49 protein-coding genes, 1 other RNA gene and 1 pseudogene (2 of these 51 cut by a window edge) are annotated in these 57,671 nt (G+C 39.6%); 38 read left to right on the top strand and 13 right to left on the bottom strand.

Annotated elements, in window-relative coordinates:
* The 7 genes from infB to ABD009_RS09010 all read left to right on the top strand — a co-directional run.
* Positions 1-1,990, top strand: partial view of a translation initiation factor IF-2 gene (gene infB, locus ABD009_RS09040; RefSeq protein WP_343824657.1) — the 3' portion only. 653 nt of this gene lie to the left of the window's left edge; 1,990 of the gene's 2,643 nt are visible here — the last part of the coding sequence; its start codon lies off the left edge, out of view; it ends in the stop codon at positions 1,988-1,990.
* Positions 1,991-2,125: 135 nt separating this feature from the next.
* Positions 2,126-2,533 carry a 30S ribosome-binding factor RbfA gene (gene rbfA / locus ABD009_RS09035; RefSeq protein ID WP_330997680.1) on the top strand — a complete coding sequence of 136 codons (408 nt, stop codon included), beginning with the start codon at positions 2,126-2,128 and terminating at the stop codon, positions 2,531-2,533.
* 5 nt (positions 2,534-2,538) lie between these two features.
* Positions 2,539-3,531 carry a tRNA pseudouridine(55) synthase TruB gene (gene truB / locus ABD009_RS09030; protein WP_343824654.1) on the top strand — a complete coding sequence of 331 codons (993 nt, stop codon included), beginning with the start codon at positions 2,539-2,541 and terminating at the stop codon, positions 3,529-3,531.
* A gap of 113 nt (positions 3,532-3,644) precedes the next feature.
* Entirely contained in the window at positions 3,645-3,914 is a 270-nt protein-coding gene (rpsO, locus tag ABD009_RS09025; protein WP_155694406.1) for a 30S ribosomal protein S15, read from the top strand.
* 218 nt (positions 3,915-4,132) lie between these two features.
* Positions 4,133-6,241, top strand: a complete 2,109-nt coding sequence (gene pnp, locus ABD009_RS09020) for a polyribonucleotide nucleotidyltransferase (RefSeq protein ID WP_330997679.1) — start codon at positions 4,133-4,135, stop codon at positions 6,239-6,241.
* A 141-nt stretch (positions 6,242-6,382) separates the two neighbouring features.
* Positions 6,383-7,306 carry a lipoprotein NlpI gene (gene nlpI, locus ABD009_RS09015; protein ID WP_343824648.1) on the top strand — a complete coding sequence of 308 codons (924 nt, stop codon included), beginning with the start codon at positions 6,383-6,385 and terminating at the stop codon, positions 7,304-7,306.
* 11 nt (positions 7,307-7,317) lie between these two features.
* Positions 7,318-8,673, top strand: a complete 1,356-nt coding sequence (locus tag ABD009_RS09010; RefSeq protein WP_343824646.1) for a hypothetical protein — start codon at positions 7,318-7,320, stop codon at positions 8,671-8,673.
* Between the two features lie 55 nt (positions 8,674-8,728).
* On the opposite strand, the gene ABD009_RS09005 is transcribed toward ABD009_RS09010, so the two are convergent.
* The 5 genes from ABD009_RS09005 to map all read right to left on the bottom strand — a co-directional run bounded on the left by ABD009_RS09005 (position 8,729) and on the right by map (position 16,097).
* Positions 8,729-11,119, bottom strand: coding sequence for a S8 family serine peptidase (locus tag ABD009_RS09005; protein WP_343824644.1), 2,391 nt, complete (start codon positions 11,117-11,119; stop codon positions 8,729-8,731).
* Between the two features lie 320 nt (positions 11,120-11,439).
* Positions 11,440-11,661 (bottom strand): DUF3820 family protein, encoded by a 222-nt coding sequence (locus ABD009_RS09000; protein WP_155694398.1) that lies wholly within the window; start codon positions 11,659-11,661, stop codon positions 11,440-11,442.
* A 106-nt stretch (positions 11,662-11,767) separates the two neighbouring features.
* Entirely contained in the window at positions 11,768-12,595 is an 828-nt protein-coding gene (gene dapD / locus ABD009_RS08995) for a 2,3,4,5-tetrahydropyridine-2,6-dicarboxylate N-succinyltransferase (RefSeq protein ID WP_343824641.1), read from the bottom strand.
* A gap of 13 nt (positions 12,596-12,608) precedes the next feature.
* Entirely contained in the window at positions 12,609-15,224 is a 2,616-nt protein-coding gene (gene glnD, locus ABD009_RS08990) for a [protein-PII] uridylyltransferase (RefSeq protein WP_343824639.1), read from the bottom strand.
* 81 nt (positions 15,225-15,305) lie between these two features.
* Positions 15,306-16,097 carry a type I methionyl aminopeptidase gene (gene map / locus ABD009_RS08985; protein ID WP_155694394.1) on the bottom strand — a complete coding sequence of 264 codons (792 nt, stop codon included), beginning with the start codon at positions 16,095-16,097 and terminating at the stop codon, positions 15,306-15,308.
* 331 nt (positions 16,098-16,428) lie between these two features.
* Between map and rpsB the strand changes: the two genes are divergently transcribed.
* The 18 genes and pseudogenes from rpsB to tilS all read left to right on the top strand — a co-directional run bounded on the left by rpsB (position 16,429) and on the right by tilS (position 37,458).
* Positions 16,429-17,151, top strand: a complete 723-nt coding sequence (rpsB, locus tag ABD009_RS08980; protein ID WP_155694392.1) for a 30S ribosomal protein S2 — start codon at positions 16,429-16,431, stop codon at positions 17,149-17,151.
* Positions 17,152-17,300: 149 nt separating this feature from the next.
* Positions 17,301-18,152, top strand: a complete 852-nt coding sequence (gene tsf / locus ABD009_RS08975) for a translation elongation factor Ts (protein WP_155694390.1) — start codon at positions 17,301-17,303, stop codon at positions 18,150-18,152.
* Positions 18,153-18,289: 137 nt separating this feature from the next.
* Positions 18,290-19,018 (top strand): UMP kinase, encoded by a 729-nt coding sequence (gene pyrH, locus ABD009_RS08970; protein ID WP_155694388.1) that lies wholly within the window; start codon positions 18,290-18,292, stop codon positions 19,016-19,018.
* A gap of 25 nt (positions 19,019-19,043) precedes the next feature.
* A complete protein-coding gene (gene frr / locus ABD009_RS08965; RefSeq protein ID WP_343824633.1) occupies positions 19,044-19,601 on the top strand; it encodes a ribosome recycling factor in 558 nt (185 codons plus the stop codon).
* A 78-nt stretch (positions 19,602-19,679) separates the two neighbouring features.
* Positions 19,680-20,450, top strand: coding sequence for a polyprenyl diphosphate synthase (uppS, locus tag ABD009_RS08960; RefSeq protein WP_343824631.1), 771 nt, complete (start codon positions 19,680-19,682; stop codon positions 20,448-20,450).
* 15 nt (positions 20,451-20,465) lie between these two features.
* Positions 20,466-21,332, top strand: coding sequence for a phosphatidate cytidylyltransferase (locus tag ABD009_RS08955; RefSeq protein ID WP_343824629.1), 867 nt, complete (start codon positions 20,466-20,468; stop codon positions 21,330-21,332).
* A gap of 9 nt (positions 21,333-21,341) precedes the next feature.
* Positions 21,342-22,532, top strand: a complete 1,191-nt coding sequence (gene ispC, locus ABD009_RS08950) for a 1-deoxy-D-xylulose-5-phosphate reductoisomerase (protein WP_343824627.1) — start codon at positions 21,342-21,344, stop codon at positions 22,530-22,532.
* A complete protein-coding gene (gene rseP / locus ABD009_RS08945) occupies positions 22,532-23,872 on the top strand; it encodes a sigma E protease regulator RseP (protein WP_343824625.1) in 1,341 nt (446 codons plus the stop codon). The genes ispC and rseP overlap by 1 nt, the downstream gene beginning before the upstream one ends.
* Positions 23,873-23,912: 40 nt before the next feature.
* A complete protein-coding gene (gene bamA / locus ABD009_RS08940; RefSeq protein WP_343824847.1) occupies positions 23,913-26,387 on the top strand; it encodes an outer membrane protein assembly factor BamA in 2,475 nt (824 codons plus the stop codon).
* Positions 26,388-26,417: 30 nt separating this feature from the next.
* Positions 26,418-26,921 carry an OmpH/Skp family outer membrane protein gene (locus tag ABD009_RS08935; protein WP_343824623.1) on the top strand — a complete coding sequence of 168 codons (504 nt, stop codon included), beginning with the start codon at positions 26,418-26,420 and terminating at the stop codon, positions 26,919-26,921.
* Positions 26,922-26,989: 68 nt separating this feature from the next.
* The gene (gene lpxD, locus ABD009_RS08930) at positions 26,990-28,033 is read left to right on the top strand and encodes a UDP-3-O-(3-hydroxymyristoyl)glucosamine N-acyltransferase (RefSeq protein ID WP_343824621.1); all 1,044 of its coding nucleotides are present in this window, start codon (positions 26,990-26,992) and stop codon (positions 28,031-28,033) included.
* A gap of 33 nt (positions 28,034-28,066) precedes the next feature.
* Complete coding sequence (fabZ, locus tag ABD009_RS08925) at positions 28,067-28,531, top strand: 3-hydroxyacyl-ACP dehydratase FabZ (protein WP_155694374.1); 465 nt, start codon at positions 28,067-28,069, stop codon at positions 28,529-28,531.
* Positions 28,532-28,560: 29 nt separating this feature from the next.
* Positions 28,561-29,322, top strand: a complete 762-nt coding sequence (lpxA, locus tag ABD009_RS08920; RefSeq protein ID WP_343824618.1) for an acyl-ACP--UDP-N-acetylglucosamine O-acyltransferase — start codon at positions 28,561-28,563, stop codon at positions 29,320-29,322.
* A 47-nt stretch (positions 29,323-29,369) separates the two neighbouring features.
* Positions 29,370-30,527 (top strand): lipid-A-disaccharide synthase, encoded by a 1,158-nt coding sequence (gene lpxB / locus ABD009_RS08915; protein WP_343824616.1) that lies wholly within the window; start codon positions 29,370-29,372, stop codon positions 30,525-30,527.
* Positions 30,528-30,571: 44 nt separating this feature from the next.
* Positions 30,572-31,189, top strand: a pseudogene (rnhB, locus tag ABD009_RS08910) (ribonuclease HII); the annotation flags it as partial.
* Between the two features lie 89 nt (positions 31,190-31,278).
* Entirely contained in the window at positions 31,279-34,797 is a 3,519-nt protein-coding gene (dnaE, locus tag ABD009_RS08905; RefSeq protein ID WP_425543070.1) for a DNA polymerase III subunit alpha, read from the top strand.
* A gap of 52 nt (positions 34,798-34,849) precedes the next feature.
* Positions 34,850-35,806: an acetyl-CoA carboxylase carboxyl transferase subunit alpha gene (gene accA / locus ABD009_RS08900; protein WP_155694369.1), complete on the top strand. Its 957-nt coding sequence runs from the start codon at positions 34,850-34,852 to the stop codon at positions 35,804-35,806.
* An 89-nt stretch (positions 35,807-35,895) separates the two neighbouring features.
* A complete protein-coding gene (gene tilS / locus ABD009_RS08895; RefSeq protein ID WP_343824613.1) occupies positions 35,896-37,458 on the top strand; it encodes a tRNA lysidine(34) synthetase TilS in 1,563 nt (520 codons plus the stop codon).
* Positions 37,459-37,488: 30 nt separating this feature from the next.
* Here the strand turns inward: tilS and ABD009_RS08890 are convergent, their stop codons facing one another.
* Entirely contained in the window at positions 37,489-38,382 is an 894-nt protein-coding gene (locus ABD009_RS08890; RefSeq protein ID WP_155694365.1) for a GGDEF domain-containing protein, read from the bottom strand.
* Positions 38,383-38,559: 177 nt separating this feature from the next.
* On the opposite strand from ABD009_RS08890, the gene ABD009_RS08885 reads away from it, so the two are divergent.
* Positions 38,560-40,539: a monovalent cation:proton antiporter family protein gene (locus tag ABD009_RS08885; RefSeq protein ID WP_343824610.1), complete on the top strand. Its 1,980-nt coding sequence runs from the start codon at positions 38,560-38,562 to the stop codon at positions 40,537-40,539.
* A gap of 9 nt (positions 40,540-40,548) precedes the next feature.
* Here ABD009_RS08885 and ABD009_RS08880 read toward each other — a convergent pair whose 3' ends face one another.
* Positions 40,549-41,727 carry a patatin-like phospholipase family protein gene (locus ABD009_RS08880; protein ID WP_343824608.1) on the bottom strand — a complete coding sequence of 393 codons (1,179 nt, stop codon included), beginning with the start codon at positions 41,725-41,727 and terminating at the stop codon, positions 40,549-40,551.
* Positions 41,728-41,941: 214 nt separating this feature from the next.
* Here ABD009_RS08880 and ffs point away from each other — a divergent pair.
* From ffs to ABD009_RS08860, 4 genes are all read left to right on the top strand, one after another.
* Positions 41,942-42,038, top strand: an RNA gene (gene ffs, locus ABD009_RS08875) — signal recognition particle sRNA small type.
* Positions 42,039-42,284: 246 nt separating this feature from the next.
* Complete coding sequence (locus ABD009_RS08870; RefSeq protein WP_343824606.1) at positions 42,285-43,748, top strand: alpha/beta hydrolase; 1,464 nt, start codon at positions 42,285-42,287, stop codon at positions 43,746-43,748.
* Positions 43,749-43,757: 9 nt separating this feature from the next.
* Complete coding sequence (locus ABD009_RS08865; protein WP_155694357.1) at positions 43,758-44,492, top strand: ABC transporter ATP-binding protein; 735 nt, start codon at positions 43,758-43,760, stop codon at positions 44,490-44,492.
* Positions 44,489-45,658: an ABC transporter permease gene (locus tag ABD009_RS08860; RefSeq protein WP_343824603.1), complete on the top strand. Its 1,170-nt coding sequence runs from the start codon at positions 44,489-44,491 to the stop codon at positions 45,656-45,658. Before ABD009_RS08865 ends, ABD009_RS08860 begins: the two co-directional genes overlap by 4 nt.
* 90 nt (positions 45,659-45,748) lie before the next feature.
* Here ABD009_RS08860 and ABD009_RS08855 read toward each other — a convergent pair whose 3' ends face one another.
* From ABD009_RS08855 to ABD009_RS08835, 5 genes are all read right to left on the bottom strand, one after another.
* A complete protein-coding gene (locus ABD009_RS08855; RefSeq protein WP_343824601.1) occupies positions 45,749-45,946 on the bottom strand; it encodes a YbaM family protein in 198 nt (65 codons plus the stop codon).
* A gap of 4 nt (positions 45,947-45,950) precedes the next feature.
* Positions 45,951-46,220: a late competence development ComFB family protein gene (locus ABD009_RS08850; RefSeq protein ID WP_155694352.1), complete on the bottom strand. Its 270-nt coding sequence runs from the start codon at positions 46,218-46,220 to the stop codon at positions 45,951-45,953.
* A gap of 62 nt (positions 46,221-46,282) precedes the next feature.
* Positions 46,283-47,194, bottom strand: a complete 912-nt coding sequence (locus ABD009_RS08845) for a histone deacetylase family protein (protein ID WP_343824599.1) — start codon at positions 47,192-47,194, stop codon at positions 46,283-46,285.
* 1 nt (position 47,195) lies between these two features.
* The gene (gene priC, locus ABD009_RS08840; protein ID WP_343824597.1) at positions 47,196-47,786 is read right to left on the bottom strand and encodes a primosomal replication protein PriC; all 591 of its coding nucleotides are present in this window, start codon (positions 47,784-47,786) and stop codon (positions 47,196-47,198) included.
* Positions 47,787-47,836: 50 nt separating this feature from the next.
* Positions 47,837-48,634, bottom strand: coding sequence for a TSUP family transporter (locus ABD009_RS08835; protein WP_425543069.1), 798 nt, complete (start codon positions 48,632-48,634; stop codon positions 47,837-47,839).
* 93 nt (positions 48,635-48,727) lie between these two features.
* On the opposite strand from ABD009_RS08835, the gene ABD009_RS08830 reads away from it, so the two are divergent.
* From ABD009_RS08830 to ABD009_RS08800, 7 genes are all read left to right on the top strand, one after another.
* A complete protein-coding gene (locus ABD009_RS08830) occupies positions 48,728-51,265 on the top strand; it encodes a DNA polymerase II (protein WP_343824595.1) in 2,538 nt (845 codons plus the stop codon).
* Between the two features lie 335 nt (positions 51,266-51,600).
* Positions 51,601-52,368, top strand: coding sequence for a DUF3450 domain-containing protein (locus ABD009_RS08825; protein ID WP_343824593.1), 768 nt, complete (start codon positions 51,601-51,603; stop codon positions 52,366-52,368).
* Positions 52,369-52,374: 6 nt separating this feature from the next.
* Positions 52,375-53,736 (top strand): MotA/TolQ/ExbB proton channel family protein, encoded by a 1,362-nt coding sequence (locus ABD009_RS08820; protein ID WP_343824591.1) that lies wholly within the window; start codon positions 52,375-52,377, stop codon positions 53,734-53,736.
* A 2-nt stretch (positions 53,737-53,738) separates the two neighbouring features.
* Entirely contained in the window at positions 53,739-54,263 is a 525-nt protein-coding gene (locus ABD009_RS08815) for a MotA/TolQ/ExbB proton channel family protein (RefSeq protein WP_343824841.1), read from the top strand.
* Positions 54,264-54,274: 11 nt separating this feature from the next.
* Entirely contained in the window at positions 54,275-54,679 is a 405-nt protein-coding gene (locus ABD009_RS08810; RefSeq protein ID WP_343824589.1) for an ExbD/TolR family protein, read from the top strand.
* A gap of 1 nt (position 54,680) precedes the next feature.
* Entirely contained in the window at positions 54,681-55,295 is a 615-nt protein-coding gene (locus ABD009_RS08805; RefSeq protein WP_343824586.1) for a TonB family protein, read from the top strand.
* Between the two features lies 1 nt (position 55,296).
* Complete coding sequence (locus tag ABD009_RS08800) at positions 55,297-56,565, top strand: hypothetical protein (RefSeq protein WP_343824584.1); 1,269 nt, start codon at positions 55,297-55,299, stop codon at positions 56,563-56,565.
* A gap of 68 nt (positions 56,566-56,633) precedes the next feature.
* On the opposite strand, the gene ABD009_RS08795 is transcribed toward ABD009_RS08800, so the two are convergent.
* A complete protein-coding gene (locus ABD009_RS08795; RefSeq protein WP_343824582.1) occupies positions 56,634-57,140 on the bottom strand; it encodes a GGDEF domain-containing protein in 507 nt (168 codons plus the stop codon).
* A gap of 151 nt (positions 57,141-57,291) precedes the next feature.
* Here ABD009_RS08795 and ABD009_RS08790 point away from each other — a divergent pair, with 151 nt between their 5' ends.
* Positions 57,292-57,671 carry the 5' portion of an HvfA family oxazolone/thioamide-modified RiPP metallophore gene (locus ABD009_RS08790; protein WP_343824580.1) on the top strand. The gene runs 106 nt beyond the window's last position, so the window shows 380 of its 486 coding nt (coding positions 1-380); its start codon is at positions 57,292-57,294; its stop codon lies off the right edge, out of view.

The raw sequence follows: 57,671 nt of genomic DNA, 5'->3' as shown, positions 1-57,671 counted from the left end.
AGAAGCTCAACGTAAATATAAGTTAGAGCATGAGAAAGAAGAAGATCTTCATGTTCATAGCTCTGTTTATGCTCAGTTAGCTGAAGATGATCAAGATAAACAAGAAGAGAAAAAGTCTCGTCGTAAAGCCAAGAAAAAAGGCGATAAAGATGAAGCGAGTACTCTTACTGGTCGTCGTAGAAAAGGTAAGCAAGCTAAAAACCAACACGGTTTCCAAAAGCCTGCATCACCTGTTGAGCAAGTTGTTAAGATTAGTGAAACAATTACCGTTGCAGAATTAGCGAACAAGATGGCCGTTAAAGGCGCATCAGTTGTAAAAGCTATGATGAAAATGGGCGAAATGGTTACTATTAACCAAGTTTTAGATCAAGAAACAGCAAGTCTTGTTGTTGAAGAAATGGGTCATAAATTTGTATTAACTAAGTCAAATGAACTAGAAGAGTCTGTATTAGCGGATCGTGCTTCTGGTGAAGGTGACGCGGTTTCTAGAGCGCCAGTTGTTACTGTAATGGGTCACGTTGACCATGGTAAAACATCGTTACTAGATTATATCCGTAAAGCAAATATTGCTGACGGAGAAGCCGGTGGTATTACTCAGCACATTGGTGCTTACCACGTTGATACGTCAAATGGCATGATTACATTCCTAGATACTCCTGGACACGCGGCCTTTACGTCAATGCGTGCTCGTGGTGCTAAAGCAACGGATATTGTAGTTATTGCGGTTGCCGCTGATGATGGTGTTATGCCACAGACTAAAGAAGCGGTTCAGCATGCTAAAGCAGCTGGCGTTCCTTTAATCATCGCAGTTAACAAAATTGATAAAGAGTCAGCAGATCCAGATCGTGTTAAAAACGAATTATCTGCGCTTGACGTAATCCCTGAAGATTGGGGTGGCGATACTCAGTTTATGCACGTATCTGCAAAAACGGGTGATGGTATTGAAGCGTTACTTGAAGCAATCAGCTTACAAGCTGAGCTACTTGAACTTACTGCGGTTGATCACGGTGCAGCACATGGTGTTGTAATTGAGTCACGCTTAGATAAAGGACGTGGCCCAGTAGCAACGGTTCTTGTTCAAGAAGGTGAACTTAAGCGCGGCGATATCGTTCTATGTGGTTTTGAGTATGGTCGTGTTAAAGCGATGAAAGACGAAAACGGCAAAGAGATTGATAGAGCGGGTCCATCTATTCCAGTAGAAATACTTGGTTTATCTGGTGTACCACAAGCTGGTGACGAAGCAACTGTTGTTCGTGATGAGCGTAAAGCTCGTGAAGTAGCTAATAAGCGTCAGGGTAAATACCGTGAAGTTAAACTAGCAAGACAACAAAAAGCGAAACTTGAAAACATGTTTGCAAACATGGAAGAAGGTGACGTTTCAGAACTTAACATCGTTCTTAAGACTGATGTACAAGGTTCACTAGAAGCAATTACTGACTCACTAACTCGTCTATCTACAGATGAAGTTAAAGTGAACATCGTTGGTAGTGGCGTTGGTGGTCTTACTGAAACTGATGCATCTTTGGCGCAAGCTTCAAATGCAATCGTTGTTGGCTTTAACGTTCGTGCAGATGCAACGGCTCGTCGTTTAATGGAACAAGAAGATATTGATTTACGTTACTACAGCGTAATCTATGACCTGATTGATGAAGTTAAACAAGCAATGTCAGGCATGTTAGCGCCAGAATTCAGACAAGAAATTATTGGTCTTGCTGAAGTTCGTGATGTGTTTAAGTCTCCTAAGATTGGCGCAATCGCTGGTTGTATGGTTACTGAAGGTAACATCAAGCGTAACAATCCAATCCGTGTACTTCGTGATAACGTGGTTATCTATGAAGGTGAACTTGAATCTCTACGTCGCTTTAAAGATGACGTTCAAGAAGTTCGTAACGGAATGGAATGTGGTATCGGTGTTAAGAACTATAATGACGTTAAAGTTGGCGACATGATCGAAGTATTCGAGATTGTTGAAATACAACGTACTTTATAATTGCCTTTTAACGGCTGACGTATAAAAGGGGCTAACGTGCCCCTTTTTTGTTGGCTAGTTACAAAATTAACGTCACATTTATGGCTTGAAACTATTTTTATATAATTAAGTCATTAACTTAAAGAGGAGAGAAAAGTGGATAAGAACTTTTCTAGAACAGATCGTGTAGCACAACAGGTGCAACAAGAAATTGCGATGATATTACAACGTGATTTTAAAGACCCACGTATTGGCTGGGTTACGGTATCAGAAGTAGAAGTCACCAAAGACCTTGCTTACGTTTCAGTATTTGTCACGTTTTTTGGTAAAGAAGAAGAAGAAATTGCAGAAGCGTTGGAAATATTAAACAAAGCCAATGGTTTTTTCCGTATGGAAATTGGTAAACGCATGCGTTTACGTATCGTACCTGAAATCAAATTTATCTACGACAATAGCTTAGTAACTGGTATTAAGATGTCGAATAAAGTTGATGAGGCTATTCAGAAAGATAAAGTTCGCAGAGCTGAGTCTGGCAAAAACCCAGCGGAAGATTTGGACGACTAAGATTTATGGCACGTAGGAAAAAAGGCCGTGCGATTAACGGCATTGTATTGGTTGATAAGCCTGAAGGTGGCTCTTCAAACAATATACTACAAAAAGTGAGAGCAATTTTTAACGCTCAAAAAGCTGGGCATACTGGTGCGCTTGATCCTCTAGCAACCGGCATGTTGCCTATTTGTTTAGGTGAAGCAACAAAATATAGCCAGTACCTACTAGACTCAGATAAGAGTTACTTTGTGACTGCAAAGTTTGGTGAACGTACGGATACCAGTGATGCAGAAGGTGAAATTGTTGAAGTTCGAGAGGTAGATATTACCCTTGATCAAATTAATGAGTTTAAAGAAACGTTAACAGGACCAATAAAGCAGGTCCCAACTATGTTTTCAGCTTTAAAGCATAATGGTCAGCCTCTTTACAAATTGGCGCGTCAAGGCATAACCGTTGAACGAGCAGCTAGACCTATCACCATCTATGAGTTTGAGTTATTAGATTTCCGTGGTGATGAAGCCGATTTTCAGGTTCGTTGTTCAAAGGGGACTTACATCCGTACATTGGTTGATGATCTTGGCCAGTTATTAGGTTGTGGTGCTCACGTTAAAGTACTGCGACGTACTCAAGTAGCTAACTATCCTGTAGATAAAATGCTAACACTTGATCAAATTCAAAAGCTAAAAGATGACAACTTTATTGACGGAAACCCGGAAAATGAAGTGGATTATACTGAACTTGATAGTCACTTATTACCAATGCAAACCGCGTTAATTGGGCTGCCTGAAATTAAGTTATCAACCAGAGCCTTTGAAATATTAAGGTTTGGTCAGACAGTACCTATTGATGCTGCAATGGTGGACTTAAATGCCGACTTGTTTCAACAGTACTCGATGAAAGATGAGGAAACAGAGTTTACCGCTTATGACTCAGAGACCGGTGAGTTTGAGGGTGTTGTTTGTTTTTCTCAAGGACATGTAAAGGTTAAGCGGTTGGCAGTAAAAACACCTTGAGTTTTTCATAGAGTTGCGTAGAATGCGCGTCTCTCGTTAATTCGAGTTTATCCTGTAGCGGCTGAGTTAGTGATTGGCTGCTACCACATCATATTTTATTTTTGGAGAGACTTATGTCACTAAGCGTTGAAGATAAAGCTAAAATCCTAGCGGATTTCGGTGCAAACGAAAAAGATTCTGGTTCTGTTGAAGTTCAAGTTGCATTATTAACTGCAGACATCAACAAGCTACAAGGCCACTTTGCAGCACACAAAAAAGACAACCACTCACGTCGTGGTCTTTTACGTAAAGTTAGCCAACGTCGTAAGCTTTTAGACTATCTTAAAAGCCGTAGCCTTGAGCGTTACAACGACCTAATCAAACGTTTAGGCCTACGTCGTTAATTAAATCTGAATTCAGATTTTAAAAAGGAGCATTTATTGCTCCTTTTTTTGTGCCTGTCACTTAATTTTAATGGTATTAGAAATAGTCGTGCGTATAATATGGCGCGAACTTATATGAAAATAATAGATTTGGTCGGCGTGGGTGTATGTGAAGTTAAATGCATCCGAAATAAAAGCGCTCTGAAAAAATAGCCAAATCGCAATGAAAGGAAATAAATGTGACTCCAATTATTAAAAAATTCCAATATGGTCAGCATGAGGTCACTCTTGAAACTGGCGTGATTGCACGTCAAGCTACTGCTGCAGTAATGGCTAGCATCGGCGATACATCAGTATTCGTAAGTGTTGTTGGTAAAAAAGAAGCGGCTCCAGGCCAAGACTTCTTCCCATTAACTATCAACTACCAAGAAAAAGCCTATGCAGGCGGTAAAATCCCAGGCGGTTTCTTCAAACGTGAAGGTCGTCCAGCTGAAGAAGAGACATTAATTGCGCGTCTAATTGACCGTCCTTTACGTCCACTTTTCCCTGAAGGATTCAAAAACGAAGTACAAGTTGTTTGTACAGTTATGTCGGTAAACCCTGAAATTCAACCAGACCTAGTAGCAATGATCGGTGCATCAGCTGCGTTATCTATCTCTGGCATTCCATTTAATGGTCCTATCGGTGTTGCTCGTGTTGGTGTTGTAAATGACCAATACGTACTTAACCCATCTCAAACAGAACTTGCAACTAGTGACTTAGACTTAGTTGTTGCTGGTACTGATAATGCTGTACTTATGGTTGAATCAGAAGCAGCTGTGCTTTCTGAAGAGACTATGCTTGGTGCTGTTGTATACGGTCATGAGCAGTTACAAGCTATTGTTACTGCAATAAAAGAATTTTCTGCTGAAGTAGCGACTCCAGCTTGGGAATGGACTGCTCCTGCTGAGAACACAGAATTGAAAACGAAAGTTGCTGCGTTAGCAAAAGACGGTATCGATGCTGCATACTCAATCGCTGACAAAATGGCGCGTTATGACGCCGTTGGTGAAGTTAAAAAATCAACTGTTGCTGCACTTGCTGAAGAGTTAAGCGAAGAAGATTTTAACGAAAAAGAAATCTCTGAATTAGTACATGATCTTGAAAAAGACGTTGTTCGTTCACGTATCCTAGCTGGCGAAAAACGTATTGATGGTCGTGAACCAGACATGATTCGTGCTCTTGACGTGAAAACAGGTATTTTACCTCGTACACACGGTTCTTCACTATTCACACGTGGTGAGACTCAAGCAATTGTTACTGCAACATTAGGTACAGAGCGTGATTCTCAAATCATCGATTCGCTACTTGGCGAACGTCGTGACCCGTTCATGCTTCATTATAACTTCCCTCCGTACTGTGTTGGTGAAACTGGTTTCATGGGCTCACCTAAGCGTCGTGAAATTGGTCACGGTCGCCTTGCGAAACGCGGTGTTGCTGCAGTTATGCCTTCACAAGCTGAATTCCCGTACACAGTACGTCTAGTTTCTGAAATTACAGAATCTAACGGTTCATCTTCAATGGCTTCTGTTTGTGGTTCATCTCTAGCGCTTATGGATGCTGGTGTTCCAATTAAAGCATCAGTTGCTGGTATTGCGATGGGTCTAGTTAAAGATGATACAAACTTTGTTGTACTTTCAGACATCCTTGGTGATGAAGATCACTTAGGTGACATGGACTTTAAAGTTGCAGGTACTGCTGAAGGTATCACTGCACTTCAAATGGACATCAAAATTGAAGGTATCACTAAAGAGATCATGGACAAGGCGTTAGTTCAAGCTAAAGCTGCTCGTTTACATATCCTTACAGTAATGGACGCTGCTATCGGCGGTCACCGTGAAGAAATGTCTGAATTTGCTCCACGTATCTACACAGTTAAAATTCCTCAGAAGAAAATTGCTGACGTTATCGGTAAAGGTGGCGCAACTATTCGTGCTCTTACTGAAGAAACGGGTACAACAATTGAAATTGAAGATGACGGTACTGTAAAAATTGCTGCAACTGACGGCGCAAGTGCACAAGCTTGTATCGAACGCGTTAAGCAATTAACAACTGACTTAGAAGTTGGCAGAACGTACAACGGTAAAGTTGCTCGTATTGTAGACTTCGGTGCGTTTGTAAACGTACTACCTGGTAAAGACGGTTTAGTTCACATTTCTCAAATCTCACAAGAGCGTGTTGAGAATGTTTCTGACGTTTTATCTGAAGGCCAAGAAGTTGTTGTTAAAGTTCTTGAGATTGATCGCCAAGGTCGTGTTCGTTTGAGCATGAAAGAAGCGGTAGCTGAAGAAGCACCAGCAGCTGAGTAATAACTCACCTAAACATAAATGAAGTTTTAGCTTCATAAAATGTTGAAATAAAAAGAGAGCTTCGGCTCTCTTTTTTGCATCTAGGCTTATGCTAAGCAGGCTTTTATGTTATTAATAATGGCGAATTTTGAAGGAGTTGATATGAAACGAGTAAGTCTATCATTAGTACTGCTATCTACGATTGTTACTGGCTGTGCAAGTAAACAATCAGTGGTTGATAATAGTGAGCCACACGTTGTTAATAATGTTGTTATTTCTGAGCCGTTAAACGTTGATTATAAAAGTGAATTGGCGATCGCTAAGCTTACTCAAATTATAAGTCATGCAAAACTAGAGAAAGAAAAATTAGCAGAGTTACTGTACGATCGTGGCGTTATGTATGACAGTTTAGGACTGCGTTCATTGGCACAACTCGACTTTAGACGAGCTTTAGAGCATAAACCTGATTTTGCTGATGCATATAATTTTATTGGCATTCACCTTACGTTGATGGGTCAATACGCTCAGGCTTTTGAAGCTTTTGATTCAGCATTAGAAATTGATCCAGAACATCAGTATGTTCACTTAAACCGTGGTATTGCGCTTCATTATTACGGCCGCAATGCTCTGGCAATGGAAGATTTAGAAACTTTTTACGTCAAGAAGCCAGATGATCCATATCGAGTTATATGGTTATATTTCTCTGAAGTTGAAAACGATGCAGAAGGTGCAAAGTTGCGCTTGATTTACAATGCAAGCCAGCTTAACCCTAACAGTTGGTCGTATCAGATTGTTGAATTACTACTTGGCAACCTAACAGAGCAAACCTTTATTAATAACATGGGTAAAAACTTAAAGAGTTCTCGAGAGCTAGTTGAGCGTTTATGTGAAGGTTATTTTTATTTAGCTAAATTCAAACTAGCAATGGGTGATGAAGAAGCCGCTAAAAATTATTTCCGCTTAGCGCTAGGGACCTCAGTGCATGAATTTGTTGAGCATAAGTATTCAAGATTAGAACTAAATAAACTGTATGAAATAGCTAGGCAACGTTATGCAAACGTAGAAGCTAGCCAAGAGACAAATTAGTAAACATCTCTGTGAAAGTTAAGTCTGCAATACAACTGGCGCTAATTGCGCCTTTTTCTCTTTTATTAGCTGATAGTCTAGTGCTTTCGGCGTCTCAAGTTAGTTACCACTATAATAAATCATCGAGTTATCTTAATAGTGCAGCATCGTTAGGAGAAACTTCAGCGATTTATGAGCTTTATCAGGCTACGGGCGATAAAAGTTGGCTTGCAAAAGCGGCTAAGTTAGGTCACGCAGAAGCTGCATGGCAAATGTACTTGTTAAGCGACCGAACTATTAAAAGCGACCCCTCTATTAAAAGCGATCCCGCTATTCAAAGTAACCCAAGTGTTACTTATCAAAAACGAACTGATTGGTTTGAGTTAGCGTTAAAAACTAATCACCCAGGTGCTTTAATTCAACAATTAGAGATGTTGGTCATAACTCAAAATTGGCAACTAGCAAGTGGTCAAATATTTAAAATTGAGCAAAGGCTTAATGACTTCCCAAATTACAACATAGACGAAAATCTGCTAGACGCGTTAACACAGACAACTGAATTAGGAGCTCTCAATACCCAAATAGTGCTACCGGAATCATATAAAAAGAGAATTCAAAAGCTTAAGGGGCGGCTAAAACAGTTGGAAAAAAACAATAATAATAGGTTTAATAAAACTGACTATTCAGCGGCTTTTAATGCGTCATGTGAAGTTAAAGTGTTGGTGATGGTGAACAGTACTCACGCAAGAATAAAGACAGAGCAACTTATAGCTGAGTTTCACAACATGCTACCAAACTCCAAAGCAAAACTCTGTTTTTCAAAGGTGAGCACTAATTATCAATTGAACGCGCTATGTGAGAAGTCAAAAATCGGTTTGTTAAGTTGCAAATCAAAGGGTATTAAAGCGTTGGTAAATAAAAGTAAGGTGGGTCCAAGCATCAACTTGGCAGACGATAAATTAAGGCTTTTAGTTGTAGCAAACGAAGGCAAAGCGAACAGCAGAGGTCCTGTAATATTTATGGATAAAAATGACAATGCTCAAGTGTTATTGCATGAAGTAGGGCATTGGTTAAACCTTTATGACGAATATCAATTAAGGCCTACACAACAGGCTATTTACTGCGATGAAAATCAACCTACCAAGTTAGGTGAGAATTTAATTGTTGCGCCTCTTAAATACAGTATTGAGACTTTACAAACTCAGTTTAATCAATCTCTTTGGCCAGTCGATACTTGTAAAGGGACAAAAAACCAAGCATACAAATGGATACCAGAGTTAACGCCGATGGAATATTTAGATGTGCAATTGACACCGACAATGCAGCAGTTTTTTAATGAACCAAAGCTAAACCCGTTTCATACAGATTTACAAACATTCTTTGAATAAAAAAAAGCCCGCAAGCGGGCTTCAAAAAGTTACGATTGGGAACATCGTGTTTAAACTAAGGTTGGTATGAAACGTCCATACTAACACCTGAGAATGTGCTGTAAGCGCGAACACCAATATGCCAAGTACCAGCAGTTGGACTATTCACTGAGCAGCTTTCGTTATTACCGCCTTTATAAGGGCGACATTCGTAAGCCGAAGTAGTTGGTTGCGCACCAAATCTGATATATAGATCCGCATCACCTGAACCACCATATGTGCTTACATCGAAACTAGACATTCCTGCAGGTACATCAACAGTGTAGTATTTCCAGTTGTTGCGAGTTGCTGAAATGTCATTAATAGTTGTGTCATAACCTTGACCACCACCCGTTGAACCAGCAGTGAAGCTACCAGTCAGACTTACACCACTAAACGCTGAGTAACCAATTACTTTTACGTAATAAGTACCAGCTTGTGCTGTCGTAATAGGACAACTTTCAACATTGCCACCTTTATACGGACGACAATCATAGCTAGAAGTTGTTGGTGCCGATCCAAACTTAACGTATAAGTCTGCATCACCAGAGCCACCAGTCATGTCAAAGCTTAAACCTGTTGCACCGGCTGGTACTTCAAGTGTGAACTCAAGTTGCTGATTTGCAGAGCCAGATAAGCCGGTTTTTGCTTGGCCATTAGTTAATGCGTTGCCAGTTGGAGGAGGAGGCGGTGTTGTGCCACCACAGTTCGCTGCTAGATAATCAGAAGCGGCTTTAGTTTGCACTAAACCATATCCCGTTTTATCGTCGCGACCAGCCGTTTCCAAATCAATTGCTGTTGCTTTAAGAGCATTACGAACTTCAGAAGCTGTACAAGAAATATTATTGGACCAAGCTAAAGCAGCTGCTGCAGCTACATGTGGTGTCGCCATAGACGTACCATTGTAGTATGCGTAATCTTGATTGGCAGATACAGATAATGAAGCCGATTGACCAAGACGTGACGCTAGCTCTAAACCTAGTGCTCTGTTAACAGAAACAGTAGGTACATCAACCGCATTTGTAGCATCAACTAAAAATGGATTTTGAAGACCCGGTCGACTGCTATCGCTATATACAACTACGCCAGAAGCACCGGCATCTGCACAAGCTTTAGCTGGGTTGATTTCAGGATAGTTACTGCCTTTTTGATTATCGTTTCGAGGTGCAATACAAATATTGCCCGCTACGTTAGAACAATTATACGAAGAGCCAGACCAAGTACATTGAGATAACACACCAGAAGCAGAGCCATTTATGTCTTGTACTACATAACTACCACCACTTTGTACAAAGTGTGTTTGTGGTGCTACGCGGTCGTTTGCCCATGTAGTTCCACCAACTGTTAATGAACCAAGACGGCCATCACCAGCTACGGTAGATAAAATAGCTTCACCAGGGCCAGCAATTTCTACTTGCGGAGTAAATTGAGAAAACTCAGCATGACGACCAGATTCATCTACGGCACCAACAGCCATTACGGTATCGTAAGAGGCAGGGTACGAAAGGCTAGAGTCACCGTCATTACCTGATGCGGCAATCAGTAATACGCCTTGAGCAGTGGCAGCTTCTAATCCGTTACGTTCAGACGTACTTTGTGACGGACCACCAAGACTCATATTAACGACTTTTGCACCGTTGTTCACACAAGTGTTAACGGCTGTTACCAAATCAGAGCTATAACCCCAACCCGCTTCATTAAATACTTTAACAATATGAAGGTTTACATTGGTATTTGGCATCACACCAACAACACCTTCGTTGTTGTTCACGGCAGCAATGGTACCTGCTACGTGAGTTCCGTGTGAACCACCGGCTTGATACCAGTTTCCTGTGCCTGGATCATTTGTTCCAGTCGCGTTATTTGCCGCTAAATCTGGATTGTTTGACTGATAACCTGAGTCGATAATACATACAGTCATGTTGCCTGCATTTGAGTCAGAAACTTGATCAGCCTGAATGTTTGGTACGCCCCAAGGAACGTTTTCGGCCATTAAGAAACGAATTGGATCCATTTCAGCCATTTTAATATTTTTATCTTTGCGAATTAAATTAAGAAAGGCTTTACGCTCTTTACTGCCAATTTTTTGAGCTAGTTTAAAGATATGCTTTTTGTTTTTAAGTTTACCTTTGTGCTTTACGCCAGACTTTTTAAGCATTTTTCGTAATCGCTTAGCGAGCTTTTTTGCTTCTTTTTTGGTATCAACATTTTCCAAATATTCAATAATAAATTGGTCAGTTTGATCTTCCAAAATCAATTGGCGTTGTTTAGCTTTCCATTCTGCAAAGTCGGCATGTGTGCCGGTATATTGTTTTTCTTCAACTTCTTGAAGATTAGCAGCAGTTGCTGCACCCATGGTTAACGATGCCGCTGTTGCTAAAGCAAGTACTGACATAGTTGGTACTAGTTTTTTGTTATTATTTGTCATCTATCTTCTCTTTTCATGTTCTGTGTCGCGTTGCGCTTCACAAGATTGTTAGATGCATTCCTTTGTCCTGAGACCACACTTTACACTCTCTTCAATGGAGCGCTTGTTTAAAATGTAGACATAGACCCTAGCTTGTTTTTTTTAGAAAATGTAGAAAAATTTTTCTCAAAACTAAGTTGGGTGCACTGAATAGTGGGTTGAATTGCGTTTTTGGGGAATTATTTTCTGTTCTAAAAGGTAGGCCTGTTGGGCTTTAGCATGGAGTTGTGAACAGAATATGAAGGTGAAATAAAAAGTTTAAAAAAAAGTATTACAAAATGTTAATAGGGAGTTTTTAACGGTTTTAGTACCGATTCTAATCCATTTAATTTAACTTCGTACATTAAAGCTAATTGTTGACCAAGCTTGTTTTCTGGAAACCCTTGTTGGTAAAACCAAACTAGATAGGGCTCTGGCAAGTCAATTAACTTTCTACCCGCGTGCTTGCCAAACGGCATAATAGTATTTACGGCTTGTTTTAGTACTTCTGGGTTATCGAGCATAAGAATACCGCTTATGAATGGTTTTTATTTAGAAAGCTAGTAATTATCGTGTTTATTGACGACTAACTCAGGGAGCTAAAGAATAGCTCCCTGAGTTGCCAGAACGCTACTCGTCGATGCCTCTAAGAAGGGCATTAACGCCAACTTTAGCACGAGTTTGAGCATCTACTTTTTTCACAATAATAGCGGCATACAAAGTGTGAGAACCATCTTTAGAAGGTAATGACCCTGGCACAACTACCGCGCCAGCAGGTACTCGACCATAAGTGATCTCACCAGTTTCTCGGTCATAAATACGAGTAGACTGACTAATATAAACACCCATTGAAAGCACTGCACCTTCTTCAACGATAACGCCTTCAACTACTTCAGAGCGAGCGCCAATAAAACAGTTGTCTTCAATAATAGTAGGGTTAGCTTGAAGCGGTTCTAGTACTCCACCAATACCAACACCACCAGAAAGGTGTACGTTTTTACCAATTTGTGCACATGAGCCTACAGTAGCCCAAGTATCAACCATTGTTCCTTCATCAACAAAAGCGCCAATGTTTGTATACGAAGGCATCAGAACTACATTTTTACCAATAAAAGCGCCTTTACGAACTGCTGCAGGAGGAACAACTCGCATACCTTGTTCTCTGAAGTCTTGCTCTGTGTAGCTAGCAAATTTACTGTCTACTTTGTCCCAGTACTTAGTTTCGCCGCCATCATGAATTTCGTTATCTTTTATTCTGAATGATAATAAAACCGCTTTTTTTAGCCATTGGTGAACAACCCATTCGCCAGCAACTTTCTCGGCAACACGTGCCTTGCCTTGATCTAACATTTGTAATGCTTCTTCAACGGCCGATTTAATCTCTGCACTCACAGTACTTGGTGTAATACTGTCTCTTTGCTCAAATGCATTTTCAATAACTTGTTGTAACGTGCTCATAATTTTCCTTTATTCAGTCATTAATCTCAGCTTGCAACGCCTCGACTAAAGCTTTCTTTTGTTGTTCGTCTAATCTTTCTCTGTCAGAGGTTGATATCTTAAATATATCTTCTGCTTTTTCACCGTTTGTAGAAATTTTTGCTGAGTACAGCAATATGTTCATTTCGCTAAATACTGTGGCTATTTTAGCGAGCAATCCTGGTGTGTCTAGGGCTGTAAACTCCATCATGTCACGTTTGTTGCTTTTTGCGTCCATAAATTTAACGCGTAGCGGCATCGAGAATTGCTTGATTTGTCTTGGTACTCGTTTCTGAGCTCGCTTAATCGTGACTTCACCGGTGAGGACTTGCTCAATAGTTTGTTTAATGTCATCTCGACGACTTTGAGAGTCTATAACCGTATTGTCATGATCCAACACGATGAATGTATCGATTAAATACCCATCTTTGGTATTCATTATATGTGCGTCCACAACGTTAACGTTTTTATTGTGGAAAACCGAAACAATATTAGCGAACAGGCCAGCCTGATCTTTTGCATAAACAAATACTTGTGTCCCGCCTCTAACCGACTGATTACTTAGCCATACCAAAGGCTTTTTAGTTCGATTTTTGTGCGATAACAAATGTTCAGTATGCCATGCCAATTGTTGTGGGCTGTGCCTTGTAAAATACACAGTACGGAATTGCTTCCATATTTGTGCAGCTCTTTCTAAGTCTAGATTTAATGCGTCTAGCAATGAAAGCGCTTGTTCTTTGTTCGAGGCTGCTGTCTCTCTCATGTCTTTAGCGTTTTCTAAGCCTTGTCTTAATGCTCGTCTGGTTGCCAAATATAAGTCTGATAAAAGTGTATTCTTCCATTCATTCCATAAGTTTGAGTTTGTTGCTCTAACATCTGCCACGGTTAAACAATAAAGGTTGTCTAATCGAGTTTCGTCTTTAATTTTTTTTGCGAAGTCAGCAATAACACCTGGGTCATATATGTCGTTCTTTTGTGCGGTGATAGACATAAGTAAGTGATTGTCCACTAACCAGCTGACAAGCTTTTTGTCTGATGTTGGTAAACCATGAAGAGTACCAAAGTTGGTCGCATCTATTGCGCCTAGCTTAGAATGATCACCACCTCGACCTTTCCCGATATCGTGGAATATGCCCGCGAGTGTCAACAGCTCCGGCTTATCTAATCGCTTGTAAATTTCGCTGCATAAAGGAAACTCATCTTTATATTTTGCCAAAGAATAGCGATGAATGTTCTTTATGAGCCTATGTGTATGTTCGTCTACTGTGTAAGCATGGAATAGGTCAAACTGCATTTGGCCGACAATGTGTCGCCAGTTTGGCATGTAGTAAGCCAAAACACTGTGCTTAACCATTATTGTAAATGCATGACCTAAGGCGTTAGGGTGACGTAGAAACGTCATAAACATAGAACGACATTTTTCTAAGTCATGTAGATCGCCCATGAGCCTTCTGCGAACTCTACGTAGTAATCGGATTGTATCTGAATGTAGTGTTTTAATGTGCGGATTGTCGGCTATGTGAATGAACATTTTAATGATATTAGCGCGATAGAAAAATGCATCATTGTGGCGTATAAGTAACGAACTACCGTGCATAGCAAAGTCATCATCAATAATAATGGTTTGTTCTTTCGTACCTAGAATCGCGGAGTTGAATCGCTGCAATAACATGGTGTTTAGTTCGGTAACACGCCTGGCAACACGAAAGAACCGCTTCATCATTCGTTCAACAGCGGCTTTGCCATCTTTACCAAAGCCCATGGTTTCGGCAACCAGAGGTTGATAATCAAATAACAGTCTATTTTCATTTCGATTAGCTACTAGGTGCAAAGCAAAACGCATTTGCCATAAAAAATCTTGGCACTCTAACATCTCTTGATATTCGTCTTGCAGTAAATATTGTTCTTTTACTAAGTCGGTAATGTGTTGAGTATTAAAGTGCTTTTTCGCAACCCATGAAATGGTTTGTAAATCACGTAAACAACCTGGGTTAGCTTTAAGGTTTGGCTCTAGATTATAAGAGGTTGAAAAGTAACGTTTGTGTCTACGTTCTTGTTCGTCTCTCTTTGCTAAATAAAACTCTTTACTCGTCATGAAATTTGATTCAGCTAAACTTGTTTCTAACGTATCAAAGTTCAGTTTGTTGCCGCATAACAGCCGTCTTTCCATTAAATTTGTGGCAATCGTAATGTCTTCACTAGCACAAGAAATTGACTCTGCAATGGTTCGTACTGAGTGGCCTACGTCAAATTTAAAATCCCACAGCAAGGTTAAAAATTGGGATATTTTTTCACTGGCGCTATTTGTTAACTTTGAGTTTGTAAGCACTAATAAATCAATGTCGGACTCTGGGTGTAACTCGCCTCTACCATAACCACCAACAGCAAGAAGAGTGACATCAGCTTCATCATTTAACCCACAGTGTTGCCAAATATTTAACAACATAAAATCAACAAAAGTCGCTCGAGCTTGTACTAATTTTCTTACCGATATTAGATTAAAATGCTCTTTGCTCCATGTTGAAAAATCATTTAACCTTTGCTTATAAATCGGCATGTCAAAAGGCAAAGGTAAGGGCGCAAGTAAATGACTTGGGATTTTTGATTTCACGTTGTTTTCAGCCTCGAATTGTTATTATTGATGGCGAATGTACAGCATTAAAAAAGGAGCGATAATCGCTCCTGTTTAGTGTTAGTGTTCTATCGTTCTTGGGAAATCTTCATCAGAACGAAGCGTTAACACTTCAACTCCATTGGAGGTTACCAATAGCGTATGTTCCCATTGTGCAGATAACTTTCTATCTTTCGTAACTGCAGTCCATTGATCTGGCAATATTTTAAGTTTGTGTGTGCCAGCATTAATCATAGGTTCAATAGTGAAACACATACCTTCTTTTAATTCTTCACCTGTACCAGGGCGGCCATAATGAACAATTTGTGGTTCTTCGTGGAAACCTTCACCAATACCGTGACCACAAAAGTCACGAACTACTGAGTATGAATGGCCTTCAGCGTGCTTTTGAATTACAGAGCCAATGTCACCTAAACGACAACCAGGCTTTACTAATTCAATGGCCTTGTATAAACATTCTTGAGTTACTTTAGCTAAACGTTCTGCCATGATAGTAGGTTGGCCAACAAAAAACATTTTTGAAGTATCACCATGAAAACCGTCTTTAATAACAGTCACATCAATATTGACACAGTCACCTTCTTTTAACGGTTTGTCATCTGGAATACCGTGACAAATTACGTGGTTAATTGAAGTACATACAGACTTAGGAAATGGAGGTTGACCATAGTTTAGCGGCGCAGGAATACACCCTTGAACATCTACAATGTAGTTATGACAAAGTGTGTTTAATTCGTCAGTGGTTACACCCGGTTTAACGTGTGGACCAATCATTTCTAAAACTTCAGCAGCCAGTCGACCAGCAACTCGCATTTTTTCTATTTGTTCTGGTGTTTTTATTACCGCGCCCATATGACCCTCTCAAGATGTTATTAGTCACAAAACCATTGATATCGGCAAAAATGTCAAAAAATGAGCAATTTTTGAGTGATTTTGTTGTGTTTCACTGGTCTATTATGGTATAAAGCGCGCCTTATTTTTACAAAGGTTTTTTCAGGTTTCCTTAAAACATTTTTGTATTAGTAAGAATGTTGTCTTCTTAAATCAAGAAACAACACTTAACTTTAATTTAAATAACACACATATATCGACACATTCTCCGGGGTGCCAAATCATTGAAAAATGAAGCGGTCGGATTGGAATGGGATATATGGAGGCCTAACCCCAATAGAGGATTATAAAAATGGCAAACGTATCTATGCGTGACATGCTACAAGCTGGCGTACACTTTGGTCACCAAACTCGTTACTGGAACCCTAAAATGAAACCTTTCATTTTCGGCGCTCGTAACAAAGTTCATATCATCAACTTAGAAAATACTGTTCCTATGTTCAACGAAGCACTTGATTTCATCAAGTCTGTTTCTGCGCGTAAAGGTAAAGTTTTATTTGTTGGTACAAAGCGTGCAGCAAGCGAAGCGATCAAAGAAGCGGCAATTGCTAGCGACCAATTCTACGTAAATCACCGTTGGTTAGGTGGTATGTTGACTAACTGGAAAACAGTTCGTCAATCAATCAAGCGTTTAAAAGATTTGGAAGCACAATCTGACGACGGTACTTTTGAAAAGCTTACTAAAAAAGAAGCTTTGATGCGTACTCGTGAGATGGAAAAGCTTGAAAAGAGCCTTGGCGGTATCAAAAACATGGGCGGATTGCCTGACGTTATCTTCATCATTGATGCAGACAACGAGCACATTGCAATCGCTGAAGCAAACAACCTAGGTATTCCTGTTGTTGCTGTTGTTGATACAAACTCGAACCCAGATAACATCGACTACGTTGTTCCTGGTAACGATGACGCTATCCGCGCAATTCAGTTATACACTTCATCTGTTGCTGCAACGATTAAAGAAGGTCGTTCTAACAACATCGAAGTTCAAGCTGAAGATTTTGTAGAAGCTGAATAATAATTGCTGTAATAAATCGTTAATCCCGATTTAATCATTACAACAATTTTAGGGGTCATACTTATGGCCCCTTTTCCAAATTATATAAATTAGCGCTATAAAGCATTTATGCTGACAAGCGATAATCATACAAATTAGAGGACAAGACCATGGCAGTAACTGCTGCATTAGTTAAAGAACTTCGTGACCGCACTGGCGCGGGCATGATGGACTGTAAAAAAGCCCTAACTGAAACTAACGGTGATATCGATTTAGCGATCGAAAACATGCGTAAAAACGGTCAAGCAAAAGCGGCTAAAAAAGCCGGTAACATTGCTGCTGAAGGTACGATCATCATCAAAGAAAACAACGGTGTTGCTGTTTTAGTTGAAGTTAACTGTCAAACAGACTTCGTTGCTAAAGATGCAAGCTTCTTAGCATTTGCTAACAAAGTTGCTGACGCAGCGATTGCTGAAGTAACAACTATCGACGTACTTAAAGAAAAGTTCGAAGAAGAGCGTGTTGCTTTAGTTGCTAAAATTGGTGAGAACATGAATGTTCGTCGTCTTCAGTACGTTCAAGGTGCTGCTTTAGCTTCTTACCGTCACGGTGAGAAAATTGGTGTTGTTGTTGCTGGTGAAGGTTCTGCAGAGACTCTTAAGCACGTTGCAATGCACGTTGCAGCAAGCAAGCCAGAATTCGTTAATCCAACTGACGTTCCTGCTGATGTTGTTGAAAACGAAAAGCGTATCCAAATTGAAATCGCGATGAACGAAGGCAAGCCAGCTGAAATCGCAGAAAAAATGGTTACTGGTCGTATGAAGAAATTTACTGGTGAGATCTCTCTTACTGGTCAAGCATTCATCATGGAACCTAAAAAGTCTGTTGGCGAGATCCTTAAAGAAAAAGGCGCATCAGTTACTTCTTTCGTACGTTTAGAAGTTGGTGAAGGCATCGAGAAAAAAGAAGAAGATTTTGCTGCTGAAGTTGCTGCACAAATCGAAGCTGCTAAAAACGCTTAATTCCATAAGCGCTTAACAGCTAAACAAAAACCGTAATAGGGCGACCTGTTACGGTTTTTTTTGTTTTGTAAATCCTCTCGTTTTGGCATAGAATACGGCGCAATTTGCACCTCTGTTAAATCTTATCGGGAGCCTTAATGAGCACAAAGCCAGTTTATAGACGCATCTTATTGAAACTTAGCGGGGAAGCCTTAGTAGGCGATGAAGGTTTTGGGATTGACCCAAAAGTTTTAGACCGCATGGCTCAAGAAATTAAAGAGCTAGTTGAGCAAGATATCCAAGTTGGTGTCGTTTTAGGCGGCGGAAACATCTTTCGTGGTGCACCATTAGCTGAAGCCGGTATGAATCGTGTTGTTGGCGACCATATGGGAATGCTAGCGACGGTTATGAATGGCCTTGCAATGCGTGACGCTTTGCACAGAGCGCATGTAAACGCTCGTTTAATGTCTGCCATTCCATTAAAAGGTGTTTGTGACGATTACTCTTGGGCCGAAGGTATTAGTTTACTTAAAAGCGGTCGAGTTGTGATTTTCTCTGCTGGTACGGGCAACCCATTTTTTACTACTGATTCAGCAGCTTGCTTACGTGGTATTGAAATTGAAGCTGATGTTGTTCTTAAAGCGACAAAAGTAGATGGTGTTTATTCTGCTGACCCGGTTAAAGATCCAGAAGCAACATTGTACAGAGAACTTGATTACCAAGATGTAATTGAAAAAGAATTAAAAGTCATGGACCTAGCAGCATTTACTCTAGCTAGAGACCACAACATTCCTATTTGTGTGTTCAATATGAACAAGCCTGGCGCGTTAAAGCGTGTCATTATGGGCGAAGATGAAGGCACAATTGTTACTAAATTAGACAAATAATAGAATTAATCGAAGGATATTTACTGTGTTAGATGAAATTCAAAAAGATGCAGCCATTCGCATGGACAAAAGTATTGAGTCGCTTCAGTCTCAACTAAATAAAATTCGTACAGGCCGTGCACACCCAAGCCTACTTGATGGTATTCAGGTTTCTTATTACGGTGCAGATACGCCACTTAATCAAGTAGCGAATGTAACAATAGAAGACAACCGTACGCTTTCTCTTACTGTTTTTGACAAATCTTTGTCTCAAGCGGTTGAAAAAGCAATCATGAAGTCTGATTTAGGTTTAAACCCTATGTCAGCAGGCACGGTAATTCGTATTCCACTTCCTCCACTTACTGAAGAGCGTCGTCGTGATTTAGTTAAAGTTGTTAAAGGCGAAGTTGAAAGCGGTCGTGTAGCGGTACGTAACATTCGCCGTGACGCCAATGGTGATATTAAATCACTATTAAAAGACAAAGATATTTCTGAAGATGAAGCTCGTCAATCAGAAGACGAAATTCAAAAGTTGACTGACGCAAAAATGAAAGTAATTGATGCGATGGTAGCAACAAAAGAAAAAGAGTTAATGGAAATATAATCCATAACTCAATAAGTTAAGTAAAAACGCCGTTGCAGTTCGAGCTCACGGCGTTTTTATTATCATGTAGGTTATAAAATGGCAAAAAGTAACGTTGTAGATCAAGTTCTAGAACACTATTCATCTTCAATACCACAGCATGTTGGTATTATTATGGATGGCAATGGACGTTGGGCGCAACAGAAAGGAATGCCTAGAGTTTATGGGCACAAGAAGGGCGTTGATGCCGTTCGAGAAGCAGTTCGTTTTGCCCGAAAAGTAGGTGTAAAATCTCTAACGTTATTTGCTTTTTCGAGTGAAAATTGGAAAAGACCAGAAGATGAAGTCAGTGGACTGATGGAATTGTTTATGCTGGTATTGACTCGAGAAGTAAATACGCTTCATAAGAATAATGTTCGCCTTAAAATAGTGGGCGATATTTCTGCTTTTAGTGAAAAAATTCAAAAGAAAGTCACTTCTGCACATCAAATGACAGAAGCTAATACCGGACTTACCCTTAATGTTGCTGCCAATTATGGTGGTCGTTGGGATATTGCTAATGCAACAAAAAGTATTGCCAATGATGTTCAGTCAGGTAAATTAGACGCAAATGACATTGACGAGACTTTGCTTGGCAAATACATGTGTTTGGCGGATCAGCCTGAACTCGATTTGTTAGTGCGCACTGGCGGCGAGTCTCGCATAAGTAACTTCTTATTATGGCAGTTGGCGTACGCCGAACTCCATTTTACCTCTGTATATTGGCCAGACTTCGATGAGCTTAGCTTTGCACAAGCGGTTGAAGCCTTTGCCGGCACCGAACGTCGCTTCGGGCTGACTGGCGAGCAAATAAAACAGAACGAAATTTAAAATTGGGAAATTAGTTTGTTAAAACAACGTATTATTACCGCAGTTATTTTAGCTGCAATTTTATTGTCAGCATTATTCACCATGCCATTTGATTGGTTTGCATGGGCATCACTGGCTGTTTTTGGTTACGGCGCTTATGAGTGGAGTAAATTTGCGGAAATTTCTAAGCTTAAGTACCAGTTACTTTATGCTGTAGGTTCAGTTGTAGCGGGCATCGCTTTATACGCGGGCTTCTTGGACTTTTCATTATGGACATTCACAGGGCAACTAACCGAAAATAACTACTTAATAATGGTTCTTGCCTGTGTCTGGTGGACAATTAGTTCAATTTTAGTTTTGATTTACCCACGTGGAAATCGAGTATGGCAACACCAACCTGTGGTAAAAGCTGTATTTGGATATTTAACACTTGTTCCTGCTTGGTTAGCGCTTCTTACTATTCGCGAATATCATTATTTACTTGATAAAGACAGCGGTGCTTGGTTAGCGCTATTTGTATTCAGTATTGTTTGGTCGGCGGATATTGGCGCTTATTTTGCCGGTAAAAAATTTGGTAGCCACAAGTTAATGCCAAATGTAAGTCCAGGAAAAACCATAGAAGGATTTTTGGGCGGTATGTTTGCGGTTGTGGTTCTTACATTAATTGTACTTTGGAATAACGAAATAGACTTTGCAAATTGGTTAGCTTTAACAGCCTGTTGCATTGTTATTGGTGTTGTTTCTGCATTCGGTGATTTGAGTGAAAGCATGCTTAAGCGCGACGCTGGTATAAAAGACAGTGGCAACATCCTTCCTGGCCATGGTGGTTTACTAGATAGAATAGATTCTCTGACCGCAGCAATGCCTGTGTTCTTAGTATTTTTTAGCCACTTCTACCTGTAAGTTGTTCTGATGCAATCCATCACTATTTTAGGCGCGACAGGCTCTATCGGTTTATCTACGTTAGATGTTATATCTCGCCATTTATCAAGTTATTCCTTATTTGCTGTCACAGGTAATACAAACGTTGAAGATATGGTAAAAATTTGCCAAACCTATCGTCCTACCTTCGCCGTAATGGCGAACGAAAAGGCAGCACAGGCGTTGCAAGATGAGTTTAACAAGCTAGGTTTGTCGACGGTCGTTAAGAGCGGGCAACAAGGCCTTGTTGATGTTGCTAGCGATGATCGTGTTGATATCGTAATGGCAGCGATTGTAGGGGGTGCGGGATTAGTTCCTACGATGGCAGCGGCTAAATCGGGTAAACGAATTTGTTTAGCAAATAAAGAAGCGTTGGTAATGAGCGGACAGCTATTTTTAGACGCTGTTAAAGAGAATAACGCAGAATTGTTACCGGTCGATAGTGAGCACAACGCTATTTTTCAATCCCTCCCGCTTGAAGTCCAACAAGGCGGTGATTTAAAAGCATCAGGGGTAGAACAAATTTTGTTAACGGGCTCAGGTGGTCCGTTTTTAAATAGACCAATCGACGAGTTTGATTGTATTACACCAGAACTCGCAGTTGCACACCCTAACTGGAGTATGGGTGCAAAAATATCAGTTGATTCAGCAACTATGATGAACAAAGGATTGGAGTTTGTTGAAGCTCGCCTGTTGTTCAATGCATCTTTTGAACAAATAAAGGTAGTTGTGCACCCTCAGAGTATTATTCATTCCATGGTGTCTTATTCAGACGGGTCAGTCTTAGCTCAGATGGGACAACCTGATATGCGTACTCCAATAGCGCATTCGTTAGCCTATCCAAATAGAATAGCATCGGGAGTTGAGCCATTAGATTTTACAAAGTTAGCGAGCTTCACGTTTTGTGAGCCAGACTTTGAACGCTTCCCTAATTTACGACTGGCTCTAGAAGCATCTAAGTTAGGACAAGGAGCAACAACCGTGCTAAATGCGAGCAATGAAATTGCAGTTGAAGCATTTTTACAAAGACAAATATCATTTACAGACATCGCAAAACTGAACGAATGGTGTTTAGAACAACTAGGTGGCAACAAGCCTAAGTCTATCGATGACATTTTGTTATTAGATAGTCAAACCAGACAAATAGCGTTAGAAAAAATCTCCGAAGGGATAAATGTTTAATGGACATATTAATAAACGTAGTGAGCTTTCTAGTCGCCTTAGGTATTTTAGTATTTGTTCATGAATATGGGCATTACTGGGTTGCTCGTAAAAATGGTGTAGAAGTACTTCGTTTTGCTATTGGCTTTGGTAAGCCTATTTATTCTTGGATTGGTAAAAACGGAACTGAATATGTAATTGGTCTAATACCATTGGGTGGATACGTCAGAATGCTTGATGGTCGAGTTGACGACGTACCTGAACATAAGAAGTCGGTTTCATTTGATCAAAAACACGTGCTTAGACGAATTTCGATTGTTGCTGCAGGTCCATTAGCGAACTTTATATTTGCAGTAGTATTAATATTTGTCATGTTACTAATTGGAGTGCCAGCTTTAAAGCCAGTTATAGGTGATGTTCAAGAAAACTCTGCAGCAGCTGAAGCGAGACTTCAAACAAACGATCTAATTATCAAGATAGATGATAACAGTGTTAATGATTGGTCTTCGGTGCAATATAAACTAATAGATCAAATTGGAAATCCAACTATTCCAATGTCAGTAATGCGAAATGAAAAAGAACTCGCAATTAATGTAAAAACCGCACAATGGAAAGTAGAAGATGGCGAGCTGTTCTCTTCTCTTGGTTTTACACCTTTTTCACCGGAAGCAACTCTGAGTTTAAATTACATTGATGAAAATGGGCCTGCAAAAGCCGCAGGCTTTTTAGTTGACGATTTGCTCGTTGCTTTTGACGAAATTGAACTTGAGTCATGGTCACAAGCCGTAGAAATTATCACTGATTCAGCAGATAAAGCAATTGAAGCCAAGGTGCTACGCGATGGCAGTATACAAACCCTTACTGTAAGGCCAGCAAACAGACCTACGCAGGAAGGGTTTTCACAAGGCTATCTAGGGGTTGCACCAAAATTTGAAGAGTGGCCAAAAGACTATGTATTTACTAATCAATATGCTATTTTGCCCGCTATAAGTCAGTCTTTTGTTAAAACGTGGGATTTAATCAAACTCACTTTTAATATGATTGGGAAGTTTGTCACTGGTGCCATTGGTCTAGAAAATTTAAGTGGTCCAATAGCTATTGCCCAAGGCGCTGGTATTAGTGCTCAAAGCGGTTTTGTATATTTTATAAGTTTTATGGCGCTAATTAGTGTCAATTTAGGTGTTGTAAACCTTTTGCCTTTACCAGTGTTGGATGGCGGGCACCTAATGTATTTTATTATTGAACTTATTAGAGGCAAGCCTGTCTCTGATAGGGTACAGGAAATGGGGTTCCGGTTCGGTGCTATTGCACTGTTCATGATTATGGGAATCGCTTTATTTAATGATTTTGGCCGTTTATAGTGCGTTGTGAACGGTCAGTAGTAGTTGTATTGGAATTAAAATAATAATGAAACAAATCTTAATTGGTATTTTTTTAGTAAGTGCGAGTTGGTTGTCTGATGCCAATGAAGAAAAGTTTGTCATTGAAGATATTCAAGTAAATGGCCTTCAACGCGTAGCTTTAGGTGCTGCGTTAACTCATATTCCCTTTAATGTAGGCGATCAGATTTCAGAGTTCTACGTTGCACAATCCATAAAGAAGCTTTATTCATCTGGTTTTTTTGCAAACATCGAAGCGTATCGTGAAGGCAATAAAATTATATTCAAAGTAGCTGAACGTCCGACTATTAGTTCCATTGAATTTGATGGAAATAGCGACATTAAAGATGAGCAACTACAACAAAGCTTAAATGATAGTAATATTAGAATAGGTGAGTCACTCGACAAGACAGTTCTTGAAACGGTTGAATCAGGTCTTATGGACTTTTACCACAGTGTTGGTAAGTATAATGCTGCAATTACTTCAACTGTTACTTACTTACCTAGGAATAGAGTTAAATTGAAGTTTGATTTTATTGAAGGTGATGCTGCATCGATAAAACAGATTAACGTTGTAGGTAATGACGTATTTTCCGACGAAGAGCTTCTTTCGAGAATAGAGAGTAAACAAAACCTATCATGGTGGCAGTTTATGGATAATGACCGTTACCAGAAGCAAGCATTGCAAGGCGACATGGAAACCATTAGAGATTATTATTTAGAAAAAGGTTACCTAAAGTATAATCTAGAGTCTACACAAGTGTCAGTAGCACCAGATAAAGAATCAGTATACGTAACATTAAATGTAGATGAAGGAGAACCTTATACAGTTACCGGATTTGAACTGGTAGGTGACCTCTTAGATCAAGAAGACTTTATTCGCAAGATTATACCAATAAGGTCAGGTGAGTATTATAATGGTGAGCTAGTTACTTATACCGAAGAAATGATCACTAAATATTTAGGTCGCTTTGGTTACGCAAATGCCAAAGTTCAGACAATTCCTGAAGCAAATGACGAAACAAAAGAAGTAGCATTAACAATTTCTGTGGCACCGGGCAAACGAGTTTATGTGCGACGTATTAAATTTGTCGGAAACTTCTCTACATCGGATGAGGTTTTGCGACGCGAACTTCGCCAGTTTGAAGGTGCTACCCTTTCAAATAACTTATTAGAAATGTCAAAAACACTGATTCAACGCTTAAAATATATAGAAAGCGTTGATTTCAGCACACAAGCTTTACCTGGAGAAGAAGATCAAGTTGATGTAGTGTTTAGCATCAAAGAACAAGCTTCTGGCGCTTTTCAAGCTGGTATTTCTTACGGTGACTATACTGGATTGGCATTTAATACTTCTATACAACAAGAAAACTTTTTAGGTACGGGTAATTCAGTAGGTATTGGGCTTAATACGTGGAAAGCGCAACAAACTATTTCATTGAATTATACGGATAATTACTTTACTGATGATGGTGTCGCGCTTGGTGGCCAAATAGCCTACAGTAACTATGATGCATCAAAAGTTAACCTCGTTACGTACTCTAGAAAAACAGTTACAGTTGGGCCTACATTAAGTTGGCCAGTAATGGAAAATAATAGAGTTAGTATTGGAGTCGCTTATAAAGATATTGAGATTTCATCTCTTCAACCTTACGACCAAATAACTCAATTTGCAGAAGCATTTATAGATCCTACTAATCCAGATACTAAGTATGACTTCGAAAACTTTGAAGCAAATATAGGCTGGACTCGAAATACATTAAACAGAGGTGTTTTCCCGTCTGATGGTTCTAGTCAATATTATGGCTTTAAAATATCGGTACCAGGTTCGGATGTAGAATATTTTAAATTTAATTTTGATTCGAAGTTCTACTTCCCACTAACAAATGATCACAAATGGACACTACTAACTCGATTTGAAGCTAACTATGGTAATGGTTATGGAACATTGAATGGCAGTGACCAAACTCTTCCATTCTGGGAAAATATGCAGCAGAGATCAAATGACCTGCGAGGGTTTGAAAGTAATACAATAGGGCCCAAAGGCATAGTTCGAACTGCACAAAGTATTGTTGGAGCACCAAATGGAATAGGTGGTTATGACAACATTATAGTTAGTCCAGACTCTGATATTATTAGCACAACATTCAGAGCAACAGGTGGTAATGCATCTGTGTTTGGAGGTATAGAGCTGATAACACCAACACCATTCTTGTCTGATGACTTTTCAAACTCAGTAAGAACGTCAATATTTGTTGATGCGGGAAATGTCTGGGATACAGAGTTTGATCTTAGCGCTTACGACAACCTAGATGAATCAGAAAGTTCGAAGTTAGTTGATTATTCTGATGCAGGTCGTTATCGTATGTCTGCAGGTATTAGTCTTCAGTGGTTATCCCCAATGGGACCTTTAGTATTCACATGGTCAAGACCATTAAAAGAATATGAAGAAGATGAACATGAAGTATTTAGTTTTAATATCGGAACTACCTTTTAGGAAAACAGTTCTTTAATTTTGGAGTAAAAAATGACACTAGCAAAAAAAATCTTAGCCTTAACAACGGGCATCTTATTTTCGGTTACGGCTTGGGCTGAATCGATTGCAGTAGTAGACGTTCAAAAAGTATTTGCACAGTTGCCTCAAACGGCAGCAATGCAACAACTGTTACAAAAAGAATTTGCTGGTGCAGCAGAAGAAGTTGAAAAGCTTAAAAGCGACATTCAATTCAGCATGGAAAAATTCCAACGTGAATCAATGACTATGAGCCAAGAGCAACAAGAAAAGCTCCGTACAGACATTGAAAATATGCAACAGTCTTACCAAGCTAAAGCTCAGCCTTTACAAGAAGAGATTCGTCGTCGCCAAGGTGAAGAGCGTAATCAAATTATGACCATCATTAAGACAGCCGTTGACGAAGTTGCTGCAGAGAAAAAGATTGATGTTGTATTTCAAGCTCAATCAGTCGCGTTTGTTAAGCCAGAAAAAGACATTACTGGGCTTGTAGTAGAAAAAGCAAGTAAAGCTAAGTAAAATTACATCACAATAGTGAAGCCCACTTTAAGTTCTAGAGTGGGTTTTTTTGTATCTGGAGATTTTTAATGAAATTTACGCTTAAAGAATTAGCTGATTGGATTTCCTCTGAGTCTGGGCTGAAAGTGACGGTTCAAGGCGATGAAAATTTTACTATTAGAAAAATAGCTACTATTGGCGCTGCAACAGAAAGTGACATTACTTTTTTAGCAAATAAAAAATACCAAAAGCACTTAGAAAGCTCTAATGCTGGATGTGTCATTCTTAGTCCTGACATGGCGAATGTCTGGAGCAAAGCTGCATTAGTCATGGAAAACCCATACGTTGGTTTTGCTCTTGTGGCTCAGAAGCTCGATACAACCCCACAACAAATTAAGACCATTGCGCCTTCCGCTGTAATTGGTAAAACTGCAACTATTGGCAGAAATGTAGCCATAGGCCCAAATGTAGTAATAGAAGATGATGTGATTATTGGCGATAATGCACAGATCGGAGCAGGTTGCTTCATCGGGCAGGGTACAATACTCGGTGCAGGCACAAGACTATGGCCAAATGTAACGCTTTATCACAATGTAACTATCGGCTCAAATTGTACTATCCAAGGCAACTCAGTAATTGGTGCAGACGGTTTTGGTTACGCACCATTAAATAAAAATGGAAATCAAAACTGGATCAAAATTCCTCAATTAGGCGGCGTTACTATTGGTGAAGGCACTGAGATTGGTGCTAATACAACAATAGATCGCGGTGCAATCGAAGATACAGTTATTGGAGTTGGGGTAATTATTGATAACCAAATCCAACTTGGCCATAACGTTGAAATTGGTGATTACACCGCAATAGCGGGCGGAACACTGATAGCTGGCAGTACTAAGGTCGGTCGTAATGTCACCATTGGTGGTGGTGTTGGTATAGCGGGCCATTTAAATATTTGTGATAAAGCTTATATTACTGGGCGAACCTTTATCATTAACGATATAATGACGCCTGGCGTATATTCATCAGGGATGCCTGCAACAACAAATAAAGAGTGGCGCAATAATGCGGCACGCTATAGAAAATTGACTGAACTATTTAATCGGGTGAGAACTTTAGAAAAGAAGATACCGTAGTAGTTTAGATTGCAGCTTGTAAGGAGACAAATTTTGTCTGAGCAATTGAATACATTTGAAATTGAAGAAATCATGTCATACCTGCCACATAGATACCCTATGTTGCTAATTGATCGAGTGATAGATTACAAAGTTGGTGAAACTTTGCACGCAATAAAAAACGTGACAATAAATGAACCAATTTTTACTGGTCACTTTCCTGGGAAACCTGTTTTTCCAGGAGTATTGATTCTTGAAGCTATGGCTCAGGCAACTGGATTATTAGGGTTTAAGACTATTGAAGCTCAAAAGGGTGAAGTTGATCCAAATGAGCTATATTTATTTGCAGCAATTGATAATGCTCGTTTTAAACAACCGGTAACCCCAGGAGACCAAATACACTTCCATGTTAAGTTTATCAAAGAGCGTCGTGGTATTTGGAAATTCTCTGGTGAAGCGCTAGTCGATGGTAAAATCGCCGCAAGTGCAGAGATAATGTGTGCTAGGCGCGTACTTTAGTTTAACTAATTAATAAAAGAGACTTTGATTTGATACACGAAACCGCAATCATTTCTGAAAAAGCAAAACTAGGCAAAAATGTAAGTGTTGGCCCTTATTCTATCATTGGTGACGATGTAGTTATTGGTGACAATACAGTGATTCATAGTCACGTAGTTGTAAAAGGCCCTAGTATTATTGGCAGTAATAATGAAATCTTCCAGTTTTCATCGGTAGGTGAAGATTGCCAAGACAAGAAATATGACGGCGAACCAACTCGACTAGAGATTGGTGATAACAATATTATTCGTGAAAATGTAACCATTCACCGTGGTACGATTCAAGATCAAAGCCTAACTAAAATTGGTAGTAATAACCTGTTTATGGCCTATACCCACGTTGCTCATGATTGCATGATAGGTGACAACGTTATTTTTGCTAATAATGCCAGTGTGGCAGGCCACGTTCATGTAGGTGATTGGGCAATATTAGGTGGAATGGTTGGTGTGCATCAGTTTGTTCATATTGGCGCGCATAGCTTTATTGGTTTAAACAGTATTGTTGTTAAAGACGTTCCTCCGTATATTTTAGCTGCTGGTAATGGCGCTGAACCAAAAGGGTTAAACTCTGAAGGGTTAAAGCGTCGTGGTTTTAGTACAGAACAGATTAGTGCCATCAAATCGGCCTATCGTACCTTGTATAGAAAAGGCCTTAAAGTGTCAGAGGCATTAGAGGAAATTGATGATTCTGATCCGTCAGTGGCTGACTTTACTAATTTTGTAAAACAATCTTCGCGTGGCATAATTCGTTAAATTAGCAATTCTACTCGCGTAGAAAGTACTCAAATAGAAAGAGAAATATGTCGACCTTAAAAATAGGCATAGTTGCTGGAGAACACTCTGGTGACTTATTGGGCGCTGACTTAATGTCGGCGCTTTCTGATCTAGCTAAACAACAAAGTTTAACCATTGAATATCGAGGTGTTGCCGGCCCTAAGATGATGGCCCTCGGCGCAACAAGTTATTTTGATATGGAAGAGCTCTCAGTAATGGGAATTGTTGAAATATTAAAACGACTTCCTCGTCTTTTAAAAAAACGAAAACAGCTCATTGCAGATTTAATCGATTGGCAGCCCGATGTTGTTATTGGTATTGATGCGCCTGAGTTTAATTTAGGGTTAGAACTTAAATTAAAAGAGCAGGGCATTAAAACAGTACATTACGTTAGTCCCTCGGTTTGGGCTTGGCGTCAGTCTAGGGTGAAAACTATTAAAAAAGCGGTGGATAAAGTTCTGGCTTTGTTACCCTTTGAAAAAGCATTTTATGACAAACATGATGTCCCTTGCGATTTTGTGGGCCATACATTAGCAGACCAAATCCCCGTTGAAAGTCAAAAGCAAGAGTGCCGAGCGGAGCTTGGACTTGAGGCTGAAACAAAAGTACTGGCTGTATTACCTGGCAGTCGTGGCTCAGAAATTAAGTTTTTATTAGCGCCATTTTTAAAAGCAGCTCAAGAGCTAAAACTGACGTTTCCTACTCTGGTTATTTTGGTGCCAGCGGTTAACGAATTTAGAGCAAAACAAATCCAAAGTATTATTGATGAGCAGTTTGCAGATTTAGATGTTAACGTCTCTATCGCTAACGCTCGAGTCGTTATGGGAGCCGCGGATGTTGTTTTATTAGCGTCAGGTACAGCTACATTAGAAACCATGCTAATGAAAACGCCAATGGTAACTGCCTATAAGGTTAGTTGGTTTAGCCATGAGATATTTAAAAGACTTATTAAAACGCCATTTTTTACCCTACCAAATTTATTGGCAGGTAAAGAAATTGTACCTGAGTTAATACAAGATGACGCTTCAGTAGAAAACTTGGTGAGCCATGTTAAGCCAATGCTTGAGCATACGAATACACAAATGATTGACCAGTTTACTAAGTTGCATGTTGAAATAAAAAGAGATGCAAGTGCTAGGGCTGCTAACTCTGTTTGGCAGTTACTTGATATAAATAATAAATAGTCATTGGTTGAGATAAGTTAACCAGAGAAGTAGATAAAGAGAAGCTTGCCATGTCAGTCATATTTAATGCAGAAAATTTTGTTCGTCCTAACGTATTGTTAATAGCTGGTGTTGATGAGGTTGGAAGAGGTCCTTTAGTGGGAGACGTGGTGACTGCTGCCGTTATATTAGACCCAAATAAGCCCATAGAAGGGCTGACAGATTCTAAAAAGCTATCAGAAAAAAAACGAACGGCACTAGCGGAAATCATAAAACGTGATGCGTTAGCTTGGGCAATTGGACGAGCGGATCCTAGTGAAATCGACGAGTTAAATATTTTACACGCCACTATGTTGGCCATGCAACGAGCGGTAGCAAGGTTAGATATACAACCAGAGCATGTTTTAATAGATGGTAACCGTGTTCCAGAGTTACCTATTGCTGGAAACGCCGTTGTTAAGGGTGACGCACTTGTTCCTGAGATCAGTGCTGCATCCATTATTGCAAAGGTCGCAAGAGACCAAGAAATGGATGAGCTTGATCAAATACATCCAGAATATGGCTTTGCTAAACATAAAGGTTATCCAACAAAACTTCACTTTGAAATGCTTGCTAAATATGGTCCAACACCGCACCATAGAAAAAGCTTTAAACCAGTGCAAAAAGCCCTGGGTTTGAGTTAAGCTTTAACGTCACTTTACAAAATTTCTGAACAAGTTAAATCGCTCAGAAAAAATTTTACTTAGTACCACTAATAAGAATAATACTACTTATGTCAGAAGCTTTAATTTCGTCCGCCACTTCAATTTCAGATCCTAAATTTGTGCATCTCAGGGTCCATAGTGATTTTTCTATGATGGACGGGCTTGCAAAAGTTAAGGCAATCTTAGCGCGAGCTTCTGAGCAATCCATCCCTGCAATTGCATTAACAGATCAAATGAACCTTTGTGGACTCGTTAAGTTTTACGAAGGTGCGCACGGTAAAGGTATAAAACCCATCATTGGAGTTGATGTTTGGGTTAAACGAGCAGATGACGAGCCGTTATTTAGACTTACCTTATTAGCTAAGAACAATGATGGTTATAAAAACATAACCACGCTAATCTCAAAGGCCTATCTTAGAGGTTCACTGCTTGGCAAAGTAGCCATCGATAAAGAGTGGCTAGTAGAGCACAAAGAGGGCGTCATCATATTATCTGGCGCTACGGCTGGCGATGTTGCCTATGCGTTAAGTAAACACAACAAAAAGCTATTGGCTGAAGTTACAGACTTTTACACAACACATTTCCATGATCATTTTTACATAGAGTTAACTCGTACTGGCAGGGCAAATGAAGCCATGTACGTGGAGCAGGCTTTAGATCTTGCTGAGCAATTAGAGTTACCTGTTGTTGCGACAAATGAAACTGTATTTTTAGACGCTTCTGATTTTGAAGCGCATGAAGTTCGAGTTTGTATAAATCAAAAGCGTACTATCGACGATAAAAACAGGCCAAAAGATTATAGCGCAGAGCAATACTTAAAAACTGAAGAGCAAATGTTGGAGCTTTTCGCAGATGTCCCTTCAGCACTTCAAAACAGTGTTGAAATTGCCAAACGTTGTAATGTCACGGTTCAGTTAGGGACATACTTCTTACCGGAGTGTCCAACGGATGGAATGACGGAAGGCGACTTTTTAGTCAAATTGTCTGAAGAAGGGCTAGAGGAACGATTAGAGTTTCTATTTCCTGACGAAGCTGAACGTGCTGAAAAACGAGTAGAGTATGATGAGCGTCTTGATATAGAACTCAAAGTAATCAACCAAATGGGTTTTCCAGGTTACTTCTTGATCGTTGCTGAATTCATTCAGTGGAGTAAAGACAATAACATTCCAGTTGGACCAGGACGTGGCTCTGGTGCTGGTTCATTAGTGGCGTATGCGTTAAAGATTACAGATCTTGATCCACTTGAATTTGCTTTGTTATTTGAGCGATTCCTGAACCCAGAACGTGTTTCAATGCCCGATTTTGATATTGATTTCTGTATGGATCGCCGTGACGAAGTAATTGATCACGTTGCTGAGCTATATGGGCGTGACGCCGTATCCCAGATTATCACTTTTGGTACATTAGCCGCAAAAGCCGTAATTCAGTCAGTAGGACGCGTGCTTGGCCAACCCTTTGGCTTTTTTGACCGTATTTCAAAGCTAGTGCCGGGAGACCCTGGAATAACGTTGGAAAAAGCGTTTAAGGCCGAGCCTCAACTAGAGCAACTGTACAATCAAGATGAAGAAGTTCGCGAGCTTATTGATATGGCTCGTAAACTAGAGGGTGTTACTCGAGGCGCAGGTAAGCATGCTGGTGGTGTTGTTATAGCCCCTACTAAAATCACTGATTTTGCACCATTGTATTGTGATGATGATGGTAATAACCCAGTTACGCAATTTGATAAAAATGATGTTGAGACTGCTGGTCTCGTTAAGTTTGACTTCTTAGGGTTAAGAACGTTAACCATTTTACAATGGGCGATTGATATGGCGAACAGCCGTATTGATGATCCAGCTAAACATGTTGATATCACTTCAATTGATATGGCAGACCCAGCAAGTTTTAGAATGCTGATGAACTCAGAGACAACCGCGGTATTCCAGTTGGAATCCTCGGGTATGAAAAGTCTGATTAAAAAACTTCAGCCTGATACTTTTGAAGACATTATCGCCCTAGTTGCACTATTTAGACCTGGTCCATTAGATTCGGGCATGGTTGACAACTTTATAGAACGTAAACATGGTCGAGAAGAAGTAGCCTATCCAGATCACGATTATCAGCACGATTGCTTAAAAGAAATTCTAGAGCCGACCTACGGGATCATTCTGTATCAAGAACAGGTAATGCAGATTGCTCAGGAAATGGCGGGTTACTCACTAGGTGGCGCTGACCTTCTGCGCCGAGCCATGGGTAAGAAAAAGCCAGAAGAAATGGAAAAGCAACGATCTTCCTTTGCAGAAGGGTCAAAGAACAACAATATTGACCCAGAACTTGCCATGAAGATTTTTGACTTGGTTGAAAAGTTTGCTGGTTACGGTTTTAACAAATCTCATTCTGCTGCATACGCCTTAGTTTCCTATCAAACATTGTGGATGAAATGTCACTACCCGTCTGAGTTTATGGCGGCGGTAATGTCTGCCGACATGGATAATACCGACAAAATAGTAACGTTAGTTGATGAATGTGATCGTATGAAGCTCACTATTGAGCCACCTGATGTTAACTCCGGTTCTTATAAGTTTACGGTTAATGACGAAGGCCACGTAGTTTATGGTATTGGCGCCATCAAAGGGGTTGGTGAAGGTCCAGTTGAAGCCATACTTGAAGCGCGGGAAGAGGGCGGGCGATTTACTGATTTATTTGATTTCTGTGCACGAGTAGACGTAAAACGAATAAACAAACGTGTAATGGAAAAGCTAGTACTAGCAGGGGCGTTAGATCAGTTAGGGCCAGAGCCTCATACTCAAGAGAATAGAGCCATTATTATGGCATCGCTTGAAGACGCTATGAAAGCAGCTACTCAACATGCTAAAAACGCTGATTTAGGCCAGTCAGACTTATTTGGTTTATTTGATACTGAACACGAAGAAGTGCAACCTCAGTTTAAAACAGCAACTTTGTGGCCTGACGCTACCTGGCTGCAAGGTGAAAAAGATACCCTTGGGCTTTTCTTAACGGGTCATCCAATTAATGCATATCGTAAAGAGTTAAGGCACTACACAAAAATAAAGCTGTCGGAAGTTGAGCCTACTCGCAGAGACCAAATGGTGACAGTTTGTGGATTGATAATTGACATGCGAGTGTTGGTCAATAAAAAAGGAAATCAATGGGCACTGGTAACTTTAGATGACAAAAGTGGTCGTTTAGACTTTAGATTATTCCCCGAACAATTTGAGCAATTCAAAGATTTGTTGCAAAGTGGTGAAATTATAGTCGTTTCTGGACAGGTCAGCTTTGATAATTACAGTGACGGCAATACAATGACCGGGCGTGATGTTATGTCTTTAACAATGGCACGTGAAAAATTCGTTAGAAATATAAAGCTAGACGTTGCTGGTGAGTCACAAGCCACTAGTGTAATGAATAGTTTAAAACGAATATTATTGCCATATAAAGATGGAACAACACCAATACGAATTGGCTATCAAAATGAATTGGCAAGTGCAGAGTTAGAGTTAGGAACAGCGTGGCGAGTTACGCCGGATGAACAGCTGTTCGTAGATGTAATGGAGCACTTGGCTATTGAGCCTAAATTAGAATTCTAGTATTCATGTAAATTAAATCATGGATAGAAAATTAAAGTGAACTGGTGAAAGAATGAGTCTCAATTATCTTGAGTTTGAACAACCGATTGCTGAGTTAGAAGCAAAAATAAATGAATTACAAAATGTTAACCGCGGTGGCGAGTTAGATTTAGGCTTAGAGCAAGAAATCTCTAACTTAAAAGAGAAAAACCGTGAATTAACGGAAAAGATCTTTGGAAACCTTGGCGCTTGGCAAGTTGCCCAAATAGCAAGGCACCCACTTCGTCCATATACTAAAGACTATATCGAGCGCATATTTACTGAGTTTGATGAGTTAGCCGGTGACCGCACTTACGCAAATGATTTAGCGATTGTTGGTGGTATTGCACGTTTAGATGATGAACCAGTAATGATTATTGGTCAGCAGAAAGGTCGTGATACAGCAGAAAAAATTAAACGTAACTTTGGTATGCCTAAACCTGAGGGCTACCGTAAAGCACTTCGCCTAATGGAAATGGCAGAGCGTTTTGATATGCCAATTATCACATTCATTGATACGCCAGGAGCGTATCCAGGAATAGGCGCAGAAGAACGTGGCCAGAGCGAAGCCATTGCACGTAACTTAAAAGTAATGTCAGGTTTAAAAGTACCGGTTATTTGTACTGTAATTGGTGAAGGTGGCTCAGGTGGAGCGTTAGCAATAGGTGTTGGCGATCGTGTTAACATGTTGCAATACGCAACGTACTCGGTTATTTCGCCAGAAGGTTGTGCGTCTATTTTGTGGAAAAGCGCGGCAAAAGCGCCAGATGCAGCGGATGCAATGGGCATCACAGCGAACAAAATCAAAGAGCTAGACTTAATTGATAATATTATTTCAGAGCCTCTTGGTGGCGCACACAGAGACATGGACAAAATGGCCTCAAACTTAAAGCAACGTTTAAAACAAGATTTAACGGATCTTAGAACATTGTCAAAAGAAGAGCTGCTAGACAAGCGTTATAATCGTTTGATGGCGTTTGGCTATTTATAAACAAAAAAGTATCGTATTATTAAAGCCATCTTTTAGATGGCTTTTTTTATGCCTGTTTATCATCAAACTAAACATTAGAATTGAGACTCATGAGCACTGTTAGTCAATCAGCTACCGCACTTAATCCACTCCATTTGTATCGGTCTTTACAAGATTTAAACGTCATAACTGCAGACAGTACAACTCAACCCTCTATTGTGGTTGCGCTCAGCGGTGGACTAGATTCTATGGTGATGTTAAGACTAATGTTAGAGTTAAGGTATCAGTACCAGGTTAGTTTTAGTGCAATTCATATTAATCATGGCTTGAGTGAAAATGCCGATGACTGGCAATCGTTCGTAACTCAATATTGTCAGATAAATGATATCGAACTTTCTTGTCATCAACTCGTACTAGAAAAAACCGCTCAACGTTCACTTGAGCAAATAGCTAGAGATGCAAGGTACGCCGTTTTTGCCGATAGTTTACCCGTTGGCACCTTTGTTCTAACTGGACATCATTTATTGGACCAAGTTGAAACCTTTATGATGCGACTATCAAGAGGCTCAGGTAGTAAAGGATTATCTGCGATGCGTCCATGTGCAAACTTGCCAAACAGCATGGGTCAAAGTAAACAGATAAGATTAGTTAGGCCTCTATTATCGCTATCAAAGACTGAATTAATCCAATATGCAAAACAAGAGTTTTTAGACTGGATTGAAGATGAAAGTAACGCATGTTTAGATTTTGACAGAAATTTCATTCGCCATAAAGTCTCGCCTACATTAACGGAACGTTGGCCGCATATGGCTAGCGCAATTAAAACAACAACCGATTTACTGTCTAGAGAAAGTGACTTGTTGTCTTTGTATTTGCAACAAGACCTGTCTGGTTTAATTGAGAGCAAAGTGTTCGGTTTTGAGTGTTTAAACTTAGCTAAACTAGCGCAGCTAAACACATTAAAACAACCAGAACTTGTTCGGCTTTTCATCGCAAACCACACAACAAAATCGCCCTCTAGAAATGTATTAACTGAAGTAATGACAACGGTTATTAATAGTAAAGAAGATAGCCAAGCATTGGTGGAGTTTAGTGGTTATTCGTTGCGACTATATAGAGGTTATTTGTATTGTTTAAAGCTTACTTCAGAAGCGGTGCCAAAAACTATAACGCTAGATACGCGATCAGACGAGTCTCTGTCCGATGAACCGCTATCAGAAGAGCTACAGTCAAACGAACCGAATTCAAATGAACCGAATTCAAACGAACCGAACTTAAATAAACCAAAGTTAGGTGGTTTGGTAGCGGCAGATAAGACTCAGACTTATTCACAAGAGTTACCGTCAGGCAGTCTGTTTGCGGGCAAAACCTTTTCGATTATTGTATTGCCGAGCTTTTTTAAAGAATGTCACCGTTTTAACCAGGTAGAAGCTGATTCAGAAAAGAATGCTGAGTTATTAGTTCAAGTTAAATGGGGCCAAATTGTAGGTAAAATCCAACCCAACGTTAAGTCGGGCAACAAAAAAGTATCCGAGTTATTGAAACAAAAAGGCTGTCCAGCTTGGTTAAGAGAAAGAATGCCAAACGTTTATATAAATAACCAGCTAGCAGCTGTTGGGGACATTGCGGTTGCTTTTGAACTGCAACCGCATATTAAGGTTCAATTAGATTGATGACAAAAAGTTACGTTAGTTATTAATAAACTAAGCAAATTTAACGCAATTTTTACCGGCTTGTTTAGCTTGGTAAAGTGCTTTGTCCGCTTTAGCAAAAATAGTGCTTTCTAAGTCTTCGGTGGCGCTTATAGCAGCGCCAATACTCACGCTAACATGAAACTTTTTAACAATATCAGAATCTTTCACCGTACTTAAAAGGCGATTTGAAACGATAGATGCAGAGCTCTTTTTATCGTGTTCCAATATAATGGCAAACTCGTCGCCACCAAATCTGAAAAACTGATCGGTATTTCTCAAACACTTGTTGGCAAGATTTACAAACTGAACTAAAAGTTCATCCCCCATTTGATGACCAAAATTATCGTTCACTTGTTTAAAATTATCTAAATCCATCACAAGTAAAGAAAATGGTGTGTTGTAGCGTTTAGAGTGTGAAATGGCTCTTGAAATCGCCTCGTTGTAACTAGTCCTGTTTCCTATTCCCGTTAAAGAGTCTTTCAAAGCTAACTGTTGTAATTGCCAAAAAGCCAAAGCGTTGCGTAATGGAAATACCAGTCGCTTCTGAAAATTGCTTAATGACGAAAGTAAAATGTCAGTGATTGGCTTTTGAGAATGGTATAAAACACGACCCATTAATTGGTCATGGATTCGAATTGGTAACGCTAGTGTCTCACAACCTTTTGCTGCTTTACCTGTAGTGAATCTGCCATGGTAAGTTTCTAAATCAATCGCACTGATTTTAAAACTATTGGAAAGCGCTTCTAAAAAGATGGTAAGTTGTTGTTCAATATCTAGTGTTGTTTGTAATTGTTCAACTAACGATATCTGGTCATTATAGCCTGTCTGGTATCCTGCCCAGTTTGTTAACAAGGCTGCATTTGAGTCAGGGTTTATTACGTCTAGGTGACTAATATAATCCACTGATGCCTCCAAAATTGATAATAAGATAAAATTCTAATTGTACTAAGCGAAAGTCATGCCAGTTATGCAATAAACTGATAAATAAAGAATAAATATAGTGGTCAAAAGATGTTCTGCTACACTGACAGAATACCGTCGGCAAACACTGGCTAAATAAGAGGTTTAAACACGTAGATTATGGAACATGGGATTTTTCTAGAGTTAATCTTTTTACTGGCCACCTCTGTGTTTTTAGTATGGTTATTTAAACGGTTTAAACTGCCGGCCATTTTAGCTTACTTAGTGGCAGGCGTAATTGCAGGTCCGCAGGTGATGAGTGTGATCTCAGATCCTAAAGATTTACTCATAGTTGCGGAATTGGGCATCGTTTTTCTGCTATTTAGTTTAGGACTCGAATTTTCTGTACCAAAGTTAGTGGCCATGCGGCATCTGGTTTTTGGTGTCGGCAGTGCCCAAGTTATTCTGACACTAATAATATTCATGCTCATATTTGTTGGTTTAAACCATTCTTGGAGCAGTGCATTTATTATCGGTAGTATCTTTGCTTTATCCTCTACTGCCGTTGTTGTTAAATCTCTTAACGAAACTGGGCTTACTCAAACAAAGCGTGGGCAAGTTGCTATAAGCATTCTGTTATTTCAAGATATAGCGGTGGTTGCTTTTTTAATTGCCATTCCAATACTTGGAGGGGACGGGGAAAGTAGTTTATTGTTGGCTATTTTAATTGCTCTAGGCAAAGGGGCTATAGTCGTCGCTATATTGCTCTCCGTTGGCAAGTGGATATTACCAAAAATATTCAATCAAGTTGCTCAAGTTCGCACCGATGAACTATTTGTACTCACCGCCATACTCGTTACTGTTCTAGCTGGCACGCTCACGAGCTTTTTCGGTCTTTCAATGGCACTGGGTGCATTTTTAGCTGGCATGATGCTGAGTGAGAGCCAATATAAACATCAGTTAGAAGCTGATATCCGGCCGTTCAGAGATATTTTGATGGGGCTGTTCTTTATTTCCGTAGGTACGGCTCTAAACCTCCATGCAATGGTAAGCCAATGGGCTTTTATATTAAGCGCCATTGCCGTCATGCTCATTATTAAAACACTGATTATTAGGCATGTCTCAGTATTAGCAGGAGAAACCAGTGCGGATGGCTGGTCTACCGGACTAATGTTATTCCAAATGGGTGAGTTTGGCTTTGTTTTAGTGGCATTAGCGCAACAATTTAATCTGGTATCATCGGAGCTTGCTGCAGCATTATTAGGCGTGGGAGTGATCAGTATGGCGGTAACTCCTAGTATTATTAGCAACGATAAAAAGCTGGTTTTGGCAGGAGGCCGACTATTTGGTAAAAAAGAGCAGCAGCATAATGAGTCCACGGAAGCTGAATTTGAAACCAATCTAAAAGGTCATGTCATTATTTGTGGCTTTGGTCGAGTTGGTCAAACCGTTAGTCGTTTCCTAAAATCCGAAGCCGTGCCTTATGTTGTGCTTGATGTTGATCCCGTTCGAGTTGCCGAAGCACAGGCTGCTGGTGAGAATGTTCAGTTTGGACATGCGCGTGACAAAGCGATTTTAAATGCCGTGAAAGTAAGCGACGCAAAGCTGGTGGTCATTACTTTTGGTGATTTAACAAAAACACAAACGGTTATTAATAATGTTAAGCAGTGCTCATCCTCTGCTCGAATAATGGTTCGTACTAAATCAGATGAACATATGGCGTTTATCCTTGAAGAGGGAGCCGATCAAGTGGTCCCGGAAGCTATTGAGGGCAGTTTAATGCTTGTATCTCAGGTATTGTTCGAATCTGGTGTTCCTATGTCTCGAGTCTTAAGGCGAATTCGTAAGGAACGTGAAAATAGATACGGTCAAATGCATGGCTTTTATCAAGGTGAAGGCACGGAAATATCATCGGATAAAAGAGATTTATTAGAGTTTATTCATGCAATAGCGATTCCGGAAGATGCTTTTGCAGTGGGTAAAACGTTAGCGGAACTAAGAATCGTGGAGCGCCGCATTGATATTATCGGCTTGCGAAGAGAGCGCGAAGAGATATCAAACCCTGAGCTTGATACCGTAGTAAAAGCTCAGGACATAATTGTAGTGAAAGGAAAGCCGCGTCGAGTGGAGCGTATAGAGCGCTTTTTAATGACAGGATAAACCTTGTTTTTATTTAGCCTTGGCCTTTGATAAATTTGCCTTTAGTTCGGCGGCTGTGCCCAATTCTAAAAACTCTAGTATTTCGTCGATACGCTCCATGCCATCTTCGTAACCTATTTGAATAAGCTTCTCGGTAAATGGCTTTTCAAATAAAATATAGCTAAGCAGGGCTGACTCTTCATTCTGTTTTACACCAAAAAAACGCATCAAAAATTTAATCGCTGGTGATAGGTTTTTATAATAGTGTCGAGCTAATTTATTAAAGTTTCTAGACGGATTAATAAGTAGCGTATCGATATGTTTTAAACCTGTTTTTTCAGTAGGCGCGTATTCTAAGGTTTTGTTAATCCGTTCTAATCTTTCCAAGTCAGCATTCATAGAGTCAGTAAATACGGTATCTAATAAATGGCCTGTTATAGCGGCTGAATTGGGGTGAAACTCAGACTGACCATAGTATTTGTCTTGATTTGGTTGCTCAACACCGAGTATCAAAATTTTGTCTGCACCTAGATGAATGGCAGGACTTAGCGGACTCAGTTGATGTATAGCTCCATCGCCATAATAGCTTTCGCCAATTTTTATGCTTGGAAACATAAGTGGTATCGCAGATGATGCCATTAGGTGTCGAGTGGTGAGTACGGTTTTAACTCCTTGGCGTTTGGCACGCTTCCACTCTTGACCTTCGCTTGATTGAAAAAATGAAATAGAGTCACCGTTACTATAGCTTGATGCTGACACTGAGATAGCCGACAAATGATCACTTAGAATATTTCTATCGATTCGTTGAAAGTTAATCACTTGCTTAAGTAAGTTTCTAAGAGGTTCGTTGTTTAACAAACTAGTGGCTCTATCAATGCCTTTTTTACTAAATCGTGATAAAAAGTTTTTAAATAAATGAGAAAAAACACCTCGCCATGTGCTGGCATAAACTTGATCTGTTGAGAAGTTTTTCCATACCCATTCTGCTTTTTTCACCCCGAGATGAAAACAAGATGCATGAGTAGACAAGGTGACCGCATTAATTGCGCCAGCTGACGTACCACATATTATTTTAAAAGGTGTTTTTTGATTACGAGGAAGGTGCGCCATTACCGCTTTTAACACGCCAATTTGGTAAGCAGCTCGAGCGCCGCCACCGGTTAATACAAGCGCTATTTTAGCGGGTTCTTTGGGCTGATTAAAAAGCATTTGTTCAGATTATCCTTGTTAGAAAACACCAGAAATACAAATCTAAGTATACCCTAAGGTATTCAAACACGACTATTAAATTAGCAACAATCTATGAGAGCTTGTTTATTGAACAGTTAACGTTGGTTTTCTTTTTACACCTTGCAACTCCCAATATATTGCGTAATAATTCGCGCCGTTAGGTTTTCTACCTAACAGCTCGTTATGGTGACCCCATTGGTTCTCTCGCAACGATAGCTGGTAAACTTGGTCAGGCCCGGAAGGGAGCAGCCATAGCTGGTGATTCGTGTGCCGAGATGTCGCTGGTGGGGTTGCCACCCAAACTGTTCTAAAACTCCCTCTTTATTAAAAATAATCAAACTTGAAAATAGACTTCCGTTTGATGACTTTTGACCGAAACAACATGATTTCAATAACCTAATCCCTTTGTTCATGCTTTGTTACAAGTTACTCTAAATATTCACCTTTGGTTGTTCTTTCCTACATTGCGGTTGCTAAATTAAAATTATAAAGTAGCCGGTAAATAAAATTCTAATAATGTAAGGGAGTTACCCATTATGGTCTCTGCTAAGTTTCGCTCAATGTCAGTATTGGCTGCAGCGTTAGCAATCTCACCATTTGCTCAAGCATCATCAACACTTGAACTAGAAAAGTGTTTTGTTGATGGCGTTAAGAGTAAGGCCTTGTGCGGCACATTACCAGTTGCTGAAAATCGCTCAAAACCAATGTCTGATGATAACAAAATAGACTTGAATGTTGTTGTATTGCCGCGGTTTAAAGAAGAAAGTAAGTCGTTACCTGTTGTATTTTTAGCTGGTGGTCCAGGGCAAGCTGCAACAGAGTTGGCTGGCGGTTTAAATATGATGTTAAATGATGTCAGACAGCAGCACGATATCATTTTAGTTGACCAAAGAGGAACGGGAAAGTCATCGCCTATTACTTGTGATGAAGAAGGTATTGATCCACTTACCTTTGACGATCAAAGCATTGATATAAAATCAGAGATTTCTAAATGTTTGGCAACTTTTAATGACCGACACTTACCAAGTTATAACTCGATAGATGCAATTAAAGATGTAGAAGCTGTAAGAGAAGCGTTAGGTCATAAGAAATTACATGTTTTTGGCGGCTCATATGGTACTCGAGCAGGTTTTACCTATCTTCAACAATTCCCTGAATCTATAGAAACCGCAACATTGGATAGTAACGCGCCAATGCAATTAGTTATTGGTTTTTTTGGCAAAACTTCAGAACGAGCTTTTGACCTATTAATCGAAGATTGTAAAGCCCATGAAGCTTGTAACCAAGCGTTCCCAAATTTAAAGCAAGATTATCTAACGTTAACGAACCGCCTAAAAGAAGGGCCGATCGTTCAACAAATTCATCATCCGTTAAGTGGTGAGCCAGTAGATATGATTTTAAGCTACAACAAGGTCACTGATGCACTAAGAGGCACATTATATGCCTTAGGATCTCGAGTGATGCTGCCTTATGTAGTGAACAAAGCTGCGGCCGGCGACTACCGAGCTTTGGCAGCTATGATTGGTCAAACTGACAGAGCAGAACGTGCGCCTGGACAACTGTATGCTGGGTTAACAATGAACATTCTTTGTAATGAAGACTTCCCACGAGCCATGCCTTCTGATTATACCAATGATGCAGATAATTATTTTAATGGTGAACGTGGTTACAATGCGTTGAGCGAGTATTGCAAATACTGGCCTGAATGGTCCGTTGATCCTGAATTTAATAAACCATTAAAAACCTCAGTGCCGGTATTACTGTTTTCTGGAAAGTATGATCCAGTGACGCCGCCAGCTTACGGTGAAATGGCAATGGAAACACTAGAGAATGCAAAACATGTAGTGATTGAGCAAGGTTCTCATGTTGCCTCTTTTAGAACGTGTTTAAAACCGATACAAGAGTTTTTAAGTACGTCTTCGTTAGATAACTTAGACTTTAGTTGTGCGGAAGAAGTTCGACCGCAGTTGTTTTTCACGAACAAAAATCAGCTTAAGTAAGGATACGTTATGTTAGAAGTAAAAAATTTAGTTAAGAAGTTTGGTGACGTTGAAGCACTTAAGAACTTAAGCTTTAGTGCCCAAGACGGTCAAATTACTGGTTTGCTTGGACCGAACGGTGCTGGTAAAACAACGGCGTTGCGTGTTCTTTATGGTTTATTAAAAGCAGACGATGGTGTTGGCGTTATCAACGGTATCGACAGCCAGAAAGATCCAATTGGCGCACGTAAAGAGATTGGCATATTTCCAGATAAGTTTGGCCTTTATGAACGTTTAACAGCAAGAGAGCAAATTGCCTATTTCGCCGACTTACATGGTCTTGTAGGTGATGCCAAGATGCAGGCCATTGAGAAGGTAATTAAACGATTAGACATTGGAGATATTATAGATCGTCGATGCGCTGGTTTTTCTCAAGGTCAACGTATGAAAGTAGTATTAGCGCAAAGTTTAGTACATGAGCCTAAAAACTTAATTCTTGACGAACCTACTCGTGGTTTAGATGTAATGAGTACTCGAATTTTACGAGATATTCTTATCGAGTTAAAAGAGCAAGGAACCTGTATCTTATTTTCATCTCACGTAATGCAAGAAGTTGCGGCCTTGTGCGATAAAGTAATAGTAATAGCCGATGGTAAAATTGCCGATGAAGGCACTCCGCAAGAGTTGTGTGAGCGCACTGGTAAAGAGTCTTTGGAAGAAGCATTTGTGACATTGATTGGCAGTGATGAGGGGATAGCAGCATGATAAAGGCACTTTTTAAAAAGGAATTTATAGATACTATTCGTGATAAGCGATCGGTAGTTGCTGCGCTATTTGGTGCGTTGTTTACACCGTTATTGTTTGCCGTAATGATGACGTTCAATATTGAAAAAGCGCGTTCAGTTGATGATGTTTATATTGAAATTAACAACGGAGATATGGCACCTCAAATAGTTGAGCTGCTAGAGCGAGAAAGTATTTTTCATGCAGAGCTACCAAGTACCGGTAAAAAGTTTGAGCTTGATGGTGAAACGCATACACACTCTAAAATTAGCCTGACATTTTCTGACGATTTTGAATCGCAGTTAAGTTCTGGTTTACCAGCAAATATATTAATCAATGCTGACTATTCAGACCAAGAACGTTCTTCTCAAATTAGACGGGTTAAAAGGGTACTTGAGAATTACGAAGGTGCAGTTTTAAACATGCGCTTAGTAGCACGTGGTATCTCACCATTAGTAATAGATGTGGTGGATTTAGAAGAGCAAGACACGAGTACTCCAGGTTCTAAATCTGCAATTATTTTGGGCATGTTGGGTGTGTTCATTTTATTCTCGGTTTTTGTTTCATCAACTAATGTGGCAATAGATTGTAGTGCTGGTGAGCGAGAGCGTAATTCACTTGAGTTATTATTAATGCAACCGGTATCAACCTTTGATGTTGTAGCTTCTAAAACCATTAACACAGGTTTGTTTGGGTTATTTGCTGGTACATTAAGTATTGCTTTAACGGCAGTAGTGATTCCGTTTATACCACTACATAAAATTGGTATGGCATTCAACTTTGACTTAGAAGTTGCGGTGAAGATGTGGTTCATCATTCTGCCACTGGCATTTTTTGCTGCGGCGTTTCAGTTGGTTACTACATTCCACGCTAAGTCATTTAAAGAAGCACAAACCTACATTCAGTATTCAATTATGCTTCCATTGATTGTGCCTATGGCATTGGAATTCAGTAAATACAAACATGCGGCATTAGACTACTTACCAATTGTTGCCCAGCAACAGGCAATTAGTAAATTAATACGTGGTGAGCTAACGGACTTTACACCAGTAATAGGCGGAATGATTGTAACTATGCTGTTCTCATATGGATTGGTATTATTCACTTCAAAGTCTTTGAAGTCAGAGAAGGTAGTGTTAGGACTGTAGTTGCATGGCAGAAGTTTTAAGACTGAAGTCGCAAGATTGAAGTTGAAGTACTGTGGTTTAATCACAACCCAGTAAAATGAAAAAGCACAGCTAAGGCTGTGCTTTTTTTTGCTTATAAATTAAATCATTTTGTACTATTTCTAATGCTTTAATGGCCGTGTCGGTATTTATATTGTTACTCTCAAACAACATGATTAAATCAACGGCAAGTTGCACATGCTCTGGAGCGTCCTCAAGAGGGTGGCCAGCCTTTTCTTCTGTTTCTTCTCGTTCTTCTTTTTCAGGCAAACCTTTATTCTCTATTTTCTCTAGAATTCATAAACTCCAACGCTCGACCAATAGCTTCTCGTACTTGCATTTCCATTTCGTAACGTTCGGCTTGAGGTAGATAAAATGCCATATCCACTTCATGACGGATATATTTTGATGGTAATTGATTTAATACAATACAGCACATATCAGCTAAAAATTCGTCGTCGTATTTATCATCTAATTTGTTATGGGCAATGTAGTCAATGACTAGCTTTTCGTAATAATTATGAATGTCGGTAGATAGTTGCATAACGTTTCCCTATTTAATTACTGTTAATAAACATAACACTTAATTTAAGAAAGTGGCAAAATTTACAAAAACGTATGATGGGCCGCTTTAATTAATTGAAAGTGAACCTCTGTAAGTGCTGATATGTCTCTTTGATAGCCTCCTCCAATGACCGCCATTATTGGTATATTGTGAGCCCTAGCGGTTTCAAATACCATTTTATCCCTTTGGTAAATCCCTTCTGTTGATATATTTAACAGCCCTAAGTCGTCATTTACATGAATATCCACACCGGCATCATAAATTATAAAGTCAGGTTTAAAGGCGACTAATGCCGATAAAAGAGCATCTTTTACGTGCGTTAAGTATTCTTTATCCCGTAGGTGTTTCTCTAAACCAAGATCAAAATCACTTTGCTGCTTCCTCGAAGGAAAGTTCTTTTCGCAGTGAATTGATAAACTAAAAATAGATTGCTCATCTTCAACGCAAGTGGCAGTGCCATCACCTTGATGCACGTCACAGTCAAAAATCAGTACTCGGCTGGCTAAAGATTCTTCAATGGCTACTTTTGCCGCAAGAGACAAGTCATTAAAAACGCAAAAACCTGAACCAAAGGTAGGGTGAGCGTGATGATAACCGCCTGTAAAATTGACGGCTATGTTGTGCTCTAGTGCTAGTCTCGCTGTTTTAATAGTACCGGCAACGGCATAACGAGTGCGATCAACAAACTGCTGTGACCAATTAAAGCCAATACGTTTCATCGCTTTAGGATCTATGTTGCCAGTTAAAAAACTTTCAATATATTCTTTCGAATGTATTAAGCCTAACGTTTCTTTAGTTACAGGCGACTCAACTTCATTAACATAAATGCTATCGCTAAACACTGCTCGGCTCTTGTCATGTAAAAACTGATACTTATCAATTGGGAATCTGTGGTTTTTAGGTAGCGTCAATTGGCTATAGATTGGATGGAAAACGGTTTGTAACTGTTTCATGTTATTGACGACTATCGAGTTGCTGTATTTTATCTTCAACACCTGTGATTGCTTGGCGGCATCGGCCTAGTCTTTGTTGTGTTAACAATACTTGTTGTTGAAGCTCTGATTTATTGGCACCTGCGTGCTGATTAAGACTGGCTTGCTTGTCCGCGACCATATCAATTAAGCGTCGCTCATATTCGTGAAGTTTAGATAGCTCTTCATACAACGACTGGCTTGTTTGTGTTGCTTGTTGGGCAATATTTTTAACTCGTTGCTGGAGTCTAATATGTTTACCTCTGTGTGCCGCGTATTTAGAATTCAAGTCGCCCGAATTTAACAGGTTTTTAAAGCAACCAAATTGATGGGCAATCATGTCACTTAAGTAGTCAGCATGAGTTTGATCTTTTACTTTGGCAAGGCGTTCAATATTAGATTTTAGCTCTTTTACGTAATCTTTAATGTCATCACTTTGCGTATGAAAATAGCTGGAATTGAATATATCGCTCGACCTAAACCAGTTCTGATAGGTTAATTTACTACTTTGGACTTGGGTTTCTAAAAACGCCACCTGAGATTGAAGCGTCGCTATTGATTGCTGTGCAGACAAGACGTTTACCCTTTTTATTATTGTTTATTTAAGGCACCAGGCAGTAATGACTATAACCAAGCATCTATCGCCAGTTTAATCGCCATGACAGAAACTACAACTGTAAAAATAGGGCGGATGAATTTGTTTCCAAAATGAATAGCAGAGTGCGCACCTGTGTAGGAACCCACCATAAGCAAAATACCCATCATTAAACCAATGGTAAAATTAACGTGACCAAGAATAATAAAAGCCACTAACGAACATATATTGCTAACAAAGTTCATGGCTCTGGCAACGCCACAAGACAATAGCAAGTTCATTTTATAAAGAGCCAGGTTAGTTACTGTCCAAAAAGCCCCAGTTCCAGGTCCGGCAAATCCATCATAAAAACCAAGGGTAAGTCCTTGGGTGACTTTTTTGATTGTTAAACCTTGGCACTTTTGAGGTAACTGAGTATTTCCAGAAGGTTTGATAGGGTTAAATAAAGTGTAAAGGGCGCTAAAGCCAATTAAAAAAGGTAATATTTTATTAAGAATTGTTGCATCAAGGAATGAAACCATAACTGTACCCAGCACTGAGCCAATCGCAGTGGCTAATAGACTAATGCGCCAAAAGTAGGGTGAAAACAGCTTCTTTTTATAAAAGGCATAACTTGCCGTAAGTGAACCAAAAGTAGCAGCCAGCTTATTAGTACCTAGAGCAACGTGAGGAGGAAGCCCCGATGCAAGAAGTGCAGGCACAGTAAGTAAACCGCCGCCGCCAGCTATGGCATCAATAAAACCAGCTAAAAACGCAGACACTAAAAGAAGAGCTATAATGCCACCAGACAGCTCGGTAAAATTAAACAGTTCGAGGAACCACTCCAAAAGACATCTCCACGTTTACTTGATTTACGGCAACGGTTGAATACCAAATTCTTACAGGTATTATAACGACCATCTCAATCTTTTGATATGCCGATGTCGACTCACTTATATCAATCTATTCCTAATAACGGTTTTATCCTCACCAGAAATCAATATGACGCCGGCGGAAGACTAGTATTTGAAATTTGGGTTAAAACCTCAATCGGTTTAGCTAAGCTGCTAATTGAAGACCAAGAAGCCGTCTGTTTTGTTCGAGCAACAGACTTAGACGCATTAAAAAGCGCGCTTAAATTACAATCATCACCTGCTTATTTTAAGCCATTGCCGTTACGCAATTTTGATAACGAACCTATGGTTGCATTATATAGCCCGTCTTTGCGAGCCTACTATAAAGTGAAACAAGTAGCCGAAACCTATCAGATAGAATTATTTGAGGCTGATGTTAAGCCGATAGATAGATATTTGATGGAAAGGTTTGTCAAAGGTGATGTCGAGTTTGTTGGTGACTTAGTATCAAACAATTCACCTTACATTGAGTTTCGCAAAGTAAAGCTAAAAGCGGCGAGTCAAAGCACAGAACCTCAAATAGACTTAAGTTTACTAAGCATTGATATTGAGTGTAATGAAAAAGGTGAGTTGTTCTCAATTGGTTTACATCAAGGCTATTTAGGAGCTAAGCAAGAATTTAAGCAAGAATTTAAGCCAGGAGCTAACCCAGAGCCTAGGCCTCGAGCAGAAGACAAGCCCCTAAGAGAAGGGGCGCCTTATGAAAAGGTGCTTTACAACCTAACTGGCGTTTCTGAGTCCGGCAAAAAAAGTATTGAAGATAGTAAGAATGACGGTGAAAGCCTAGGTTATGCGGAGTGGCTAAGCACAGAAAAAGCGCTGTTAGTGCGTTTTATTGAGGAAGTGCAAAGTCAAGATCCTGATGGCCTGATCGGTTGGAGCTTTATTAGTTTTGATATTCGATTAATAGTAAGAGCTTGTGAGCGCCATAATATAAAGCTAACTCTCGGGCGCGACGGCACTGCACTTCAGTTTAGTGATGGGCAAAGAGGTCAGCAACGATTTCCTGATCGCGCTTATGTTGCGGGAAGAGTTGTGTTAGATGGTATAGATGTAATGAAAAATGCCACGTATCACTTCTCGAGCTTTTCACTAAATAATGTGGCAAACGAAATATTAAAAGATCAGAAAATCCAACTAACGGAAGAAGGCGGTGACAAGTTACAAGCAATTAAACTATTGTACAAAGAGCAGCCTCTTAAACTTGCTGCATATAACCTACAAGACTGCATTTTAGTATCTAAAATTTTCTCTCAAGAAAAGCTTACGCAATACCTTATTACCCGAACTCGTTTAACAGGACTTGAACTCGACAAAACTGGCGGCTCAGTTGCAGCCTTTACTAATCTTTATATGCCAGAAATGCACCGCAAAGGTTGGATAGCGAATAACCTCGTTGCAATGGAAGATTATGTACATAGTCCAGGTGGCTTTGTAATGGACTCAATACCGGGTATTCATGCAGACGTTCTTGTTTTTGATTTTAAGAGCCTTTATCCAAGTATTATTCGAACCTTTAATATAGATCCTGTGGCGCTCATAGAAGCTCAATTTGATGATTCTAAAGAATACGTGATTCCTGGCTTTCGTGGCGGGGAATTTAGTAGGGACAAAAGCATATTATCCTCTATCTTAGATAAGCTTTGGTTAGCACGTGAAAATGCTAAAAAGAATAATAACTCAATCCATTCTAATGCCATCAAAATTATTATGAATAGCTTTTATGGAGTGCTCGGTTCTGCCGGTTGTCGTTTTTATGACACTAAACTTGCTAGCTCTATTACGATGAGAGGCCATTGGGTACTAAATCAATCTAAAGATTGGTTTCATGAGCAGGGACTTACCGTTATTTATGGTGACACTGATTCCGTATTTGTTAGTACCGAGGGCAGTGACTACAAAAGCACAGATGGTAAACAGTTAGAAGTTCGTCTAAATAGCTGGTGGACGGAAAAGATAAAAACAGATTTTGACTTAACGAGTGAATTAGAGATGGAATTTGAAACTCATTACTCTCCATTTTTTATGCCAACCATTAGAGGCACTGAAGCAGGATCGAAAAAACGGTATGCAGGCAAAAAGCAAAATAATGATGGCACTAGTGAAATTGTATTTAAAGGATTGGAGTCTGTAAGAAGTGACTGGACACCACTCGCAAAAGAGTTTCAAACCGAGTTATTTGAATTGATTTTTAATAACCAACCCTGCAAGTCATTCTTAGAGCAAACTATTAATGATTTAAACTCAGGAAAACTCGACTCAAAGTGTACTTACACTAAACGTATACGACAACATTTGTCGGAATATGTCAAAACTACACCGCCACAAATCAAAGCTGCAAGAGCTGCAAATGAACATTACGGTCGAGAAATTTATACTAGGGGTTCTCAAGTTCAATATGTAATCACTCATTTAGGACCGCAAGAATTAGCGATGAATGAAGCACTTTTAGATTACGAACATTATATAAATAAACAACTTTTTCCAATTGCGGAATCAATTTTGCACGCAGGGTTTCCTGAACTTTTAGCCGTTTTTGATAAACAACTAAATTGGTCATTTTAGTAAGGTCAGAGAATACATGTTATGAATACAAACTTAGAACTAGGTGTAACGATAACATTTACTACCTAATAATTAAAAATAGCCCACCAAGGTGACTTAAATGAACTATCATTCAGTTTATAAGCCCTTATGAAACAGCAAAGTTGCTAAATTAATAACCGATTAATCTCATTAAAACTCATAATCGCATAAAATGAGAGTAGATAAAGTTTACTCAATTGACATTAAGAGTTATGTTTGGGACACTCTATGTGATTATTCGTAGTATGTTAACTGCGAATACAGAGTTATTACTCTTAAAAAGAAAATTTAAACACATACATTGGTTGGGAACTATGTCTAAGATGAAATTAAATCTAGTAGCTACAGCTCTAGTAGGAGCGGTTACTTTTGCCGGTTCTGCAGTTGCTGCAGATCCACTAGAGAAAATACACGCTGCAGAGCGCACTATCCATAAGGCGGCTGCAAAGTCACAAACAAAAATAAACGCTATTCAAGAGCAAACAACTGAGTTGATGTTCGAATACCGTGATGTTGTTGCCGAAACAGAAATCAACAAAGTTTATAATGATCACGTAGCTAAGTTAGTTGCTGCTCAAAATGATGAAATTAAATCATTAGAAGATCAGATTGCTGAGATTGAGAATACTAAACGCAATGTTGTGCCTCTTATGTATCGCATGATCGATATGTTAGAAAAATTTGTAAACGCAGATATGCCTATCAAACTAGATCGTCGTGTAGCTCGAGTTGAAAAACTTCGTGCAACAATGATCGATCCTAACGTTAGTACTTCAGAGAAGTACCGTCAGGTTTTAGAAGCTTACCAAATCGAAAAAGATTACGGTACAGCGGTTGAAGCGTGGGAAGCAACTGAAAATCTTGGTGGCCAAGAAATCACAGCTGACTTCGTTCATGTAGGTCGTATTGCATTGATTGCACAGTCTAAAGATCTTAAAAGTGCTTGGGTATGGGACAACAGCGTTCGCGGTTGGACTAAACTAGGTGATGAGTACCTTAAAGACGTGACATTAACTATCCGTATGGCTCGCAAACAAGCGCCGTATGAGTTAATCAAATTACCAATCTTTGCCGCGGAGTAATAACACATGAAAAAGATTTTTAATTCATTGGTTTTAGCGGCTGTTGTATCTTCAGCTGGCTTTGTAGCTAATGTAAACGCTGCTGACAAATTAGATGATTTGTTAAAGCAAGTTAAGCAAGACCGAATTTCTGAGGGCGCACTTAACAAAAAGCGTGAACAAGAATTCAATGCTGCTAAAGCTGATAAACAAGCTTTACTAAATAAAGCTAAAAAAGAACTAGCTAATGAAAAAGACCGTGGCGTGCGTTTGCAAAAGCAATATGCTCAAAACGAAAAAACATTAGCAGTTAGAGCTGAAGAACTTAACAGCGCCAAAGGTACACTAGGTGAGATGTTTGGTGTTGTACGTCAAGCTGCTGGTGACACTATGGGTTCTGTTTCTGCATCAATTATTTCTGCTCAGTACCCTGGTCGTGCAGAACTTCTAACAGAATTGGCAGAAGCTAAAAAGCTTCCTACAACTCGTGAACTAGAAGAGTTATGGATCGCTCTACAAACAGAAATGACTGAATCTGGTAAAGTAGTTACTTTTGACAAAGAAGTATCTGCAACAGCCGGTGGTTCTGCAGTTGAGAAACTAACTCGTGTAGGTGCATTTAACCTTGTTACTGAATCTGGTGACTATGTTATTTACAACTCTGATGTTCAAATTGTTCAACACTTAGGTAAAGCTGCTGAATCACACTACCGTTCATCTGCTGAAGATTTAGCAAGTGCGACTCCAGGTGAATTAGTACCTTTCTATGTTGATCCATCTCGTGGCGGTATTTTACGTCTAAACACACAGAAAGCGACACTTGAAGATCGTTATCACCAAGGTGGTACTCCAGGTTACGTTATCACAGTTGTTTTAGCGTTTGGTTTCCTACTAGCACTACGTAGTTTAGTTATTACACTAGGTGAAGGTTCTAAGATGAAAGCTCAGCTTAAGAACACTTCTAACCCTTCTGATAACAACGCTCTAGGTCGTATTCTTAAAATTTACCAAGAGAATAAAAACTCTGACGTAGAAAACTTAGAACTTAAACTTGATGAAGCTATCCTGCGTGAAACTCCTCGCATCGAAAGTGGTATCAATACAATTAAAATCTTAGCTGCTGTAGCACCTCTATTAGGTCTACTAGGTACAGTTGTAGGTATGATTGAAACGTTCCAGCAAATTACATTGTTTGGTACAGGTGACCCGAAATTAATGGCAGGCTCAATCTCAATGGCGTTGGTAACAACAGCTATGGGTATTATTGCAGCATTACCACTAATCTTTGTTCACAGTGTTGTAGCAGCACGCGCTAAATCAATTGTTCATGTTTTAGATGAGCAAAGCGCCGGTATCATTGCAGCACATGCTGAGAAGGAGAAAGCGTAATGATGATTTACCTGATGGGCCTCTGGGAATCTGTCAGGGATTTTATCGGCACGGGCGGCTTTGTTTTATACTTTGTCGCCGCAGCTCTTCTAATTATGTGGGCGTTAATGATTGAGCGTTGGTGGTTTTTAACCGCTGAGTTCCCTAAGCTACGTGCGAATATTATCGCAAGCTGGGACGCTCGAACTGACACCACATCTTGGAGTGCTCATAGAATCCGTGACGCTTGGGTTTCTGAAGCATCCGAATTATTAAATGCAAGAATGTTAATTATTAAAACTCTTGTTGCTATGTGTCCTTTAATCGGCCTTTTAGGTACGGTTACCGGTATGATTACTGTATTCGACACAATGGCATCTCAAGGTACTGGTAACCCACGTTTGATGGCTGCTGGTATCTCAATGGCAACAATCCCTACAATGGCGGGAATGGTTGCAGCGTTGTCTGGAATATTTTTCAGCTCAAGGCTTGAAACAAGAGTTAAAGTGGCAAAAGAGAAGCTAGTTGATAGCTTGCCACATCACTAGGAGATTGAACTATGGCACGTAAACAACGTTTTCGTGATGACGAAGATGCTGCAATTGACATGACTCCGATGCTAGACATCGTATTCATTATGCTTATCTTCTTTATTGTTACCACGTCTTTTGTTAAAGAAGCGGGTATTGATGTACTTAAGCCAAAGGCTTCTAATGCATCTAACAAGCCTTCTGCTAACATCTTTATTGCTATTAAGCCAAACGGTGAAGTGCACATGGATAAACGTCAAGTAGACGTTGAACGTGTTGCTGCTAACATCGAAAGAATGATAGCTGAACAGCCTACTGAAACAGTAATCATTCAGGCTGATAAAGAAGCTAAACATGGCGTAGTAGTTAAAGTAATGGACGCGATTAAATCTGCTGGTATAGAGAAGATTTCAATCGCCGCGGAGAAAAAGTAGTATGTTAAGACTTATTGCATCAATAATAGTTGGTGTAGTAATCACATTCGGCTTGTTCGTTTTCATGGCTAAACTAATCTCCAGTGGGGGTTCGTCTAACCAAAATGAATTCGAGAATATTATAGTCGAAATAAATACTACGCCACCGGAGAGTAAGGCGCAGAAACGTAACCGTGTTCCGCCGCCGCCTCCACCGCCGCCTAAACAGCCGCCTAAACCTCAGACGCCTGATCCTGAGCCACAAATTGCAAGTAGTGGTCCAAGCTTCAATATACCGTCTGTAGATGTTGGTGGAGCTAGTACTGGCTTAAATGGACCAGGTGGTTTAATTCGAGATGGTGATGCAACACCTATCGTTCGAATTGAACCTAAGTTCCCAGCAAAAGCTCAACGTGATGGTATTTCTGGTTGGGTTCAACTTAGCTTCGATATTAACGAGTTAGGTGGCGTTGAAAACGTTAAAGTTATCAATGCAGAACCACGTCGAGTTTTTGATCGTGAAGCGAGAAAAGCTCTTCAACGTTGGAAATATAAGCCTCGTGTTGAAGATGGTAAAGCGATTCGCCAAACCGGCCTACAAGTGCAGCTAGACTTTAACTTAGATGGGGGTAACTAATATGAAATTAATTTCTAAATTGTTAGTAGCGTCATTAGTGCTTGGTATTGCCTCAACGTCAATCCCAGCCCAAGCTAAAGTACCAGCGGATAAACTTGAAGAAGTTGAGCGCCGAAAGAAAGAACGTGGCGGTCAGGTTTTAGGAACTAGAGTCGGTAAGAAAATAGCCGCTGCTTATGAGCTATATTCTGCCGAACAAGTTAATGAAGCTCTGGAGCTATTGCTTGAATTAGAGCCAAAGGGTGCTTTTGATAAAGCATATGTGAACCGTTTTATCGGTAATATGTATGCCGGTATTGAAGGTAAAGCTAACATTGCATTAGAAAGACTAGTTAAAGCAAAAGAAGCTGACGTTTTACCTTTTAATGATCATGCCGCTACTATAAAGCTTTTAGCCGATTTATCTTTACAAGAACAGCAGTTCCAATCTGCGCTTGACTACTATAAAGAGTATGTTGAGTTTTCGTTAGATGAAGACCCAAATGTTTATTTAAGAATGTCTAACTCATTATATGAGATGAAGAAGTACGATGAAGCGGTTGTTCCTGCTCGCCGTGCTATAGAGTTGTTCCCAACTCCTAATCAGAATCCATATATCTTAGTTATGGCTTCTTACTATGAGCAAAAAAAGTTTGTTGAAGCAACAAAAGCTGTTGAAGACTTAGTAAAAGTTTTCCCTGAAAACCCTAAGTGGTGGACACAGCTTGGTTCGTTCTACATGATGACTGAAGACTTCGAAAGAGGTCTGTCAACTTTTGAACTTGCATACAAACAAGGCTTTTTAGAAAAAGAGAATCAGTTTAAACAATTAGCGCAACTATACGCTACAAACGGTATACCTTTTAAATCTGCTGAAATACAAGAAAAGCATATTAAAAAAGGTATTATTAAAGAGTCAAAACAATCTCTTTCGGTTTTAGCTGCTACCTATAGAAATGCTAAAGAGTTTGCTAAAGCTGCTGAATACTATGCGAAAGCCGGTAAAATGTCTGATGATGGTGAGTTTCTTAAAGATCAAGGCAATATGCTTTTAGCTTTAGAACGTAACTCAGAAGCTGTAAAAGCTTTCAATTTAGCACTTGATAAGGGTGTTAAACGTAAAGGTGTTGTTTATATGGCAATAGCCGAAGCACACTTTTATCAGCGTCAGTGGAAACAAGCTCATAAAGCAATTAAACTTGCTATGAAGGATAAAAACACTGCAAAGTCTGCAAAAAGTTGGGAAGCGTATATTCGTGAATCAGCTGAGCGTGACGGCGTAATGCTTTAGAGTTCGAAGTAAGTGAAAAAAAACCGCCTTTTAGGCGGTTTTTTTATATATGAAAGTTTCACTAGGACTTAATGTAACTTAAGGTATTCCAGTTTGTATGCATTCTTACCTTCTAATTCAGCAGCGTCCGCTAGCTTTTCTGTGCGCTCAAATACATCTTCCAATTCTGCTCCATTCGAAGGCAGAACGTTAAGTGCACCAATTGAGAGGTCAATAGGGTATGTAAAATTTTTTAGGCTTTCTTCAATGTCTTCAAATATTCTACTCAGAACTTTTTCAGTGCCACCCTCGTCTAAGTTAAAAAGTCCAATTGCTATTTCATTAGTGTGAAATCGGCAAACAAGATCGGTGGAGCGCTTAGTGCTTCTTTTTACAGATTCTGAAACAAGCTTAAAAGCTAGCTTGTCCTCTTCTCTATTTGTATTTAAATGAGGGTGGATTATTACAACAGACAAGGCATCTCTCTCCCTCAACATTCGGTGCCATTCTCGATAAAAAACTTGTACAAAATATTCTTCACTATAAAGGCCAGATAGTCGATCTCTAAAAGAAGTATCTAGGTGGTTAAATATCATTCTTAAACTCCAATAACTTAACTACTATAATTATAGTCGTTATTAGGAACTTGCTATTTAATTAATAGGTTTGAATTAAATCGACGAAATTTTTTACTCTATCTCAAGGTCTGATACATTAGATTAATATTAAAATAACAATAGGTGAATTATGAAACTGAATAAAAAATCAACTCTAACGGCTTTAGGTTTAGCTGCATTAACAACTTCTGCTATGGCAAGCGCTCAAACAATGAGCTTTGAGGCAAATACATTGGAAGCTGGTTATCAAGTAGCTAGCATGGAAGGCAAGTGTGGTGAAGGTAAGTGCGGTGCAGATAAATTAAAAGGTGAGATGAAAGATAAAGCCAAAAAAGCTAAAGAAGGCAAATGTGGTGAAGGTAAATGCGGCGCCGACAAAATGAAGAACAAGATGAAAGATAAAGCCAACAAAGCCAAAGAGGGCAAATGTGGTGAAGGTAAGTGCGGCGCAGATAAAATGAAGAACAAGATGAAAGATAAAGCCAACAAAGCCAAAGAGGGCAAATGTGG

Source organism: Psychrosphaera haliotis (genome assembly GCF_039523615.1).
GTDB lineage: Bacteria > Pseudomonadota > Gammaproteobacteria > Enterobacterales > Alteromonadaceae > Psychrosphaera > Psychrosphaera haliotis.
Note: the sequence above shows the minus strand (reverse complement) of the source record. Positions and strands in the feature narration are given on the sequence as shown.

Coding starts and splice junctions, on each gene's coding strand:
- truB (WP_343824654.1), top strand. CDS start 2,539: ATGGCACGTAGGAAAAAAGGCCGTGCGATTAACGGCATTGTATTGGTT.
- rpsO (WP_155694406.1), top strand. CDS start 3,645: ATGTCACTAAGCGTTGAAGATAAAGCTAAAATCCTAGCGGATTTCGGT.
- nlpI (WP_343824648.1), top strand. CDS start 6,383: ATGAAACGAGTAAGTCTATCATTAGTACTGCTATCTACGATTGTTACT.
- ABD009_RS09005 (WP_343824644.1), bottom strand. CDS start 11,119: ATGACAAATAATAACAAAAAACTAGTACCAACTATGTCAGTACTTGCT.
- ABD009_RS09000 (WP_155694398.1), bottom strand. CDS start 11,661: ATGCTCGATAACCCAGAAGTACTAAAACAAGCCGTAAATACTATTATG.
- dapD (WP_343824641.1), bottom strand. CDS start 12,595: ATGAGCACGTTACAACAAGTTATTGAAAATGCATTTGAGCAAAGAGAC.
- map (WP_155694394.1), bottom strand. CDS start 16,097: ATGGGCGCGGTAATAAAAACACCAGAACAAATAGAAAAAATGCGAGTT.
- rpsB (WP_155694392.1), top strand. CDS start 16,429: ATGGCAAACGTATCTATGCGTGACATGCTACAAGCTGGCGTACACTTT.
- tsf (WP_155694390.1), top strand. CDS start 17,301: ATGGCAGTAACTGCTGCATTAGTTAAAGAACTTCGTGACCGCACTGGC.
- pyrH (WP_155694388.1), top strand. CDS start 18,290: ATGAGCACAAAGCCAGTTTATAGACGCATCTTATTGAAACTTAGCGGG.
- uppS (WP_343824631.1), top strand. CDS start 19,680: ATGGCAAAAAGTAACGTTGTAGATCAAGTTCTAGAACACTATTCATCT.
- ispC (WP_343824627.1), top strand. CDS start 21,342: ATGCAATCCATCACTATTTTAGGCGCGACAGGCTCTATCGGTTTATCT.
- rseP (WP_343824625.1), top strand. CDS start 22,532: ATGGACATATTAATAAACGTAGTGAGCTTTCTAGTCGCCTTAGGTATT.
- ABD009_RS08935 (WP_343824623.1), top strand. CDS start 26,418: ATGACACTAGCAAAAAAAATCTTAGCCTTAACAACGGGCATCTTATTT.
- lpxD (WP_343824621.1), top strand. CDS start 26,990: ATGAAATTTACGCTTAAAGAATTAGCTGATTGGATTTCCTCTGAGTCT.
- lpxB (WP_343824616.1), top strand. CDS start 29,370: ATGTCGACCTTAAAAATAGGCATAGTTGCTGGAGAACACTCTGGTGAC.
- dnaE (WP_425543070.1), top strand. CDS start 31,279: ATGTCAGAAGCTTTAATTTCGTCCGCCACTTCAATTTCAGATCCTAAA.
- accA (WP_155694369.1), top strand. CDS start 34,850: ATGAGTCTCAATTATCTTGAGTTTGAACAACCGATTGCTGAGTTAGAA.
- tilS (WP_343824613.1), top strand. CDS start 35,896: ATGAGCACTGTTAGTCAATCAGCTACCGCACTTAATCCACTCCATTTG.
- ABD009_RS08885 (WP_343824610.1), top strand. CDS start 38,560: ATGGAACATGGGATTTTTCTAGAGTTAATCTTTTTACTGGCCACCTCT.
- ABD009_RS08880 (WP_343824608.1), bottom strand. CDS start 41,727: ATGCTTTTTAATCAGCCCAAAGAACCCGCTAAAATAGCGCTTGTATTA.
- ABD009_RS08870 (WP_343824606.1), top strand. CDS start 42,285: ATGGTCTCTGCTAAGTTTCGCTCAATGTCAGTATTGGCTGCAGCGTTA.
- ABD009_RS08865 (WP_155694357.1), top strand. CDS start 43,758: ATGTTAGAAGTAAAAAATTTAGTTAAGAAGTTTGGTGACGTTGAAGCA.
- ABD009_RS08860 (WP_343824603.1), top strand. CDS start 44,489: ATGATAAAGGCACTTTTTAAAAAGGAATTTATAGATACTATTCGTGAT.
- ABD009_RS08850 (WP_155694352.1), bottom strand. CDS start 46,220: ATGCAACTATCTACCGACATTCATAATTATTACGAAAAGCTAGTCATT.
- ABD009_RS08845 (WP_343824599.1), bottom strand. CDS start 47,194: ATGAAACAGTTACAAACCGTTTTCCATCCAATCTATAGCCAATTGACG.
- ABD009_RS08830 (WP_343824595.1), top strand. CDS start 48,728: ATGTCGACTCACTTATATCAATCTATTCCTAATAACGGTTTTATCCTC.
- ABD009_RS08825 (WP_343824593.1), top strand. CDS start 51,601: ATGTCTAAGATGAAATTAAATCTAGTAGCTACAGCTCTAGTAGGAGCG.
- ABD009_RS08820 (WP_343824591.1), top strand. CDS start 52,375: ATGAAAAAGATTTTTAATTCATTGGTTTTAGCGGCTGTTGTATCTTCA.
- ABD009_RS08815 (WP_343824841.1), top strand. CDS start 53,739: ATGATTTACCTGATGGGCCTCTGGGAATCTGTCAGGGATTTTATCGGC.
- ABD009_RS08810 (WP_343824589.1), top strand. CDS start 54,275: ATGGCACGTAAACAACGTTTTCGTGATGACGAAGATGCTGCAATTGAC.
- ABD009_RS08805 (WP_343824586.1), top strand. CDS start 54,681: ATGTTAAGACTTATTGCATCAATAATAGTTGGTGTAGTAATCACATTC.
- ABD009_RS08800 (WP_343824584.1), top strand. CDS start 55,297: ATGAAATTAATTTCTAAATTGTTAGTAGCGTCATTAGTGCTTGGTATT.
- ABD009_RS08795 (WP_343824582.1), bottom strand. CDS start 57,140: ATGATATTTAACCACCTAGATACTTCTTTTAGAGATCGACTATCTGGC.